The 57,671-nt window shown below is 51.3% G+C and carries 55 protein-coding genes and 2 riboswitches (2 of these 57 cut by a window edge); of the genes, 47 read left to right on the forward strand and 8 right to left on the reverse strand.

The genetic code is table 11. The annotated features are described in order from the left end of the window. Together D5E69_RS01205 and D5E69_RS01210 are read right to left on the reverse strand one after the other, a co-directional pair. On the reverse strand, window positions 1-2,103 hold the 5' portion of the coding sequence (locus tag D5E69_RS01205; protein ID WP_159129100.1) for an ABC transporter permease. 477 nt of this gene lie to the left of the window's left edge; only the first 2,103 of its 2,580 coding nucleotides appear in the window; its start codon is at window positions 2,101-2,103; the stop codon falls past the left edge of the window. Further along, window positions 2,100-2,846, reverse strand: a complete 747-nt coding sequence (locus D5E69_RS01210; RefSeq protein ID WP_159129101.1) for an ABC transporter ATP-binding protein — start codon at window positions 2,844-2,846, stop codon at window positions 2,100-2,102. The genes D5E69_RS01205 and D5E69_RS01210 overlap by 4 nt, the downstream gene beginning before the upstream one ends. A gap of 133 nt (window positions 2,847-2,979) precedes the next feature. Here D5E69_RS01210 and D5E69_RS01215 point away from each other — a divergent pair, with 133 nt between their 5' ends. The 12 genes from D5E69_RS01215 to kduD all read left to right on the forward strand — a co-directional run bounded on the left by D5E69_RS01215 (window position 2,980) and on the right by kduD (window position 15,308). Continuing rightward, window positions 2,980-3,660 carry a response regulator transcription factor gene (locus tag D5E69_RS01215; protein WP_159129102.1) on the forward strand — a complete coding sequence of 227 codons (681 nt, stop codon included), beginning with the start codon at window positions 2,980-2,982 and terminating at the stop codon, window positions 3,658-3,660. Next, on the forward strand, window positions 3,653-4,996 hold the full coding sequence (locus D5E69_RS01220) for a sensor histidine kinase (RefSeq protein ID WP_048007295.1): 1,344 nt from the start codon (window positions 3,653-3,655) through the stop codon (window positions 4,994-4,996). The genes D5E69_RS01215 and D5E69_RS01220 overlap by 8 nt, the downstream gene beginning before the upstream one ends. A gap of 230 nt (window positions 4,997-5,226) precedes the next feature. After that, on the forward strand, window positions 5,227-6,048 hold the full coding sequence (locus tag D5E69_RS01225; RefSeq protein WP_159129103.1) for a VOC family protein: 822 nt from the start codon (window positions 5,227-5,229) through the stop codon (window positions 6,046-6,048). Further along, entirely contained in the window at window positions 6,045-7,004 is a 960-nt protein-coding gene (locus D5E69_RS01230; protein ID WP_048015206.1) for an aliphatic sulfonate ABC transporter substrate-binding protein, read from the forward strand. Before D5E69_RS01225 ends, D5E69_RS01230 begins: the two co-directional genes overlap by 4 nt. Window positions 7,005-7,019: 15 nt before the next feature. Next, window positions 7,020-7,793 (forward strand): ABC transporter permease subunit, encoded by a 774-nt coding sequence (locus D5E69_RS01235; RefSeq protein WP_231888717.1) that lies wholly within the window; start codon window positions 7,020-7,022, stop codon window positions 7,791-7,793. A gap of 15 nt (window positions 7,794-7,808) precedes the next feature. Continuing rightward, entirely contained in the window at window positions 7,809-8,588 is a 780-nt protein-coding gene (locus tag D5E69_RS01240) for an ATP-binding cassette domain-containing protein (protein ID WP_159129104.1), read from the forward strand. 159 nt (window positions 8,589-8,747) lie between these two features. Continuing rightward, window positions 8,748-9,635 carry an ROK family protein gene (locus D5E69_RS01245; protein ID WP_148796135.1) on the forward strand — a complete coding sequence of 296 codons (888 nt, stop codon included), beginning with the start codon at window positions 8,748-8,750 and terminating at the stop codon, window positions 9,633-9,635. Between the two features lie 1,520 nt (window positions 9,636-11,155). Next, window positions 11,156-11,824, forward strand: coding sequence for a bifunctional 4-hydroxy-2-oxoglutarate aldolase/2-dehydro-3-deoxy-phosphogluconate aldolase (locus tag D5E69_RS01250; protein ID WP_048007289.1), 669 nt, complete (start codon window positions 11,156-11,158; stop codon window positions 11,822-11,824). After that, the gene (locus tag D5E69_RS01255; RefSeq protein WP_159129105.1) at window positions 11,802-12,812 is read left to right on the forward strand and encodes a sugar kinase; all 1,011 of its coding nucleotides are present in this window, start codon (window positions 11,802-11,804) and stop codon (window positions 12,810-12,812) included. Before D5E69_RS01250 ends, D5E69_RS01255 begins: the two co-directional genes overlap by 23 nt. Window positions 12,813-12,855: 43 nt before the next feature. Further along, entirely contained in the window at window positions 12,856-13,686 is an 831-nt protein-coding gene (gene kduI / locus D5E69_RS01260; protein WP_148796133.1) for a 5-dehydro-4-deoxy-D-glucuronate isomerase, read from the forward strand. 11 nt (window positions 13,687-13,697) lie between these two features. After that, window positions 13,698-14,531: a sugar phosphate isomerase/epimerase family protein gene (locus D5E69_RS01265; protein ID WP_159129106.1), complete on the forward strand. Its 834-nt coding sequence runs from the start codon at window positions 13,698-13,700 to the stop codon at window positions 14,529-14,531. Between the two features lie 21 nt (window positions 14,532-14,552). After that, window positions 14,553-15,308, forward strand: a complete 756-nt coding sequence (gene kduD / locus D5E69_RS01270) for a 2-dehydro-3-deoxy-D-gluconate 5-dehydrogenase KduD (protein WP_048014005.1) — start codon at window positions 14,553-14,555, stop codon at window positions 15,306-15,308. 50 nt (window positions 15,309-15,358) lie between these two features. Here kduD and D5E69_RS01275 read toward each other — a convergent pair whose 3' ends face one another. Further along, on the reverse strand, window positions 15,359-16,120 hold the full coding sequence (locus tag D5E69_RS01275) for an IclR family transcriptional regulator (RefSeq protein ID WP_048007284.1): 762 nt from the start codon (window positions 16,118-16,120) through the stop codon (window positions 15,359-15,361). A 258-nt stretch (window positions 16,121-16,378) separates the two neighbouring features. Between D5E69_RS01275 and D5E69_RS01280 the strand changes: the two genes are divergently transcribed. From D5E69_RS01280 to D5E69_RS01370, 19 genes are all read left to right on the forward strand, one after another. Then, entirely contained in the window at window positions 16,379-17,635 is a 1,257-nt protein-coding gene (locus D5E69_RS01280; RefSeq protein WP_048007283.1) for an ABC transporter substrate-binding protein, read from the forward strand. 62 nt (window positions 17,636-17,697) lie between these two features. After that, window positions 17,698-20,190, forward strand: a complete 2,493-nt coding sequence (locus D5E69_RS01285; protein WP_159129107.1) for a hypothetical protein — start codon at window positions 17,698-17,700, stop codon at window positions 20,188-20,190. Window positions 20,191-20,268: 78 nt separating this feature from the next. Beyond that, window positions 20,269-21,138: a carbohydrate ABC transporter permease gene (locus D5E69_RS01290; protein ID WP_231579142.1), complete on the forward strand. Its 870-nt coding sequence runs from the start codon at window positions 20,269-20,271 to the stop codon at window positions 21,136-21,138. Further along, window positions 21,135-21,962, forward strand: coding sequence for a carbohydrate ABC transporter permease (locus tag D5E69_RS01295; RefSeq protein ID WP_048014002.1), 828 nt, complete (start codon window positions 21,135-21,137; stop codon window positions 21,960-21,962). Before D5E69_RS01290 ends, D5E69_RS01295 begins: the two co-directional genes overlap by 4 nt. 90 nt (window positions 21,963-22,052) lie before the next feature. Further along, the gene (locus D5E69_RS01300) at window positions 22,053-23,168 is read left to right on the forward strand and encodes a glycoside hydrolase family 88/105 protein (protein ID WP_249931542.1); all 1,116 of its coding nucleotides are present in this window, start codon (window positions 22,053-22,055) and stop codon (window positions 23,166-23,168) included. Window positions 23,169-23,216: 48 nt separating this feature from the next. After that, entirely contained in the window at window positions 23,217-24,233 is a 1,017-nt protein-coding gene (locus D5E69_RS01305) for a LacI family DNA-binding transcriptional regulator (protein ID WP_048007280.1), read from the forward strand. A gap of 81 nt (window positions 24,234-24,314) precedes the next feature. Continuing rightward, complete coding sequence (gene iolG / locus D5E69_RS01310; protein ID WP_048007279.1) at window positions 24,315-25,343, forward strand: inositol 2-dehydrogenase; 1,029 nt, start codon at window positions 24,315-24,317, stop codon at window positions 25,341-25,343. Further along, complete coding sequence (gene iolC / locus D5E69_RS01315; RefSeq protein ID WP_048007278.1) at window positions 25,340-26,341, forward strand: 5-dehydro-2-deoxygluconokinase; 1,002 nt, start codon at window positions 25,340-25,342, stop codon at window positions 26,339-26,341. The genes iolG and iolC overlap by 4 nt, the downstream gene beginning before the upstream one ends. A gap of 25 nt (window positions 26,342-26,366) precedes the next feature. After that, window positions 26,367-27,830 carry a CoA-acylating methylmalonate-semialdehyde dehydrogenase gene (locus D5E69_RS01320; protein ID WP_048007277.1) on the forward strand — a complete coding sequence of 488 codons (1,464 nt, stop codon included), beginning with the start codon at window positions 26,367-26,369 and terminating at the stop codon, window positions 27,828-27,830. A 69-nt stretch (window positions 27,831-27,899) separates the two neighbouring features. Then, window positions 27,900-29,819, forward strand: a complete 1,920-nt coding sequence (gene iolD, locus D5E69_RS01325; protein ID WP_159129108.1) for a 3D-(3,5/4)-trihydroxycyclohexane-1,2-dione acylhydrolase (decyclizing) — start codon at window positions 27,900-27,902, stop codon at window positions 29,817-29,819. Window positions 29,820-29,833: 14 nt separating this feature from the next. Further along, window positions 29,834-30,730, forward strand: coding sequence for a myo-inosose-2 dehydratase (gene iolE, locus D5E69_RS01330; RefSeq protein ID WP_159129109.1), 897 nt, complete (start codon window positions 29,834-29,836; stop codon window positions 30,728-30,730). 21 nt (window positions 30,731-30,751) lie between these two features. Next, window positions 30,752-31,540, forward strand: a complete 789-nt coding sequence (locus D5E69_RS01335) for a 5-deoxy-glucuronate isomerase (RefSeq protein ID WP_148796123.1) — start codon at window positions 30,752-30,754, stop codon at window positions 31,538-31,540. A 118-nt stretch (window positions 31,541-31,658) separates the two neighbouring features. Then, window positions 31,659-32,390, forward strand: coding sequence for a hypothetical protein (locus D5E69_RS01340; protein ID WP_063191101.1), 732 nt, complete (start codon window positions 31,659-31,661; stop codon window positions 32,388-32,390). Window positions 32,391-32,427: 37 nt separating this feature from the next. Then, window positions 32,428-32,880, forward strand: coding sequence for a GNAT family N-acetyltransferase (locus D5E69_RS01345; RefSeq protein WP_063191100.1), 453 nt, complete (start codon window positions 32,428-32,430; stop codon window positions 32,878-32,880). Window positions 32,881-32,943: 63 nt separating this feature from the next. Next, entirely contained in the window at window positions 32,944-33,612 is a 669-nt protein-coding gene (locus D5E69_RS01350; RefSeq protein WP_063191099.1) for an HAD hydrolase-like protein, read from the forward strand. 113 nt (window positions 33,613-33,725) lie between these two features. Continuing rightward, a complete protein-coding gene (locus D5E69_RS01355; RefSeq protein ID WP_200843173.1) occupies window positions 33,726-34,409 on the forward strand; it encodes a polyphosphate polymerase domain-containing protein in 684 nt (227 codons plus the stop codon). 22 nt (window positions 34,410-34,431) lie between these two features. After that, window positions 34,432-35,133: a DUF4956 domain-containing protein gene (locus D5E69_RS01360; protein WP_159129111.1), complete on the forward strand. Its 702-nt coding sequence runs from the start codon at window positions 34,432-34,434 to the stop codon at window positions 35,131-35,133. A gap of 12 nt (window positions 35,134-35,145) precedes the next feature. After that, complete coding sequence (locus tag D5E69_RS01365; protein WP_159129112.1) at window positions 35,146-36,879, forward strand: CotH kinase family protein; 1,734 nt, start codon at window positions 35,146-35,148, stop codon at window positions 36,877-36,879. Between the two features lie 508 nt (window positions 36,880-37,387). After that, window positions 37,388-39,325, forward strand: a complete 1,938-nt coding sequence (locus D5E69_RS01370; RefSeq protein WP_249931543.1) for an FUSC family protein — start codon at window positions 37,388-37,390, stop codon at window positions 39,323-39,325. A 27-nt stretch (window positions 39,326-39,352) separates the two neighbouring features. Here D5E69_RS01370 and D5E69_RS01375 read toward each other — a convergent pair whose 3' ends face one another. Then, window positions 39,353-40,213, reverse strand: coding sequence for a DUF4097 family beta strand repeat-containing protein (locus tag D5E69_RS01375; RefSeq protein ID WP_053072532.1), 861 nt, complete (start codon window positions 40,211-40,213; stop codon window positions 39,353-39,355). Between the two features lie 174 nt (window positions 40,214-40,387). Between D5E69_RS01375 and D5E69_RS01380 the strand changes: the two genes are divergently transcribed. The 5 genes from D5E69_RS01380 (at window position 40,388) to D5E69_RS01400 (ending at window position 45,682) form a co-directional block, all read left to right on the forward strand. Further along, a complete protein-coding gene (locus D5E69_RS01380; protein ID WP_159129113.1) occupies window positions 40,388-40,996 on the forward strand; it encodes a DNA-3-methyladenine glycosylase in 609 nt (202 codons plus the stop codon). A 63-nt stretch (window positions 40,997-41,059) separates the two neighbouring features. Then, window positions 41,060-41,142, forward strand: a riboswitch (cyclic di-GMP riboswitch). A gap of 65 nt (window positions 41,143-41,207) precedes the next feature. After that, window positions 41,208-41,915, forward strand: coding sequence for an EAL domain-containing protein (locus D5E69_RS01385; protein WP_148796109.1), 708 nt, complete (start codon window positions 41,208-41,210; stop codon window positions 41,913-41,915). Between the two features lie 123 nt (window positions 41,916-42,038). Further along, a complete protein-coding gene (locus D5E69_RS01390; protein WP_048014010.1) occupies window positions 42,039-44,033 on the forward strand; it encodes an ABC transporter permease subunit in 1,995 nt (664 codons plus the stop codon). A 61-nt stretch (window positions 44,034-44,094) separates the two neighbouring features. Beyond that, window positions 44,095-44,880 (forward strand): divergent polysaccharide deacetylase family protein, encoded by a 786-nt coding sequence (locus tag D5E69_RS01395; RefSeq protein ID WP_053072092.1) that lies wholly within the window; start codon window positions 44,095-44,097, stop codon window positions 44,878-44,880. Window positions 44,881-44,926: 46 nt separating this feature from the next. Next, entirely contained in the window at window positions 44,927-45,682 is a 756-nt protein-coding gene (locus tag D5E69_RS01400) for a (S)-benzoin forming benzil reductase (protein ID WP_048007265.1), read from the forward strand. Between the two features lie 62 nt (window positions 45,683-45,744). Here the strand turns inward: D5E69_RS01400 and D5E69_RS01405 are convergent, their stop codons facing one another. After that, complete coding sequence (locus D5E69_RS01405; RefSeq protein ID WP_048007264.1) at window positions 45,745-47,061, reverse strand: Na+/H+ antiporter NhaC family protein; 1,317 nt, start codon at window positions 47,059-47,061, stop codon at window positions 45,745-45,747. A gap of 87 nt (window positions 47,062-47,148) precedes the next feature. Continuing rightward, window positions 47,149-47,256, reverse strand: a riboswitch (SAM riboswitch). A gap of 219 nt (window positions 47,257-47,475) precedes the next feature. Between D5E69_RS01405 and D5E69_RS01410 the strand changes: the two genes are divergently transcribed. Together D5E69_RS01410 and D5E69_RS01415 are read left to right on the forward strand one after the other, a co-directional pair. After that, entirely contained in the window at window positions 47,476-48,078 is a 603-nt protein-coding gene (locus D5E69_RS01410; protein WP_063191094.1) for a hypothetical protein, read from the forward strand. 127 nt (window positions 48,079-48,205) lie between these two features. Continuing rightward, window positions 48,206-48,478: a DUF2187 family protein gene (locus D5E69_RS01415; protein WP_048007262.1), complete on the forward strand. Its 273-nt coding sequence runs from the start codon at window positions 48,206-48,208 to the stop codon at window positions 48,476-48,478. 122 nt (window positions 48,479-48,600) lie between these two features. On the opposite strand, the gene D5E69_RS01420 is transcribed toward D5E69_RS01415, so the two are convergent. Together D5E69_RS01420 and cls are read right to left on the reverse strand one after the other, a co-directional pair. Further along, entirely contained in the window at window positions 48,601-48,855 is a 255-nt protein-coding gene (locus D5E69_RS01420) for a YpbS family protein (protein WP_048007261.1), read from the reverse strand. 65 nt (window positions 48,856-48,920) lie between these two features. Next, the gene (gene cls / locus D5E69_RS01425; RefSeq protein ID WP_048007260.1) at window positions 48,921-50,369 is read right to left on the reverse strand and encodes a cardiolipin synthase; all 1,449 of its coding nucleotides are present in this window, start codon (window positions 50,367-50,369) and stop codon (window positions 48,921-48,923) included. Between the two features lie 86 nt (window positions 50,370-50,455). On the opposite strand from cls, the gene D5E69_RS01430 reads away from it, so the two are divergent. From D5E69_RS01430 to D5E69_RS01455, 6 genes are all read left to right on the forward strand, one after another. After that, on the forward strand, window positions 50,456-51,553 hold the full coding sequence (locus tag D5E69_RS01430; RefSeq protein ID WP_048007259.1) for a sensor histidine kinase: 1,098 nt from the start codon (window positions 50,456-50,458) through the stop codon (window positions 51,551-51,553). A 4-nt stretch (window positions 51,554-51,557) separates the two neighbouring features. Then, window positions 51,558-52,190, forward strand: a complete 633-nt coding sequence (locus D5E69_RS01435; RefSeq protein ID WP_048007258.1) for a response regulator — start codon at window positions 51,558-51,560, stop codon at window positions 52,188-52,190. Window positions 52,191-52,325: 135 nt separating this feature from the next. Next, complete coding sequence (locus tag D5E69_RS01440) at window positions 52,326-53,258, forward strand: ABC transporter ATP-binding protein (protein WP_048007257.1); 933 nt, start codon at window positions 52,326-52,328, stop codon at window positions 53,256-53,258. A gap of 13 nt (window positions 53,259-53,271) precedes the next feature. Then, a complete protein-coding gene (locus tag D5E69_RS01445) occupies window positions 53,272-54,537 on the forward strand; it encodes an ABC transporter permease (RefSeq protein ID WP_048007256.1) in 1,266 nt (421 codons plus the stop codon). Next, window positions 54,534-54,716 (forward strand): hypothetical protein, encoded by a 183-nt coding sequence (locus tag D5E69_RS01450; protein WP_159129114.1) that lies wholly within the window; start codon window positions 54,534-54,536, stop codon window positions 54,714-54,716. Before D5E69_RS01445 ends, D5E69_RS01450 begins: the two co-directional genes overlap by 4 nt. After that, on the forward strand, window positions 54,704-55,642 hold the full coding sequence (locus tag D5E69_RS01455; protein ID WP_159129115.1) for an ABC transporter permease: 939 nt from the start codon (window positions 54,704-54,706) through the stop codon (window positions 55,640-55,642). The genes D5E69_RS01450 and D5E69_RS01455 overlap by 13 nt, the downstream gene beginning before the upstream one ends. Window positions 55,643-55,645: 3 nt before the next feature. Here D5E69_RS01455 and D5E69_RS01460 read toward each other — a convergent pair whose 3' ends face one another. Next, the gene (locus D5E69_RS01460) at window positions 55,646-55,819 is read right to left on the reverse strand and encodes a hypothetical protein (protein ID WP_156183343.1); all 174 of its coding nucleotides are present in this window, start codon (window positions 55,817-55,819) and stop codon (window positions 55,646-55,648) included. A gap of 439 nt (window positions 55,820-56,258) precedes the next feature. Between D5E69_RS01460 and D5E69_RS23520 the strand changes: the two genes are divergently transcribed. The 3 genes from D5E69_RS23520 to D5E69_RS01470 form a co-directional block, all read left to right on the forward strand. Beyond that, entirely contained in the window at window positions 56,259-56,408 is a 150-nt protein-coding gene (locus D5E69_RS23520; protein ID WP_258523275.1) for an Lmo0850 family protein, read from the forward strand. A 74-nt stretch (window positions 56,409-56,482) separates the two neighbouring features. Beyond that, window positions 56,483-56,761, forward strand: coding sequence for a hypothetical protein (locus D5E69_RS01465; RefSeq protein WP_231579140.1), 279 nt, complete (start codon window positions 56,483-56,485; stop codon window positions 56,759-56,761). 213 nt (window positions 56,762-56,974) lie between these two features. Then, a protein-coding gene (locus D5E69_RS01470) for a diacylglycerol/lipid kinase family protein (RefSeq protein WP_159129116.1) crosses the window boundary here: on the forward strand, window positions 56,975-57,671 show its 5' portion. The gene runs 173 nt beyond the window's last position; the window shows 697 of its 870 coding nt (coding positions 1-697); it begins with the start codon at window positions 56,975-56,977; its stop codon lies off the right edge, out of view.

Genomic DNA, 57,671 nt, shown 5'->3' on the forward strand with positions numbered 1-57,671 from the left:
AATATGTGCTTCATGCTCCTCCTTTTTGGAGGAATCGGTAAGGGTGTAGTGGATTTCATCCAAGCTGACCGGTCCCATGTTCGCTTCCATCCAACTCGGTGAGGTGTAGAAGGAGAAATCCTCCCGATCGCCGAAAGGGAATGCCTGTATGATACCGGTTACCTTTAAGTCTACTGTTTCATATCCTTTCTTCCATTTACCTGAGCCATAGTCGTAGCTTGATTCTCTTACCATGGAGATGGAATCTCCAACCAGGAGGCCAAGTTTTTCCGACATAAAGGAAGTGATGACTACCCCTCCCTCATTGAAATCGGTCATCTTGATTTCCCCTGCTGAAATCATAAGGGGAAACGCCTGTTGAAGCACCTTCCAGTCCACGGGTTGAAGTGAGGTGAGCAATTCAGGCTTACCGTCTACATCAATCGTACTCATATCAGTGCCGTGCATCTTCCATCCATCGGTAATCATGAGCTCTCCTTTATAAATAGGCACGGCAGAGACCCCGTCAAGCTCTTGGATATCGTGGAATAATTCTGGACTGAATCCATCTTGATCCAATCCTGTATTCGACTGAAGGATATGATCGAGTGGATAACGATCCATGATGCTCTTCATCGTATCCTGCTTGACGGTACCGAGCACCCCCGTACCAACGAATCCGATCGAGCAGGCAAGCATCGCAACGGCCGCAATCTGGACGCTTCGTCGCGCCTGCCTTAGGGTGCTGCGCCTCGCCAGGGATGCCCCATTGCGGATCAGGGGTGCAAGAAGGGAGCTCAATGCACGGATGGTCCAGCTGAAAAGGGCAGGCAGTAGGAGTCCAGTCCCGATTGTAAGGAGGGCTGCTGAGGCAAGATGTCCCTTTGCTCCCCCTGATAAGAGTGCCGCTATCAGGGCGAAGGCGATGGCCACAGCCCCCAGCAAGTTCCTGACCCAACCGCCCTTGTGACCATGAATGCTCGCCTCACGGTATGCATGAAGCGGACGTTCGCGGCTGGCAAGGACGGCTGGGAGACAGCTGCCCGCTACAGTGACCATCATCCCCCCGACCAGACTCAGGAGGGCAAACGACGGATCGAATGTGAGCCTGGTAATGGTCAGTCCGCTCATGCGGGCCGGGAAGCCTTGCAGCATGAAGGCGAGACCTGCGCCAATGCCGATTCCGAGCAAGCCCGATACAAGCGCGAGGATGATGGCCTCGGTCATGACCAGCCATACGATCTGACGCCTTTTCGATCCGAGCAGGCGAAGGGTGGCGATTTCTTTCTTCCGTTCCTGGATCGACATCTGCAGGGTGCTGATGAGGAGAAGTGTACTCCCCAGCGTCACGGCGGCACCCAGTCCCTGGACGAGAGGTTTCAGTCCGCCAAGCTGGCTGCGTTCGGTATCCTTTGCAGCCTGCCGGTCGATATATAAATCCGGATCAATCTCATTCAGCTTCTGGAGGACAGCCTCCTTCTCTCTCCAATCACTGAGGTCGAGCATGACGGTCGTTGTATGACCTGATTGTCCGGTTGCATCTGCAAGCCATTTCCGCTCGAACAAAAAAATAAAGTTGGTATGCTCGCTCTTGGCAAGGATCCCTGACACCCGTACGGTCCGGTCTTTACCCGGGGGGAACGGAAGGGTCAATTCTGAGCCGATGGAAAGATGATGTGATTTGGCCCAGCTGTATGGAATCGCAATCTCCCCGTTCCCCGGCAGCGTGCCCGAAGAAAGCTTCCCCAAGGGGTGCTCACTGGTCAACGGCACGCGATCCACACCGATGTACATGGGCTGGAGCTGGGTGACGGACTGGTACGGATGATCGTCCCCGATGTAGGGATAGAGAAACGAACTTGTGCGGGACACCTCCTGATAGGATTGGATGTCTTTCACCTGTTCATCCGTCAGGAACGATGAAGCGGTTTGATAGCCTGCGATGATTTCATATCGGCCATATTTCTCTTCGGCAATCCCTTCATTGGCGACCTCCAGGGACGTCATCAGGATGTTGGTGGCAAACAGCAGGGCGAATCCGAGTGAGACCCCTATGATGGATAAAATGGTCCGGCTCTTCCGGGAGAGCAGGAAGCGAATGGCTAAACGAAGGGCTGTCATCATAGGGAGAACCTCTCGATTTCCTGATTGAGAAGGGCCGTTTTCTCCATGATGGAGTGTTTTCCTGAAAGGCGCGTGTCGTTTATAAGTACCCCGTCGCGAAGGAAGATGACCCGATGGGAGTGGGCGGCAACCTGAGCATCATGGGTGACCATGATGAGGGTGTGACCGAGCTCTTCGGTAAAAGCTCGCAGAAGCTGCAGGATCTCCTTTCCGGTTTTTGAATCCAGGCTTCCGGTCGGTTCATCGGCGAGGATGATCTTAGGCTCTGTCGCCAGGGCCCTCGCAATCGCCACCCGCTGCTGTTGTCCACCCGAGAGCTCGGAGGGGAACGAACCGGCAAGGTGGGAAATGCCGAGATGATCCAATAGATCCATGGCCCTTTTCTTTATGCCTTTCCTCTTTGAAGCCAGATCTGAAGGAAGGGTGACATTCTCCAGAACCGTAAGAACCGGGATCAGGTTGAAGAACTGGAAGATGAATCCGATGTGATCCCTTCTCAGTTCGGTGAGGGCACCGTCTCTCAATGAGTGGACAGGCTGCCCGTTCAGGTGGATGGTCCCCCTGGTCGGTTGATCGAGTCCGGCCATCATATTCAACAGGGTCGATTTCCCTGAACCGCTTGTCCCCATGATGGCAAGGAACTCACCCTTTTCCACGTTCATCGTCAGATCCTTCAGGGCATGGAAGGCGTTGGAGCCCTGCCCGTATACTTTTTCAAGATGGTTGATTTGCAAGATGGTCATATCATTTCCTCCTCTATGACCGTATCGTACAGAAGGGACCTCAACTCCCCATCGGGAAAGTATCAAGAAACTATCAAGTTTATCCAAGGATGGGATTGATATAATAAAAGAAAAACAGATGGGAACGAAACAGATGAGTAGACGAATATTGATTGTAGATGATGAAAAAGAGATTGCAGACCTCTTGGAAGACTTTCTTATGGTGGAAGGATTCCATGTCTCGAAGGCCTTCAACGCAAAGGAAGCCAGGAAGCACCTCGAAAAAGAAGAAATCTTTCTTATTTTGCTGGATATCATGATGCCGGACGATTCCGGCTTTACCCTGTGCAAGGAGATCCGCCGGACATCGTCCATCCCCATTCTCTTCCTGAGTGCCTTGGATGATGATACAAGTAAGATCAGGGGACTCAGCATCGGGGCGGATGATTATATTGTCAAAAATGCTTCCCCCGGAGAAATCGTGGCACGAGTCAAGGCAGTGGAGCGGAGGATCGGTCCCACCCTTTCTTCGACCTTGTCCTATGCAGGTGTCTCGCTCCATACTGATTCACGTACATTCCAGGTGGGGAACGAACGGGTGAACCTGACGGGGAAGGAGTACGAGCTCATGCATCTATTCCTTGAGGGACCCAATCAGGTTTACACCTACGAACAGATCCTGGAGAGGATCTGGGGGTATGAAGGAGGGGACTTCCACACCGTCAGGGTCCACGTTGCCAAGCTGAGGGAGAAGGTTCAGGAAAAGACGTCACGCTTCCAGATTTCAACGGTATGGGGCGTCGGGTACAAAGCGGAGGAGCTGATCCATGCGTAAGGAGGCCCTTTCGATTAAACAATGGCTTCTGCTCTTCCTGCTTCTCTTCATGGTTCTCCCTTTATTGGTGACAAGGGGCGTCGTCTCCCTTTATGAGGGTTGGCATGCGTCAGAGGCCGAATCGTTCCTTCCGAGCCTGGAGCCTTGGGTGAACGAAGACGTCCTCTCAAAGTCTGACCTATGGAAAGACATCGGGTGGCAAGAAGAGATGGAGATGGAAGCTGAGGAGAAGGAAGTCGAACTGAAAATCTTCGACGGTGAGGACAAACTCTTATTCTCTAACATGAAGCAAGGGGGAAGCCAGGGCCTCTCCTTTCTTGAGGAATATCCGCTGATGGATGGTCAGGAACGGCAAGGGACGGTCTACGTCAAAGATTTGAGGAGTCCCGTCATGCCGGAGCGACCTTCCTGGCTGAACTATCTCGTTAATGAATGGGGAGGCGGGTTCATCTTTCTTGCGGTATTCGCCCTCATTCTTATTATTGGTTCACGCTTCATCAGGAAGAAGATCCTCCTGCCTGTAAAAGAACTGAAGGAGGCAGCGGAACTCATCAGCACCAGGCAGTTCCATTCGCAGCTGCCCTCTACTCCGGTCAAGGAACTGAATGACCTGTCCAGGTCCATCTCCGCCATGCAGGTGAAGCTGGAGGAATCCACGACCCGTCAGGCTCAGATGGAGGAGGAAAGAAAGATGTTCATCTCCTCCATCATCCATGATCTCCGGACCCCGCTTTTCTCGATCAGGGGATACTTGGAAGGGATACAAAAGGGAGTGGCCGATACGCCGGAGAAGAGGATGAACTATGTCGACATCAGCCACCGGAAGGCAAACGTCCTCAATCAGCTTATCGACGAGCTTCATACGTACACGAAGATGAATTTGCTCGATGCCAAGCTCTCTCTTCAACAGGTGGATATGGGCCTCCTGACAGAGGAGCTCGTGATCAGTCTCATGCCTTTGGCGAAGGAGAAAGCTCAGGCATTATCGATAAGATCTGAAGGGGATTTTGTAGCCGATGCAGATCCTTTTCTCTTTTCACGTGCCCTTGAAAACATCATCGGCAATGCCATCCGGTACACGCCGTCACACGGGGAAGTGACGGTGACTGTCAGTTCTTCAAGCATTGCAGTGGAAGACAACGGGGAAGGCATACCTCCTCACGAAATCCACTCCATCTTTCAGCCCTTATATCGCGGGGAACATTCACGCAACAGGGAGACAGGGGGAAGCGGACTCGGACTCGCCATTGCCAAGCAAATCGTGGAACGTCATGGGGGACAGATCGAGGTGGAGAGCTGTATGGGGAAAGGGTCGACATTCATTATCCGATTATAGATAGATTAAAGCGTTTACATAAATAAAGGGTCAGAATTTTATAAATAAAAGGTTGATTTTTCCTTGAAACCATATTAGTATAAATTTTATTAATCCGATGAATTTAATATGAATTAGCGGAGCTGATCGGACAAACCGAAGGCCCTATTACCCTTTCAAGGGGGTAGTAGGGTCTTTTTTTGCAGCGTCAAGCTTTTATCATGTAAAGCGTCAAAGAAGGGGAGAGGAATATGGGATTTCAATTTGATCATTTGGTCCATTTCGTCAATAGTCCTGAAGAGACCCGGGAAGAAGTCATTCGCGCCGGGATCCATGCAGTAGAAGGAGGAAGGCACGAAGACCATGGTACGTACAATGCCCTCGGATATTTTGGGCTGAGCTACATCGAATGGATCGGTGTATTCGATCAGGGACTGGCAGAGTCTGCCTCAGCGGTTCCTTACAGCCTGCGCGAAACGTTCCGGCATGACGGATACAAGGAAGGATTGTCACGGGTTGCATTGAGGTCGAAAGATTTGGAGCAGGATGCGGAACGTTTCAGAGAACTCGGTCTTGATGTACATGGACCGAACCCGATGAGCAGGAAACGTCCTGATGGGAGCGTCGTGAGTTGGAAGCTGCTGCATGTAGGAGATCCTGAAGGGGGACTTGAATTGCCCTTTTTCATTCAATGGGATGAAGGCGATGCAGAGCGGGAGCGTGACCTTGAAGAGCGCGGTGTCATCTCGGCGCATCCTGGAGGGGAACTGACGCTCGAAGCTGTCGGATTCGCCGTGAAGGATCTCGGGGCAGTCTCACGCTGGGCCGACATCCTGGACCTGGACATAACAGAGGAGTTCCAGGACGAGTCACTGCAGGCAAAGGGAAAAGGCCTGAAGTTGCAAGGAGGCAACCTCGTATTCTATACACCAACCGGGAAAGGCATAGTACAGAACGTGCTCGACGAACGGGGAGAGAAGCCGTTCCAGGTCCTGTTTGAAGGAAGTGAATCCCGAACACAAAGCATTCGCGAAGGCGATTATCGATTCAAGGTAAAGGAGGAAGCCAAATGAAAAAGTACAGTGTCATAGCCATCATGATCTCGATCTTTCTCCTGTTGGCAGGATGCAGCGGTTCATCATCGAGTGCGGAGAAGAAGGACTCGAAGGTGATCAAGATCGGGTATCAAAAGGGGAATACGATCAACATTCTGAAAGAAAGCGGGTTCCTGGAAGAAGCCCTGAAGGAAGAAGGATACAAAGTGGAATGGAAGCTCTTCACCCATGGCGGGACCCTTCTTGAGGGAATCTATTCAAACGCCATCGATTTCGGTCATGCGGCAGATGGGTCGGGAATCTTTGCCCAGGCCTCCGGTAAACCTCTTGTCTATGTCGGGGCGGATGCTCCCAATCCGGAAGGTGTCGGCCTCATGGTAAGGACCGACTCTGGAATCAATTCCATAGAAGAGTTGAAAGGCAAAAAGGTTGGGGTATTGAAAGGCGGAAACCATCACTATCTTGCCATTCTTGCCCTCGAATCCGTCGGACTGACGGCTGATGATGTTCAATGGGTATACCCGGAAGATGCCGCACAGGGCCGTTCCCTCATTGAGACGAAACAGGTTGATGCCCTTGCTTCCTATGACCCGTTCTTCGCCGGTATCGAAACCGAACTGGACGTGAAGACCCTGACGGAAAATATTGATTATGATTATCCGAATCGCACGTTCTACTATTCTACTCCTGAATTCGCCGAAGACCATCCGGAGCTGGTGGACGTCATCATAAAAGCAATCGACAAATCCGATCAGTGGGCGAACGAAAACAAAGACGAAGTAACGGATCTTCTTTCAAAGGCGCTCGGAATCGATGAGAACATCATTTCCAAAGCGGTTGAACGCCGAACATACGGTGCCACGGGCATTACACAGGAAATCATCGATGCCCAGCAAAGGCAGGCAGATAAATACTACGAAATCGGCTTGATTCCAAAAGAATTGGATGTATCAAAAGACATGCCGATCAAGTAAGGAAGGATGATAGGTTTGAAGAAGAATAATTGGTTCCATTCCGTCCAGCCGTGGATCATCCCGATCCTTCTCCTGGCCCTATGGGAGCTTGTGTCATCCCTTGAAATCGTCTCCCCGTCCCTTTTCCCGTCGCCTGTAGCCGTAGTAGTGAGCGGGTGGGAGCTTGCCGTATCCGGAGAACTTTCCACGCATATACTTGCAAGTCTGTCGCGTGCGGCCATAGGAATGTTGATCGGCGGTGTGATAGGGTTCGTCCTTGGCATCCTGAATGGACTGTCGGATGTTTCCTTCCGCCTGACGGATACAACGATCCAAATGATCCGGAATATCCCCCATCTCGCACTCCTGCCGCTTGTGATTGTTTGGCTCGGGATCGATGAAAGTGCGAAGATCTTCCTGGTGATCCTCGGGGTGATGTTCCCTGTATACATCAACACGTATCATGGCATCCGGACCGTGGATCCGAACTTCATCGAGATGGGCAGGATGTATAACCTGAAGGGCTGGCAGCTGTTCAAACATATCCTTTTCCCATGGGCTTTACCATCCATCTTTGTCGGGCTCCGCTATGCACTCGGCGTGATGTGGCTCACATTGATTGTGGCGGAAACCATACCGACGGAGCAGGGAATCGGCTATCTGGCAACGAACGCAAGGGAGTTCATGCAGACGGATATTATCATCCTGAGCATCGTCATCTACGCCCTCCTCGGTAAACTGGCCGACATCGTCGCCCAAGTCGGGGAGAAAAAGGCACTGAAGTGGAACGAAAGCTACGTGAAATCATAGAAAGGAGGACGTCCCATGTCCAATCTGGAAACAAAACGCACCAGCCAGCCGGTCCGGATCGACCTTGCCGGTGCCAGTAAACGGTTCGGCGATAAGGAAGTGCTGAAAAATATAGAGCTCACGGTGGAGAAAAATGAATTCGTCGCCATCATCGGAAAGAGTGGAAGCGGGAAGAGTACGCTACTCCGCCTTGTCGCCGGACTTGAACCATTGTCAGATGGAGAACTGCTTTTCAACGGAAAGCCTGCAGGTGAAGAGGTGTCCAAGATCACGATGATGTATCAGGACTCCAGACTTCTTCCGTGGAAGACGGTCATCCAGAACGTGGGCCTTGGCCTGAAAGGGGACTGGAAGGCCAGGGCGGAGAGTGTACTTGAGGCCGTTGGACTCCTGTCCTATAAGGATCAATGGCCATCCAAGCTTTCCGGGGGACAGAAACAGCGTGTCGCTTTGGCCCGTGCCCTTATCCATGAGCCGTCCCTCCTTCTATTGGATGAACCGCTCAGTGCCCTCGACGCCTTCACGAAGCTTGAGATGCAGAACCTCGTGGAGACAATCTGGCAGGGGGTTGGCTTCACTGCGCTGCTGGTGACACATGATGTACGGGAAGCCCTCCGCCTCGCCGATCGGATCGTCCTGGTCGAAGACGGGCGAATTGCGTTGAACGTCAAGGTGAATGCTGCAAGACCAAGGCAGGTTTCATCACCGGAACTCGTCGCTTTGGAGGAAAGGGTGCTGTCCGCCATCATGAAGGAAGCACCTCCCTTACAAGAGAAGAAATTCAAAACGATCTGAAAAGAAGCCGCCGCTCCGCCAGTGGAGCGGCGGCTTTTGTGCATCATAGGAGAAATTCCGAAGAAAAATGTATGCCGAATCCGATAAAAGTAAAGGAAACCGAGCTTAACCTGAGGTAGAATAGAAGAAGATTGATAGAGAAGATGGAGGTAATGAGACATGCTAGGTGCAATTGAAGCCGGCGGTACGAAGTTTGTCTGTGCTGTCGGAGATGAACAGGGAACCATCATCGACAGGGTCCAGATCCCGACGACCCTTCCGGAAGAAACGATTCCGAAAGTCATTGAGTTTTTCAGCAAGCATCCCGTCAAGGCGATCGGTATCGGATCGTTCGGACCGATCGATGTGAATAGAGAAAGCGCTTCATACGGAAATGTCACATCCACACCTAAGGTCGGGTGGAAGGACTATCCGTTCGTCCAGGCCATCAAGGACGCCATTCCCGTCCCGGTCGGATTCAATACAGATGTAAACGCCGCAGCTCTTGGGGAGGCAACATTCGGCGCAGCCAAAGGGCTCGACAGCTGCCTTTATATCACAGTGGGCACGGGCATCGGTGCCGGTGCCGTCGTCCAGGGGAACCTTCTCCAGGGACTGTCCCATCCTGAAATGGGCCATATCCTCATCCGCCGGCACGAAGATGATCCATATGAAGGCAAATGCCCGTATCATAAGGATTGCCTAGAAGGACTGGCAGCAGGTCCGGCGATCGAAGCAAGATGGGGTGTCAAAGGCGATCAGCTCGTAGACAAAGGGGAAGTATGGGAAATGGAAGGCTACTATATCGCCCAGGCCCTCATGCAGTATATCGTCATCATCTCACCGAAGAAGATCATCCTAGGTGGGGGCGTGATGAAGCAGGAGCAGATTTTCCCGATCATCTACAAGCATCTGGAGAAGATGATCAATGGATATGTCGATCTTCCGCCGCTGGAAGAGTATATCGTCTCACCAGGTCTTGGAGATAACGCCGGTATTACCGGGTCTCTCATGCTTGCACATGAAGCGTATGAAGATGAAATCAACAGGGAAGCAACACGGGTATAAGTGTATATGTGAGCAGGCTGGTCTTTTGGGATCAGTCTGTTTTTTTATCGATACAGATAGGAGACCCTCCCGATATTGAAGAAATGGTGATAGAGAAGAGTCCGTTCCTCTGCGCTGCGGTCCCTTGCTTTCCACGGGGAGTGAGTCGAGCCTCCTCATGCTTGCGGGGTCTCGAACATTCCTCTATTCCCGTAGGAGTCAAGTGCCTTCCGCTCCGATTCACTCTGTGGGTTAGAGGAGTTCCAGTGGAATTCTTCAAGGAAGAGAGACGATCATGAGTGCTTCCCGGTAATGAAGAAATGGTGATGGAGAAGGGTCCGTTCCTCTGCGCTGCAGGCCCTTGCTTTCCACGGGGAGGAAGTCGAGCCTCCTCATTCTTGCGGGGTCTCGAACATCCCTCTATTCCCGTAGGAGTCAAGTGCCTTCCGCTCCGATCCACTCTGTGGGTTAGAGGAGTTCCAGTGGAATTCTTCAAGGAAGAGAGACGATCATGAGTGCTTCCCGGTAATGAAGAAATGGTGATGGAGAAGGGTCCGTTCCTCTGCGCTACAGGCCCTTGCTTTCCACGGGGAGGAAGTCGAGCCTCCTCATGCTTGCGGGGTCTCGATCATTCCTCATTTCCCGTAGGAGTCAAGAGCCTTCCGCTTCGATCCACTCTGTGCGTTAGAAGAGTTTGATAGAAATTTCAAGTGGATGAGTCTATTATGGCAAGCCTCCCGGAGCTAAAGAAATGTGATGTAGATAGATAGGTCCGTTCCTCTGATTCGATCCACTATGTAGGTTGTAGGTTCAATTTAGATAACTCGGACAAATCTAACCTATGAATCTGAGTTTTCGATTCTTTCTCCCCATCAAACAAAAAGAGTGAAGTGAAGCGGAGGGGGCCGACTCCCGCGGGAATAGTGGGCAGGTGAGACCCTGCAGGCGCAGCTGAAGCGGCTCACCGTCCACCCCGCAGGAAAGCGGCCGCCCGCAGCGAAAAGGAACGGTCCCCGTATCGATGAACCCTCATTTAATAAAGATTGTAAATATCCCCGAGCACCAAGTAGAAAAATGTAACCCCAATCCACACTATGGTTTGTAGAAGTCTTGCAATAAACTCTGCTGAGCAACTTTGATGTTCCTGCCTCTATAAATCGGACGAAGTTAACATATGAATCTACATATACAAATCTTCCTAACCACATCAAACAAAAAACAGTGAAGTGAAGCAGAGGGGGGGCCGACTCCCGCGGGAAAAGTGGGCAGGTGAGACACTGGCAGCGCAGCCGAAGCGGCTCACCGTCCACCCCGCAGGAAAGCGGCCACCCGCAGCGAAACGGGACGGTCAAAGTATAATGGCAATCCAGTCGAAATGGGATCCCCAAACCTGTACCTAACGACCAACCCAAAACAATTTTCAGAATTGTAAGCGTTTCTTATTGTGGAAATCCCAAACTTTGTTTATACTGAACTCATATATTTCTAAATAATAAATTAGATTTCCAAATAGGAAATTTAAAGAGTGCAGGTGGAGAACAATGAGAAAAATCGAAGTATTGAATGGAATCAAAGAATGCGGCGTCGTCGCCGTCGTCCGGGCAGACAGCAAAGAACAGGCCATCGTCATCTCCGACGCGTGCGTCAGCGGAGGAATCAAAGGAATCGAAGTCACCTTCACCGTGGACGGGGCCGCCGAAGTCATCAAAGAGCTTAGCTCCATCTACGAAGGAACCGATGTCCTCATCGGCGCAGGCACCGTCCTCGACGCCCAGACCGCTCGGATCGCCATCCTGGCAGGAGCCGACTTCGTCGTAAGCCCAAGCTTCGATGAAGCAACCGCCAAACTATGCAATCTGTATCAGGTGCCTTACATGCCGGGCTGCATGACCATCACTGAAATGAAGACCGCACTCGAGAGCGGAGTCGACATCATCAAGCTATTCCCGGGAAGTGCCTATGGTCCGGACTTCATCAAGGGCATCAAAGCTCCTCTTCCTCAGGTAAACATCATGCCGACCGGCGGGGTGAGCCTCGGAAATGTAGCAGAGTGGATCCGGAACGGCTGCGTGGCAGTCGGTGTAGGGGGAAGTCTCCTCGAGCCTGCCAAGACTGGGGACTTCGAGAAAATCACGGAGTACGCGAAAGAGTATATCCTGAAGGTCAAAGAAGCAAGGGGAGGATCGTATGAAGGTACTCACGTTCGGTGAAATCATGCTGCGATTATCCACCGGTGAAGGGGAGCGGCTGATCCGTGCAGGTTCCCTGCAGATGAACTACGGTGGGGCCGAGGCCAATGTCGCCGTTTCCCTTGCCCACTTCGGGCATGACGTCCACTATGTAAGTAAGATTCCGGCCCATCCCATCGGTGAGGCGGTCAAGCACCACCTCCGGTCCCATGGTGTGAGTACGGATTTGATCCTCCAGGGAGGGGATCGTCTCGGCACCTACTATCTGGAATCGGGTGTCGGGGAACGCAGTGCCAAGGTCATTTATGATCGCAAGTACTCAAGTTTTTCCCATTTGTCCACTGGTGAAATAAATTGGGATCACATCCTTGACGGCGTCGGTCTCCTCCATGTATCAGGGATCACCCTGGCCCTCTCAGAGGAACTCAGGACGATTACATTGCAAGCGCTTCAAAAAGCAAAGGAACGCGGGATCACGACGAGCTTCGACTTCAACTACCGGGCGAGTCTCTGGAGCCAACGGGAAGCCTCCCTTGCGTATAAGCCACTGCTTCCATATGTGGATATCGCATTCTTCGGGGAACTGGATGCCCTACATCTCCTCGGATTGGAAAGAAAAGATCCGGCACTTCCGCGTGAAGAGAGACTGCTTCAGTATTACAAGAAGATGGAAAGGGAGTATCCCAACATACGCCATATGGCGTCGACGTTCAGGGATGTGAAGTCTTCCACCGTCAATGACCTGCAGGGGAATTACTTTGTTCACGGCGCCCTTCATCAATCGAAGCTCCACCACATCGATCCCATCGTCGATCGGGTCGGGGGAGGAGATGCCTTTGCTGCCGGAATTCTCCATGGCATCCTGAAAGGAAATGATCCGGACGTGATTGCCGCCTTTGCCACGGGGGCATCAGCACTGAAACATACCGTTCGCGGAGACAGCAGCCTTTTCACCGAAGAAGAGGTCCGTCAGTTTATAGATAGCGGATCCGGCATCATCGTCAGATAGCATCGCAACCTACCATACTATGAAAATGAAGGAGAGATGAGTCATGGAAACACGTTATGCCAACCATCCCGAGGAAATCAAACGCTACAATACCGAGGAACTGCGGAAGCACTTTTTGAAAGAGACCCTGTTCGAAGCCGGTCAGGTCCATCTCACGTATACGCATGTGGATCGCATGATCTTCGGTGGTGTGACACCAGCCGATCAGGAGTTGACGATCAAGCTCGATAAGGAGCTTGGAGTGAACTACTTCCTTGAGCGTCGCGAGCTCGGCATCATCAATATCGGGGGCGAAGGAAGCGTCATCCTCGATGGGGAAGAGTATTCCATGATCCGCTATGACGGACTGTACGTCGGGAAAGGGACGGAGCAGGTTCTCTTCCGTTCGGAGGATCCGAAGAATCCGGCAAAGTTCTATATCAATTCAACTCCTGCCCATCATAAATATCCGACGGTGAAGATCGATATCAATGAAATCAAACCGCTTGAAATGGGTGAACAGGGGACCCTCAACGAACGGAAGATCCACCAGTATATCCATCCGAACGTATGCGAGAGCTGCCAGCTGCAAATGGGGCTCACGATGTTGTCACCGGGAAGCGTTTGGAACACGATGCCGTGCCACACGCATGAGCGCCGCATGGAAGTGTATTTGTACTTTGATATGGAGCCGGATACAAGGGTGTTCCACTTCATGGGTCAGCCGGATGAGACACGCCACCTTGTGATGAAGAACGAGCAGGCCGCGATATCGCCGAGCTGGTCGATCCATACGGGTACGGCGACAAGCAACTACACGTTCATCTGGGGCATGTGCGGAGAGAACATCACCTATGACGACATGGACCATATCAAGATGGAAGACTTACGGTAAGGGGTGGTTCCATGAACATCGGGATGAGAGCACATGATATCGAAAAGCGTCCGCTCCCGGAACTGGTGGAGGAGCTTGGGAACAAGGGGGTAGCCTGCGTGCAGTTCGCGCTGGCGAAATCCCTTGATGTCCCATCTCACCATGGGGCGCTGAGCCCTGGATTCGGGAGGCATGTGAAGAACGCATTCGACGCACGCGGGATCCAGATCGCCGTCCTCGGATGCTACTTCAATATGATCGACCCCGATCATACGGAGAGGCGAAAAGGGATGGACCGGTTCAAGGAGCATCTTCGCTATGCCCGGGACTTCGGCTGCAGCATCGTGGCGACGGAGACGGGGAACGTCCACTCCAAGATGGGGTATACGACGGATAATTTTGATGAAGAGCCGTTCCAGGAAGTGGTGAGGAGCGTCAGGGAAATGGTGGCCGAAGCTGAGAAATTCGGCGTCATCGTCGGAATCGAGGCGGGAGTCAACCACCCGGTCCATACAGTGGAGAAGATGAAGAGGCTGCTCGATGCGGTCGATTCACAAAACCTGCAGGTCGTCTTTGATCCGATGAACCTCATGACACTTGAGAATCATCAAGAGCAGGAGAAGGTGTTCGAAGAAGCGATGGAGGCTTTCGGCCACCGGATTGCCATCTTCCACGCGAAGGATTTCAAGGTCGAGGATGGGGTGCTCAGCACGGCTCCGGTCGGGACCGGTTTGATGAACTATGACCGGCTCTTCGGTTGGTTGAAGGCAAACAAGCCTTACATCAATATCATCATGGAAGAAACGGTGGAGCCGTATATCGATGATAGTCTGGCATTTTTGAAGAATAAGTACGAGCAGGCCTAACAGAAGGGAAGAGGGATGAGCATGACAGGATTGTTTTCATTGGAAGGGAAAGTCGCCCTTGTCACGGGTGCGAGCCGCGGACTCGGTCAAGGTATGGCCGTCGGACTGGCGGAAGCAGGGGCCGTCGTCATCGGTGCGGGCGTGAGTGCGATGAGTGAAACGCGCGAGAAGATTGAAGGACTTGGCGGAGTGTTCCATGAAGTGAAGGTCGATCTTTCAGAGAAGGGTGCAGCTTCCAAGCTTGCCCAGGAAGCGCTGGCAAAGGAAGGCCGCATCGACATCCTCGTCAATAATTCAGGCATCATCCGCAGGGAAGATGCGGAGAATTTCCAGGATGAAGATTGGTTCGATGTCATCAATGTGAACCAGCATGCCGTCTTCCAGCTTTGCCGAGAGGTCGGCAAGCAGATGATCGAGAAAGGGAGCGGGAAGATCATCAATATCGCGTCCATGCTGTCGTTCCAGGGTGGCCTGCGCGTCCCTGCATACACGGCAAGTAAGCATGCGGTAGCAGGATTGACGAAGTCATTTGCCAACGAGTGGGGCAAGAAGGGCGTCAATGTGAATGCCATTGCCCCTGGTTACTTCGAGACGGATAACACAGCGCAGCTCCGCGGGAACGCCGAGCGGAGTGCATCGATCACGTCACGCATCCCTCAGGGGCGCTGGGGTCGTCCAGAGGATCTCAAGGGAGCCGTTGTCTTCCTCTCTTCGGATGCTTCCAACTACGTGAACGGACATATCCTCTGCGTCGATGGCGGATGGATGAGCTCATAATAAACGGAAAAGCCCAAGAATGATTTCATTCTTGGGCTTTTCTATGCTCTTTATTCAAGGTCATTCAGGATATTGTTCCGGCACGTCTCGACTTCTTTGATCAGGTTCTGCAATACTTCGTCCGTGAGGCGATAGGTAGGTACACTGACGCTGATCGCCCCGACGTTCTTGCCGCCCGATGTCGTGATGGACGCTCCCACGCAAAATACTTCATTCTCGTGCTCGCTATTGTCAAACGCATACCCCTGAGCACGCACCTTCTCGATTTCGTCAAAGAATCCTTCATGGGTGGTGATGGTATTGTCCGTCATCCTCACCAGGTCGATGGAATTCAGGTAGCGCCTGATTTCCTCATCGCTCTGGTCGGCGAGGATCGCCTTTCCCATGGCAGAGCAGTAGAGCGGGATGTTTTTCCCCACCTTGGAATACAGACAGACCGGATTTTGACTTTCGATCTTTGCCACATAGACAACATGGATGTGGTCGAGTATCCCAAGGTGGACCGTTTCATTCGTCCGCGCCTGGAACGCTTCGAGATGGGGCTGGGCAATCTGTTTGATATCGAGCTGACTCAACGCCTTCAGGGCATATTTGATGATCGATGGCCCAAGGCTGAATCGCTTCAGCTCAGGATCCTTTTGTACATAGCCGATGAGAACCAGCGTATCAAGGATCTTGAGGGCAGTCGAGCTGGACAGACCTGTTTCTTTTGCAATGGATTGAAGGGACTGGGGGCCATTGCTCGAAGATAGGTGATCCAGAATGAGGGACGCCTTGATCAGCACGGTCCCGTAAGGTTTTTGAGTGGTCATGTTTTTCTCTCCTGTACCGCTTTTTATTTAGTATATCGAACAGATTATTGCTATACAAGACAATCGGTTTCCTATTTAGAAATAAAAAATAAATATTTAATTGTTCAAAAAATTGTTGTAATTCAAACGAACACAGAATATAATCAGTTTAAGTAAGCGCTTTCCCAAATATACTTACTAGATTTACACACGGAATCAAGCGGCTTTTTGCCATCTTAAGGTAAAACGCTTACCTAATCTAAACAATGGGGTGTTAGTGTGAGAAAATGGAAGGTCAGTTTGCTTGTAGTCGTATCATTTGTACTTTTGTTCATGACGGCATGTTCAAACTCTGAAAAATCATCTTCGGATAAGAAGAAGCTTCAGTTCTTCGTCTCCGGTGATAATGTCGAAGGGGCTGCGCTTGCGACCATGTCGAAGAAGTATACGGAAGAAACAGGGGTGGAGATCGAGGTCGTGGATGTGCCGTTCAGTGATATGGCGACACGGATCACGAACATGGTACAGGCAGGGAATCCTCCTGCACTGGCACGTACGGCAGAATTCAATCCGATCTGGAGTGATTCACTGGCAGATCTCAGCTCTACATTGAAGGATAAAAACGTAAGGGAAGACCTTGCGATTAAAGATGACGGCAAGATCAAAGCCATTCCAATCGATTTCACGGCAGTCGGTCTTTTCATCAATAAAGATTTGTTTGACAAAGCCGGAGTGAAGTACCCGACATCAGGTGATGATGTGTGGACATGGGATGAGTTTGTAAGCGCTTTAAAAACGGTGACTGAAAAAACGGATGCCAAATACGGAATGGTCATGGATCAATCCGAGCACCGCCTGAGCACCTTGCTCTATCAGTTCGGAAGCAAAGGATTCTATGAAGAAAACGGAAAGTACACCACAAATCCCGAAACGAAAAAAGGCCTCGAATATTTCGTGAAACTGAACGACGACAAAATCATGCCTAAAGCCGTTTGGGCTGCGGGTGAGGATCCATCTTCCATGTTCAAGAGCGGACAGGTGGCAGCGTACTACTCAGGTGTATGGCAAGTAAAAGATTTCGAGAAGAACATCAAGAACTTCGAATGGGCAAGCGTCCAGATGCCTTATGAAACGGTCCGCTCCACGAACTTCGGTGGAAACTACATGGTGAAATTCGAAGGATCCGGAGTGGAGAAAGAAACGCAGAAATTCATCGACTGGCTTTACACGAAAGAAAACTATGAAGAGCTTGCAGGTCTCGGCGGATATCTTCCGGTTGTCCAGGATGCAGAAGTGGACTACGGTGTGGGTGATGCAGGAACACATGCGTACGAAGTATACAACGAAGAGATCAACTCTACGGCCAAGGTAGCTGCCAAGTCAAAATCAGAACGTGATACGATGCAATTGACGTCTGAAAAAATAGCCAATAACGTGCTCCGCGACAACATGATCAAGACGTTGAACGGCGAGCAATCCATCGATGACACCATCAAGACGGTGGAGCAAAAGTACACGGATGCGTATGTAAAGTAACATTAAAAACCGGTGCGGGAGTATGGTCCATACTCCCCGCTTCATGAAAAGAGGCTATGAAAATGAATGACTATCAATTCACCGTCCAGCCGGGCGAACCGCTAAACCGCTGGGTCCACACCGATTTAACCATCGCTCCATACCAATCCGATAAGGCCGTATTCGATCACCCTGTGAACATCACTGAAGAATATGTACAGATCGTTTATCCCGGGAGACAGCAATTCCTGGATCAGCGTCTGAAAGAAGAGATCCTTCTTCCTGAAACGGATTTTCACCACATCTACTTCCCTTTTGAAAATCCCCGATTAGAGTTTTCGGCTTTCATCCCGACACCACATCTCCTGAGCGTCTATGGCAGGACGTTCATCAAGCCCGACCAAGGCGGTACATTTCCGTTCACGGTCAGCACGTGCGGAAGCGTCGAGATCTGGGTGAATGGTACGAAGCAACTGAGCTGGACCCCCTATACAAGGAATCTTGCTTCCCATAAAGACATCACCTTGTCCCTTGAAGAAGGCTTTAATGAAGTCATTCTCTACATGGACGACCTTGCCGAGAGGGATGTGAACTATTTCACCGAGCTCCGATATACGGGGAAGACGGCCCTTGAAGGCTACATACAGGTTCCGGCCAAAGCGGAACAAATCGAACAGGCAGAGCGCCTACTGACTTCCCTGCACTTTTCGAAAGACATCTATCGATCAGGACGATTGGAAGTCTATATGAACCGGGAAGAGGCTTCCGGCATCGAAGAGCTGTTCGTCAATGTGAACCGCAATCATCTGTTGAATCCCGTGTTCGACAGTAAAGCCGACGACGAACTGGATGCCTTTGATTTCTCTTTTAGTGTGAATCTTGATGAAAATGGATTCCAGAAGCTCATGAGCGTAGATGAGCTGTCCTCGAACGGTCTGCTGCAGTTCGATATCGGCGTGGTGCTCCCTGGTGGAGTGCAAGTGGCGAGGAGGATGGTGGCTTCGATCCTGACGAACGACGATCCGGGTCGGTCATTCTCCGATTCTCTTCCGGAACGAAAGCGCGAAATCCTCGAATTCTTCTCTCAAAGCGAGAAGCTCGATCTCAATGCCGGTTTCAGCCTCATCCATCTGAACGGAAAAGTGGACGAACAAGCGAAGCGTCATATCAGGAGCTGCTTCGATGAAATACAGAAAAAAGGCGACTGCGCCGATTTCCGCCTGGCACCGCTGCTTGGATTCACCATCAAGTATCAGGACACGATCCCGGCCGACTTTCATGAGGAGCTGAAGGAGCTCGCCGTGAACTTCCGATACTGGATCGACGAGCCGGGGAACGACGTGATGTGGTACTTCAGCGAAAATCATGCCCTGCTGTTCCATGTGTCCCAGTACTTCGCCGGACATCTCTATCCCGACGCAGCGTTCAGCGTGAGCGGAAGGACAGGGCGCCAGCAGTATGAAAAAGGGAAGGAACGACTGGAAGAGTGGTTTGAGGTGTTCCTGAAGTATGGCTATTCAGAGTGGAACTCGACGACCTACCTTCCGATCGACCTGATCGGATTCTTCAGTCTCTATGAATCGGCCCCGGATGAGCATATCCGGAAGCTTGCAAAGAAGGCATTGGATTTCACCTTCAAGATCATTGCCGTGAACCTGCACGGAAAGACGATGAGTACGACCTATGGACGGGTGTATGAACACGATCTGAAGGCGATGGAGATGGGGGAGACGGCCAATCTGGCGTTCATCACGTGGAAAAAGGGCAAGCTCAACACGGCGATGAGGTGCACGACGCTCTTCTGTCTATCATCCTATGAACCGCCTACACTTGAAGACTATTTCATCGAGGATACCTCAAAGGCCCTCGTGACCCAGTACAAACAAGGGATCAAAGAGGTCTATACGTACAATTACAAAACATCGAGCTACTGTATGAGCGCGGCAATACGCTTCAATTCCTATCAAAAAGGGCATCAGCAGCATGCCATGAATATCGCCCTCGACCAGGATAATACCCAGATATGGCTCAACCATCCCGGGGAAGCGGTCTACAGCGGTGAGAACAGGCCGAGCTTCTGGGCAGGGAACGGAATCAGCCCGAACATCACCCAATATAAGCAGTATATGTTCCTCGAGTATCGCCTGAAAGAGCCGTTCCTTCCATATATACATGCGTATCTTCCGTTCTGGAAGCTTGACGAAGTGAGGGAGGAAGGCAACTGGTTGTTTGCGAAGAAGGATGATGCCTACATCGGCTTGTATTTCAGCAATGGTTACGAGCTGCAGGAGAAGGGCGCGATTGCACACCGGGAAGCCCGTTCATACGGGGCACATCACCGGGTGGTCGCGACATGTGCTTCAGGAGCAGAAGTGGGTTCATTCGAGGCATTCGTGGAAGAACAGATGAATGCAGCCATTTCGATCGACAGCCATCAATGGTCGTATGCGACGGAAAGAGCCGGAGCGCTCCAGGTGATCGATGATCAGCTCCATGTGGACGGGAAGCCGGTAGAATACGACGCAGGCTATGAAGTCGAGGAAGAGCATATAAGCATTCCACAGTTTCAAAAGTAATCACTAACACATCATACCCTGGGACCCGCCTGCATGGCGGCCCCTGGGTGGGATGTGAAGGATTGAGGGGGAAGAACGGTGAGGAGAAAAGATAAAAACCAGAAATGGGCTCTGGCCTTCGTCATTGTCAACATGGTTTTATTCACGATATTTTTTGCCTGGCCCGGCATACTCGGCGTGTACTATTCGTTCACGGACTACACCGGGATCAGCGCTTCGTTTATCGGACTGGATAACTATATTCAACTGTTCCAGGACAAAAGCTTCTATAAATCCCTTGGAAGGACGATCCTCTATACAGCGGTCGGAGTACCACTTCTATATGCATTCTCCCTGCTGATATCGGTCCTCCTGGTGAGCAAGTTCACAAAGGGGAAATCCGTGGCCAAGGTCATTTTCTTCTTCCCATGGCTGATTTCCTCCATCGTGACCGGGGTCATCTTCCGCTGGTTGTTCGGGGAAAGCTTCGGGTTCGTCAACTTTGTCCTTTCACTGATCGGAATGGAGCCCGTGGGCTGGTCCTCTGACGGGAATATGGCGTTCATACTCGTTCTATTCGCCACCGTGTGGATGGGGACGGCATTCAATATGCTCCTGATGATCTCGGCGCTCGTGAATATCCCGCAATCGTACTATGAAGCAGCCGATATCGACGGCGCCAGCGGCTGGCAGAAATTCATCCATGTGACGCTTCCCAGCCTAAAGCCGACGTCCTTCATGGTCATCCTGCTGTCGGTCATCCATCTGATGAAAGAGTTCCCGATGGTGCAGGCCCTCAATAACGGGGGACCCGGTACGGATAACACCTTCCTCGTCCAATATATTTACCAGACAGGATTCGACCAGCGGAATATCGGCTATGCAAGCGCGGTTTCCATGGTACTGTTCGTCATTCTCCTTCTCTTTGCAATCATTAATCTGAAGGTGGAAGAAAGGAGCAAATTATGATGAAGCGATATCGCGGCAGTACGATCCTGATGACGGCGATCATGGCCATACTGGCCATCGCCTATCTGTTCCCGGTCCTGTGGCTTCTGCTCAGTTCGTTCAAGCCGGGCAGCGAGCTCTTCAGCTTCCCGCTGAAGCTATTTCCTGAAGAATTCACACTGGATAACTACAAATACGCATGGTCGACCATGGAGTTTACGAAATACGTGCTGAACACCTCCTTCGTCACCATCGTGGCGACCCTTTTGACCATCATGGCGAGTGCTTCCTGCGGGTACGCACTGGCGAAATACAAATATAAGTGGCTCAGCGTCTTCTTCATCTGTATCCTGGCCACGACAATGCTTCCGACGGAGGTCATCATGAATCCGACGTTCACGGTCATCCAGAAGGTCGGGCTGTACGATAACCTGTGGGGACTGATCATCCCGTCCATCAATACGGCAACCGGGATCTTCATGTTCAGGCAGTTCTTCATGACGGTACCCGATGATCTCCTCGAAGCAGCACGGATCGACGGAGCGAATGAAGGAAGGATCTTCTTCCGCCTCATGCTCCCGATCGCAAAACCGATCATCATCACGCTCGCCATCTTCTCCTTCCAGTGGAGATGGAATGATTACATCTGGCCGCTCATCGTCATCAGCGACCCGAACAAATACACCATCCAGGTCGCCATCCGGAGCATCGTCGGGGCGGATAATATCGACTGGGTCCTTCTATTATCGGCATCCGTCATCTCCCTACTGCCGATGGTGTTGCTCTACGCGATCTTCCAGCGCTACATCATGGACACGGGAGCCAGTTCCGGTTTGAAAGATTAATGGAAAAGGATAGGAGATTTACAGTCTGTTAGCGAATGTATTTATTAAGGAATACGGCATGACGAAAAGATGCTATGCGAGGTGGAAGCAATGACACTACTGATAAAGAATGTCCAGGAAACGGTCAAAAAGGTGACCGGACAGCTGTTGGACCTGAAAAGACCAGAGAATGAATCGGAGCTTGAGGGGATTGGCGATGGAGCCAAGATCGGCTATTTCCCAAGGGATTTCGGAATGGAAGAATGGGATTGGCCACAGGGAGTCGGATTGTATGGACTGAAGAGCCTGTCGGGTCAAGACGGCTTCCCGGACTATCACACGTTCTTGAAATTGTGGGCTGAGGATCAGAAGGAAAGGGGCCTTCCGCTCAAGAACATCAACACCACAGCCCCGCTCCTCACTCTCATGGATGTGGAGGGGACGGAGCAGCTTGCCCTGGAGTGGGCGGACTGGATCATGGAGAAGGCACCGCGTACCGAACGTGGAGGCCTTCAACACGTCACCAGCGGCGCCACCAAGAATGATCTGACGATGAATGACGGTCAGGTCTGGATCGATACGCTCTTCATGGTCGTCCTTTTCCTCGGGAAGATGGGGGTCAGGTACGACCGTAAGGAATGGAAGGAAGAAGCGGCGCGCCAATTCCTCCTTCATGTAGAGCTCCTTTTCAGTGAAGAGGACGGCCTTTTCTATCACGGCTTCGATTTCAATGGTCACCACCGGTTCAGTGAAGCCTACTGGTGCCGGGGGAACAGTTGGTTCACTTTGGCAGCACCCGAGTTTCTTGCTATGATGGAAGGACAGCTGGATGACGGAACGTACAAGACCATTGCCCAAACCTACAAAGCCCAGGTCGACAAACTAGTGAAGCTTCAAGCACAGAATGGCCTTTGGCATACGCTGCTTGATGATCAGGAATCCTACACGGAAGTATCGGGATCCTCTTCCATCGCGGCGGGCATCCTGAAGGGCATCCGCTATGGATTGCTGGATGAATCCTACCTGGATGTGTGCAGGCGAGCAGTTGATTCCATCCTACAGGAAGTCGACGATGACGGCACCGTCCTTAAGGTATCGGCGGGAACGGCAATCGGGGCCTCCAAAGAGGACTATAAGAAGATCATCATTGCTCCCACTGCTTACGGGCAGGCCCTGGCGATTGTACTATTTTCTGAAGTTCTTCAGCATGAAAAATTAGTAGCCTGATACAGTAGGAAATAGACATCGGAGTGGGCCCTGAAAGAGGAGTTAACTATGAAAACAACAATCTATGATGTGGCAAAGGAAGCGGGCGTATCCATTGCGACCGTATCAAAAGTCATCAATAATACAGGGCGGATCAGTGAGAAGACCCGCAAGAAGGTAACGAAGATCATGGGGGACCTCGAGTATCAGCCGAGCAGCGTGGCAGCAGCCCTCACGGGGAAACGGACGTTCACCATCGGCGTGCTCGTACCCGATATCGCCAACCCCTTCTTCGCAGAGATTGCCCGTGCCCTTGAGAATAACGCCAGGAAAAGCGGCTATACGATCATCCTATGCAGCACGGATTACCAGAAGGAGCGGGAACAGGATTATTTCGACCTGCTCATGAAGAAGCAGGTGGACGGAATGATCATCGCCACCGAACCGAAGGAGCTTCAGAAGTTCAAGAATCTGGAGAGCCGCGGCATCCCCTACATCATGTTCTCCTTCGATCACCTGGAGCTCGACTCCCATGTGGTGACGACGGATGACGTGAAGGGGGGCTACCTTGCCGGGAGATACCTTCTGGACCACGGTCATCGTCATGCAGCCGTCATCACGGAGCTGCAGCGTGCGAGTGGAAAGCTCAGGCTTGAAGGCTTTAAGAGGGCATTCGGAGCGGCGGGGATCGAGCTCGATCTCGATTCCGTAGTCAACTCCAAGTCCACTTTTGAGGATGCGAAGAAAGCAGCAAGGAAGATCCTGAAGAAAGAAAACCGTCCTTCAGCCGTCTTCGCCTCAACAGATCTGATTGCGGCCATTTTCATCAATGAAGCGCGGAAAGCAGGCGTATCGATACCCGGCGACATGTCGATCATCGGATTCGATAACACGATCTATGCCGAAATCGCGGATCCGGGATTGACGACGATCGCCCAGCCGATTCCAGAGCTTGCTTCCTATGCGATCGAGCAATTGATGAAATCCATCAAGGACCCCGACAGTCCTGCCCATCGCATCACGCTGGCTCCCTATCTTGTCGAGAGGGATTCAGTGAAGACAGTAGAGAACCATGAAGCTGACTGAATAAGTCGGCTTCCATTTAACTGAAAAGGGAAAGCGCTTAACTTAAAAGGCATATAGATAGGGAAAAGGGAGGAAGACAGAATGGAAATGACAGTGGGTATTATAGGTGCAGGCAGGATCGGAAAGATCCACGTGGAAAACTTGAGGAAGTTGAGGAATGTGAAAGTGAAGAGCGTGTCAGATGTTCAGGTATCACACCTGCAGGACTGGGCAAAGGAGACGGGGATCGAACATCTGACAACGGATTACCGGGAGCTCCTTGCCGATTCGTCCATCTCTGTGATTTTCATCTGTTCCCCGACAAACACCCATGCCGATCTCATACGCGAGGCAGCAGAAGCAGGCAAACATATCTTCTGCGAAAAGCCGGTCAGTTTCACCGTCGAAGAAACCGAAGCGGCACTGGCAGCGGTGAAAAGGGCGGGTGTGAAGCTCCAGGTAGGATTCAACCGGCGCTTTGACGCCAACTTCCAGAAGGTGCGCGAGCTGGTGAGCGAAGGGAAAGTCGGGACTCCGAATATCCTCCGTATCACATCAAGGGATCCGGAGCCGCCGAATGCTGCCTACATCCGTACATCAGGCGGTCTGTTCATGGATATGACCATCCATGATTTCGATATGGCCCGGTACATCATGGGGAGCGAAGTGGTCGAAGTCCATGCCCACGGTGCCGTCCTTGTGGATCCTGCCATCGGGGAAGCAGGAGACATCGATACGGCCATCGTCTCCCTGAAGTTTGCCAATGGTGCCCTCGGGGTCATCGAGAACAGCCGCCGAGCTGCTTACGGATACGATCAGCGCCTTGAAATCTTCGGAGATAAAGGAGCCGCCCAGGCTGAAAATGTAAGGGCTAACACGGTGAAACTTGCAACGGAAGATTATGTGACGACGGAAAAACCGCTCTACTTCTTCCTTGAGCGTTACACCCAAGCGTATGTGGAAGAAGTGATCCAATTCATCCAGGCCATCGAGAATGATGCGCCGGTGTCATGCTCTGGATTTGACGGGCTGCAGGCCGAACGGATTGCCAAAGCGGCCAGGACCTCCCTTGAAACGGGCGTACCGGTCAAACTGACCCACGAAACGGTCAAAAGGAGTGAGATCGTATGAACCCACTATCGTTTCATGAAGACCGTCCCTTCGACCTGATCGCAGTCGGCCGACTGTGCATCGATCTGAATGCGAATGAAACGAACCGTCCGATGGAAGAAACGAGCACCTTCACGAAATACGTCGGAGGATCACCTGCCAATATCGCCATCGGCTCTGCACGACTGGGCATGAAGACCGGCTTCATCGGAAAGGTATCCGACGACCAGATGGGCAGGTTCATCACCGGATACCTTGAGCGGAATGGGATCGATACAGAAGGGGTGAAGATCGACAACACCGGAGCCGTGACGGGCCTTGCCTTCACGGAGATCAAAAGTCCGGAAGACTGCAGCATCCTGATGTACAGGGACAATGTGGCCGACCTGCTCCTTCATCCGTCCGAGGTGAATGAAGCTTATATCAGAAGGTCCAAGGCCCTGCTCATCTCGGGAACGGCCCTTGCCCAAAGCCCGTCCCGTGAAGCGGTATTCCTCGCCCTGGAGTATGCGGTGAAGCATGATGTCACCGTGTTCTTCGATCTCGACTATCGGCCTTACACGTGGAAGGATGAAGCAGAAACGGCGGTCTATTATAACCTGGCTGCCGAGAAATGCGATTGCATCATCGGCACGCGTGAAGAGTTCGACATGATGGAACGGCTCCTGAACCGCACCGAATCGGATGATCACTACACGGCAACACGCTGGTTCTCCCATCGTGCGGACATCGTCGTCATCAAGCACGGAGGGGCGGGATCGATCGCCTATACGAAAGACGGGGGTTCACACCGAAGTGGGATCTTCCGGACGAATGTACTGAAGACGTTCGGAGCGGGAGATTCCTACGCCTCCGCCTTCATCCACGGCCTGATGAAAGGAACGGATGTATCCGAAGCCATGAAGCGTGGAAGCGCATCGGCCTCGATCGTCATCTCCAGGCACAGCTGCTCCGACGCCATGCCGACAGAAGAAGAGCTTTTGGAACATATGGATTCAGCCTTATACGAAACAATCTAATACAAGATGGAAAGGGAGAGGTAGCATGACAGTGACAACCGTACGTACAGTGAAGAACTATATCGGGGGAAAGTGGATCGAATCAGCATCGGAGAATACGGAGACCGTCTACAACCCTGCCACCGGTGAAGAAATCGCCATCGTAAAGCTCAGTACGAGGGAAGAAGTGAATGAAGCGGTCGAAGTGGCGCATGAAGCGTTCAAGTCCTGGTCCCAAGTACCGGTGCCGAAACGCGGGCGCATCCTGTTCAAGTATCAGCAGCTCCTGGTCGAGCATTGGGATGAACTGGCGAAGCTTGTCACGATCGAGAACGGTAAGAGCTTCGCCGAAGCACACGGGGAAGTCCTCCGCGGCATCGAATGCGTCGAGTTTGCCGCAGGGATCCCGAACCTCATGATGGGCAAGCAGCTGCCTGACATCGCAGCCGGTTTGGAATCAGGCATGTACCGGTACCCGATCGGGGTCGTGGGCGGCATCACGCCGTTCAACTTCCCGATGATGGTCCCTTGCTGGATGTTCCCTCTCGCCATCGCCTGCGGGAATACATTTGTCCTCAAGCCTTCCGAACGGACCCCGCTTCTTGCGGCAAGGCTTGCCGAGCTCTTCGAGGAAGCCGGTCTACCGAGCGGCGTATTGAATATTGTCAACGGGGCCCATGATGTCGTGAACGGCTTGATCGAAGAGAAGAAGGTAAAGGCGATCTCCTTTGTCGGCTCCCAGCCGGTCGCAGAACTCGTCTACAAGAAAGGAACAGAGAATCTGAAGCGTGTGCAGGCACTGTCAGGTGCGAAGAACCATTCCATCGTCCTGAAGGATGCGAACCTGGAAGTCGCCGTATCCCAGATCACGGGAGCCGCCTTCGGTTCTGCCGGTGAACGCTGCATGGCCGCCGCAGTCGTCGCCGTAGAGGAGAGCATCGCCGACGCATTCATCGAGAAGCTGAAGCAGGCCGCAGACGACATCACGATCGGGAACGGTTTGGAAGAAGGCGTCTTCCTCGGGCCGGTCATCCGCCAGAATCATAAGGAACGCACATTGAGCTATATTGATTCCGGGATCTCACAAGGCGCGACCCTCCTCCGTGATGGCAGGAAAGACAAGGAGACGGAAGGGGAAGGATACTTCCTCGGACCGACGATCTTTGATCATGTGACGCAGGAAATGAAGATCTGGCAGGATGAAATCTTCGCCCCTGTCCTTTCCGTCGTCAGGGTGAAGGACCTTACAGATGCCATCGACCTGGCCAATGCCTCTGCGTTCGCAAACGGTGCGTGCATCTATACGGATAGTGCCTCAGCCATCCGCCAGTTCAGGGAAACGATGGATTCAGGGATGCTGGGCGTCAATATCGGAGTGCCGGCACCAATGGCGTTCTTCCCGTTCTCCGGCTACAAGGATTCTTTCTACGGTGACCTTCATGCGAATGGAACCGACGGCTTGGAATTCTATACAAGGAAGAAGATGGTCACGGCCCGTTACGTCAAATAATGGACGGGAGCGGCATTCGCCGCTTCCTTTTTTATCATATGGAGTGAATAACAGAAGGAGGGAATCAGTATGGAAACAATCCGACTGACCACTGCACAGGCCCTAGTAAAGTTCCTGAATGCGCAGTATGTCGAGTTTGATGGCAGGAAAGAGCGATTCGTCAAAGGGGTCTTCACCATTTTCGGACATGGAAATGTCCTTGGCCTCGGGCAGGCACTCGAAGAGGATCCGGGTGAACTTGAGGTGTACCAGGGCAGGAACGAGCAAGGGATGGGCCATGCAGCCATGGCCTTCGCCAAGCAATCGAAACGGAAGCAGATCATGGCCTGCACCGCCTCGGTCGGTCCCGGTTCTGCCAATATGGTCACGGCTGCCGCCACGGCAACAGCCAACCAGATCCCGGTCCTGTACCTGCCGGGAGACGTCTTCGCCTCGCGCCAGCCCGATCCCGTCCTCCAGCAGATCGAGCAGACCCATGATCTTTCCATATCCACCAATGACGCGTTCCGTCCTGTCAGCAAATATTGGGACCGGGTGAACAGACCCGAGCAGCTCATGCAGGCGATGCTGAACGCCATGCGCGTCCTCACCAACCCTGCAGACACAGGAGCCGTTACGATTTCACTGCCCCAGGATGTACAGGGGGAAGCATGGGATTATCCACAATCATTCTTCCAAAAACGTGTCCATCGCATCGAGCGTCGCATGCCTTCCGTTGAAAGTGTAGAGGATGCCGTGGAATTGATCCGCTCTAAAAAGAGGCCCTTCATGATCCTAGGAGGAGGCGTCCGTTATTCGGAAGCAGGCGGGGCGTTCCTCCGATTCGCAGAAGCGTTCCGGATCCCCTTCGGTGAAACCCAGGCAGGGAAGAGCGGGGTGCCGGGAAGTCACAGCCTGAATCTTGGAGGGGTGGGTGTGACCGGCAATGCAGCCGCCAACCTCCTCGCATCAAAGGCCGACCTGATCATCGGTGTGGGCACACGATTCACGGATTTCACCACCGGTTCCAAGGGATTGTTCCAGGAAGCAGACGTCCTCACGATCAACATCTCTGATTTCCATGCCGGTAAGCTTGATGCGGTGAAGGTGGTCGCAGACGCAAAAGCTGGTCTTGAAGCCATTGCGTCGGGTCTTGGAAACTACCTGTCTTCCTATCAGGACGAAATTGAAGGAGCACGCGGGGAGTGGGAAGCAGAACTTCACCGCCTCCACCAGATCGATCCAGGTGATTCATTTACACCTGAAATCGCCGGACAGCTTGACGGGGAGCTTCCTCATTACAAAGAATCATTGAAGACGAATCTGGCTCAAACCGCGGTCATCGGGGCCGTCAACCGTCTCGTTGATGAGGATGCGGTGATCGTCGGTGCGGCGGGCAGCCTTCCGGGTGATCTTCAGCGTATGTGGGTTGCCAAGGAGGAGGACACCTACCATATGGAATACGGCTATTCCTGCATGGGGTATGAAATCGCCGGGGCCCTGGGCGTGAAGCTTGCCGAGCCGGGCCGGGAAGTATATGCATTGGCCGGTGACGGGAGCTATCTCATGCTCCACACGGAATTGATCACAAGCCTGCAGGAAAGGAAGAAGATCAATATCCTCCTCTTTGATAATGCCGGATTCGGCTGCATCAATAATCTTCAGATGGACAACGGGATGGGAAGCTTCGCCACGGAGTTCCGCCATCGCAATCAGGCAAGCGGCCGCATGGATGGTCCTGTCATGACGATCGATTATGCAAAGGTCGCTGAAGGGTACGGTGCCAAAACCTATTCCGTCCGCACCCTTGAAGAACTGGAAACGGCCATCAGGGATGCCAAGGATCAGCCGGTGAGCACCCTCATCGACATCAAAGTCCTGCCGAAGACCATGACCCATGGCTATGATTCCTGGTGGAACACAGGGGTTGCCGAAGTATCGGAAAAACAAAGCATCCGTGAAGCGTATGATCGGAATCTGGCCAAACGTCAAACGGCGCGTCAGTATTGATGGGAGGAAAAGAGATGTTTAACGGGAGAGAGATCAAGCTGGCCATCGCCCCGATCGGATGGACCAACGATGACATGCCGGAGCTCGGCGGAGAGGTCACCTTCGAGCAGTGCATCAGTGAAATGGCCCTGGCCGGATTCCAGGGAAGCGAAGTGGGGAATAAATACCCCCGTGATCCGGATCAGCTGAGGAAGGCCCTTGACCTCAGGGGGCTGTCCATTGCGAGTGCATGGTTCAGCGCGCACCTGACTACGGATGGGTATGAGCGCACCGCTACTGAATTCAGTGCCCACCGTGATTTCCTTCATGAAATGGGGGCAAAGGTCATCGTCGTCAGCGAGCAGGGGAAGAGCATCCAGGGACAGATGGATGTACCGCTATTCGACCATAAGCCGGTCTTTAACGAGGAAGAATGGGAACTCCTCACTGACGGGCTCAATCGGCTTGGAAGCCTTGCAGCAGAAAAAGGGATGAAGCTCGTTTATCACCACCATATGGGAACGGGCGTCCAGACAACCGATGAGATCAGAAAGCTCATGGAACGGACCGATCCCGCCAACGTGTCCCTTTTGTATGATACAGGTCACCTCGCGTTTTCAGGAGAAGATCCCCTTGTGATCCTTGAAGACTATATGGACCGGATCCATCATGTCCATCTGAAGGATGTCAGAGCGGAAGTCGTCGAGAGGGTGAAGCGGGAGAAATGGAGCTTCCTCCAGGCCGTGAAGGCAGGGGCATTCACCGTCCCCGGCGATGGAAGCATCGACTTCCGCCCTGTCTTCGGATTGATCGCGGAAGGTGCGTATGAAGGGTGGTTCGTCGTCGAAGCAGAACAGGACCCGGCCATCGCCAACCCCCTGGAGTATGCCATCAAAGCAAGGGGCTATATCAGGGAAACGGCAGGCATCTAGAACAGAAGGAGGAGAATCACCATGTATGAAAAGCTCGGAGAATTACAGCAAGGATACAATACCGTCACGGATATGGACTCCAAGCATCCGGATATGCTGCAGGATATCGGGGTGTACCGGCTGAGTGCCGGAGACAGGGAAACCCTGCATGACGAAGGGAAGGAAACCGCGGTACTCCTCATGGAAGGATCCATCACCCTGGAGTGGAACGGACACGTTCAGGACATCAGCCGGGGAAGTGTGTTCGATGAAGATCCGTGGTGCCTCCACGTCCCGAAAGGCGTCCAGGTCATCGTGACGGCCAAAGGGGAGAGCGAAGTGCTGGTGCAGAAGACCGATAACGCCGCAGACTTTGCACCGAAGCTTTATACGCCCGAGGATTGCTCGAGCACGGTGGCGGGAGAAGGCGTATGGAACGGGACCGCTGAGCGCGTGATCCGTACCATCTTTGATCACGGTAACGCTCCCTATTCGAATCTCGTCATCGGCGAAGTGATCTCCTATCCAGGAAGGTGGTCGAGCTATCCCCCCCATCATCATGATCAGCCAGAGGTGTACTACTATAAGTTCGACCGCCCCCAAGGATTCGGCTGCGCCATGGTCGGACCCGACGCCCACCGCGTCGAGCACAACAGCTATATCACCATTCCCGGCAGCCTGGATCATCCCCAGGCGACGGCACCGGGTTACGCCATGTACTTCTGCTGGATGATCCGTCACCTCGACGACAATCCGTGGACGGAACGGATCATGGAAGAGGAGCATGCATGGCTCTTGGAAGAAAACGCAAAGATCTGGCCGGACCGATAAGTTGCTCTATATAAAAACTGTATAATCTTGTAAAATAGGACTATATCCGATTCATGGGTGCAGTCCTATTTTTCTGATTGTCGGGGTGGGAAAATGATGGATAGGAGATGGGGAGAAGATGAATAGATTGATTCTGCTTGCTTGCACACTGCTTCTATTCTTTATTTTGACCGCTTTCGAGTCTGAAAGAGAAGGAGAGTCCATCAAGCAATATGCCGAGGATCATGCCGTCCAAGATGTGCTGGATACCGTAAGATCGGGGGATCATGCCGATTATCACTTTTCCACCAGCGAAGACATCCGGGTAGGCCTGTTCCAGCCATCATGGAGTTACGGGGAGGCGTTCATTGATCAAGAGAGTAGTGATGCCCTTGAACAAACAGATGAATGGTATGCTGTCGTGTATCAGGACGGCAAGCCTGTGAACGTCATGGCTGCTTCGAAGAATGAGAACGGGAAATACGCATTCATGGGTATCGGATTCGGTCAAGATCTGGCCGTCGCCCTGGACACGGCAGGGACCGAGGCAGGAAAACTGGTCTACGAGTTTCCTGCCGATGCTTGGTTCATGATTGACGAAGATAGCGTGCATGGCCTCAATAAGCAGGCGGAGTCCGTGATGGGAAAAGGGGATTGGAGTCTTTCCCGTTACATGGAGTATGTTCATGGGCGATACAGTGATCCGGAAGTGAGTATGGAGCACGGACAGAATACCGCCACGGGCGGAGCCGGATTGCTTCCGGACCAAGATGAAGTGGAACGTTCCGGTCTCCTGTATGTCGGCCTGGGCATTCTGTTCATAGTGGGAGTCTTGATGACGTCTAGAATGAAGAGAAAAAGATCTTCTTAATCTCATAAAATGGAACATTGAAATCTGGAGGTAGCATATGACAACCCAATGGCAAGAAATCACCATCATCAAAGGAGAAGAAATCGATCTCCATCTCGTTAAAACCGTACCGGGCAACCCGGCAAAGAATTGGGTCCCGGCCTATCACTTCAACATGGCCCTGAAGGGTTCGGACACGCCGATCGGGGTCATCGATCTCCGCATCGGTCATAACGAGAACCTCTACTATGGAGGGCATATCGGCTATGCCGTCCATTCCGAGCATCGGGGCCATCACTATGCAGGGAAGGCGGTGCTCCTGTTGAAGGAACTTGCACTCGCACACGGGATGGAAAAGGTGACGATCACCTGCAACCCCGACAACCTCCCGTCCAGGAAGACGTGTGAATATGTGGGAGCGGAGCTGAAGGGAATCGTAGCCGTCCCTCCCCATAATGATCTGTACCAGCGCGGGGAAAAGGAAAAATGCATCTATGAGTTGGTTTGGTAGAATAATAGGCAATCAATTCGTTCAAACGTTTGTTTAATTTCAATTGTAGGGAGAGCATGTATTATGAAGAAAACCGTCATCTTTGATATGGACGGAACATTATTCCAGACAAATAAAATCCTCGAGGCGTCCCTCGTGGATACGTTCGATCATCTTACCCGTGCCGGCAAATGGCAAGGGACCGCTCCTTTGAAGGAGTATCAGGACATCATGGGAGTCCCTCTTCCGAAAGTATGGGAGACGTTGATGCCCAATCATTCAGAAGTGGACCGCAACGAAACGGATCGGTACTTCCTCGAGAGCCTGATCGCCAACATCCACGGGGGAAAAGGTGAGCTGTATCCGAACGTGGCCGAGCTTTTTGAACGATTGGATGCGGGTGGCTGTGCCATCTACATAGCCAGTAACGGGTTGAAAAGGTATCTGGCTGCCATCGTGGACCACTATAAGCTCGACCGCTGGGTTGCAGGAGTCTACAGCATCGAGGAAATCGACTCCCTGAATAAATCCGACCTGGTCGGAGCCATCCTGGCAGAGGCGGGGAACGGACCTGCCGTGATGGTCGGGGACCGCCTGTCCGATTTCAACGCAGGGCGTGATAACAACATCCCGTCCATCGGCTGCAGGTTCGACTTTGCCCGGGAGGAAGAGTTGGCATGTGCCGACTATGTCATCGATAATCTGTTGGATGTAGTGGAGATCATGAACAAGACTGAATATGTAACGGAGTGATAGGTGGATCCTGATTCTGAATGAATCGGGATCTTTTTTTGTTTATCCGACATCCCCCTGACACATTCGCTCCCTACAATACAACTATAGACCAAGCGAAAGGAGGAACGAATATGAGTCAAATCGGAAGAAAAGAACTGAAATTCGCCATTTCCATCCCGGAATATCACATCCTGATCCATAAGCTCAAGTGGCTGATGACGAGGGATGAGCATGCCGGACGGGACGGGAAGTACCATATACGAAGCGCTTATTTCGATAATATGGACGACCGGATCCTGACGGAGAAGAAGGAAGGCTACCTGAACCGTGATAAGTACCGGGTGAGGATCTACAACCTCTCCACGTCCGTGATCCACCTTGAGCGGAAGAGCAAGCGGAACAATCAGACGTTCAAAACGAAATGCCCGTTGACCCGGAAGGAATATGAAGCCATCCGCCGGGGAGAAACGGAGTGGATGGAGGATGACATGCGGCCCCTCATCCGCGATCTTCACGGGGAGATGACGAGACGGTTGATCAAGCCGGTGGCGGTCGTCGATTATGAGCGGGAAGCCTACACCTATCCGTATGGAAATGTCAGGATCACCTTTGATCAGAATATCCGCACGAGCCTGAGGAATACGGCGATGTTCGACCGGAACCTGCCCATGGTACCGGTCATGGAAGAGCCCCTCATCATCCTTGAGGTGAAGTTCGATGAATATATCCCGGATATGATCAAATATGCCCTGCAGGCAGTGGATACAAGAACGGAAGCCTACTCGAAGTATCAGCTCAGCAGGATGTTTGGCTAAATCAAAAAATTGAATATGAAAGATGAGGTACACCAACGTGAATGAACAAATCAATTTCAGTGATATTTTTAAATCCAGTTTCATCGAGAAGACGACGTCGTTCAGCCTGACCGACTCCATCATCGGGCTCGTCGTTGCCTTCTTGATCGGCCTTTTCATCTATGTTGTCTATAAGAAGACATTCAACGGAGTCATCTATTCCCATTCCTTCAATATTTCCCTGCTCATCATGACGATGGCGACGGCCCTTGTCATCATGGGAATTTCGAATAACGTCCTCTTGTCACTTGGTATGGTCGGTGCATTGTCTATCGTACGGTTCAGGACGCCGATCAAGGATCCCATGGATCTGGTCTACATCTTCTGGTCCATCGTGTCAGGTATCCTTTGCGGAGCAGGGTTCATCCCCCTTGTCGTCATCGGTTCTGTCCTGATCGGGCTCGTCCTGCTAATATTTGTGAATAAGATCACCGTGGAGAATCCGTTCCTGCTGATCGTGAAGGCAGACAGTGGAAGCAGCAGTGATACGATTGAAGCAGAACTCAAAAAGCTGACTTCCCGCTATCAGCTGAAATCTCAATCCTTCATGGGTAGTAACGAAATGGAAACGACCTATGAAGTCCGCATGAAAACAGGCGAATCGGCCATGCTTGCCGAACTGAAGGCACTGCCGGGTATCAAATCCGCCGTCATGGTGAGCTATGATGGAAACTTCACTGCATAGGAGGTGGAGGGAATGATCGGAAAAAAGATGGTGGCTGTGGTCTTTGTCCTCCTCATGCTTACCTTTGTGGCAAGCGTATATGTCCTTCCGGCCGCCGGACTCGAAGAGAAGGATACGTCCACCTCCTATAAACAAACGGTCTTCAACGAGAGCAAGGTGGGGCGCGTCGATATCGAAATCGACGAAGACGACTGGGATGACCTTGTGGAAAACGCAACCAAGGAGGAATATAAGCGGGCGACCGTGACCGTCAACGGCAAAAAGGTGAGCGATGTGGCCATCAGGGCGAAGGGGAATTCTTCCCTGACGTCCGTTGCCAATAGTGACTCGGACCGGTACAGCCTGAAGATCGATTTTGATCATTATGACAGCTCTCAAAGTCTGTATGGCCTGAAGAAATTGAATTTGAACAATAACTATAGTGACTCGACGCAGATGAGGGAATTTGTTTCCTATGAAATGATGGAAGAGATGGGGATCGCGACGCCTGCCCACTCTTACATGTATGTGACCATCAACGGTGAGGACTATGGTCTGCTCCTTGGAGTCGAACAGGTGGATGAAACGTTCCTCGCAAGCGAGTTCGGATCCAATGACGGATTCCTGTTCAAGCCTGACGGGGTCGGTTCCGACCTTCAATGGATCAGTGATGATCTCGACGACTACACGGGTGTCGAGCTGAAAACGAACGAGTCCAACAAAGATCAGTCGACCTTCACCGATATGCTCGATGCCATCAACAACGGCGGCGACATCGGGAAGGTTCTGGATGTCGATGAAATGCTCCGCTATTTCGCCGTCAATACAGCGCTCGTCAACCTCGACAGCTATCAGGGGCAGATGAAGCACAACTATTATCTCTATGAAGAGGATGGGAGCTTCTCCATCATCCCTTGGGATTATAATATGTCCTTCGGAGGCTTCGGCGTTGGAATGGGCGGAAGGGGCAATGCGGGAGAAGAAGGTCTAGAGGACGGGGAACAGGCTGAAGAGCCCGGTGCCCAAGATGGCAATGCGAACGATGCTCCTCAAGGGAACGATGGGATCGACAAGCGCGGCATGGGGGACGGAATGATGACGAGCCAGCTCATCACCGACTCTGCCATCGACTTCAGCGTGAGCGAGCCCGTTGTCAATACGACCCTTGAAGACCGGCCCCTGCTCAATGCCCTCCTATCCAACTCGGAGTATAAGGAGAAATACGAAGAGTACTTGAAGACCTTTGCTGAAGAGATCTTCACAGAGGAGCGCGTTTCCGAGATCACGAACAATCTGGCGTCGATCCTGACCACTTATGTCGAGAGCGACCCGACCAAGTTCTTCACAACGGATGAATTCCTGAAAGGCGTTTCCGGCGACGAAAGCCTTGCGGAATTCACGAAGCTGAGATCCGAGTCGATCCTGGAACAGCTGTCCGGCGAGCGGACGGTTGAAAGCCAGGCCGGATCCGGCGGTCAGGGGCAGGGCCCTCCGAATGGCGGACAGGCAAATGAAGGTCAGGATGATAAGGCAGGGCAAGGCAATCCAGCAGCAGATAATGCTCAAGGGAATGCTCCTCCGGCCGAGGGAGGACAAAATGGTGCTCCTCCCGATGGAGGGAACGGCGGACAGGGAGAACCACCAGAGGGGTTCGATCCCGCTGATAGACCCGATGGATTCAACCCCGAGGCTGGTCCCGGGGAGGAGGACCACAAGGGAACGAAACAAAAGAAGCAGCCGTCGATCCGATGGCAGCCCTCACGGTGAGTGGAGTCTCCATATCCGTGCTCATGCTTGGTCTCATTGCAGCATGGCGGTTCAGGAGAAGAAAGGGCTTCCGCTGAGACTCGGACAGGCAAGATCCTTTACCGTCCCGCCGGAAAACCGTATACTTATACTAATCTATTTCGCGATGACACCCATATTAAGTAACCGGACAGCCCTCTGCGGCTCTGGTTACTTTTTTGTTGGGGTGGGTACGATAAAAGAGACATTCAATCGCAGGACGAGTAAAGGGTTTGATGACAATGAGACAACTACATCGACAACATATATGGCTTGGACGCTTCCTCGCTTCCGATCCCGGAAGAAAAAGGTTGCAGCAGGCCGGCAAGACAACGCTGAGCCTCATGACTTCGGTATTTATCACATTATTCCTATTGAAAATGAATGAGTATCCGTCCATCACACCTGCCATCGTTTCAGGGATGGTGGGGATGTTCGGTGTCCTGATCGTCTTGGATGATACGGACCGGAAGAAGAAAGTGACGCTGCTGTGCATCGCTGTTTCAGTGGCCGGGGGATCACGGTCGGGTCCCTGTTCAGCCAACATCCTTATGCCGTCAACATCCTTCTCGTGGCGGCCATGTTCAGCGCCTTTTATTTCTCACGCTTCGCCGTCCGCTATTTCTCCATCGGGATGGCCTCTTTCATGTCGATCTACTTTTCATCCGTTCTTAAACTCGACGCATCGCATCTGCTCTGGTTCTATATCGGAATCGTGATCGGGGCGCTCAGTGCCTACATGTATCAGTTCCTTCTGTTCAAGAGTTCTTCTTACGTATTGAAAAGAAGCCTGATTTCGTTCCATATCCAGTCGAATCTGACATTCACCATCTTGTTGAAGGCGATGGAAGATCCAAAAAGCAGTGAGAAGAGGAAGAAAAGTCTCGATCGAAACGTACGCAAACTGAATGAGTATGCACGGACGCTGTCGGGTGACATCAATGAAAGTGATCTGAAGGAACTGTATCCAGGAATAGACGTATCGGAACTCAGGCTCTATGTCTTCGATGCGGAGATGCTGATCCAGACGCTATCTGATTCCTTGAAGAAGCTGAAGGAACTGAAGGCGTTCGAACAGGATGAAATCCGCCAGCTATTGATGCGGGTCATCCGTTCCTTGCGGGATGCCGACGTCCTGGCACAGGATTATGAACCGAAGACACTGGAAGAAACCGAACGTGCCCTTCAGGAACTGCGCCTGATGCTGGCGGATGTCCTGAAGGATGAGGAGGATCTCCCGCGATGGATTTATCTTCTGCGCAGGATCGAGTCCATCTCGAATCACGTCCTGCAGGCAGCCCTTACGATCCAGGAAGCCTTGAAGGGCGAACGGGAAGTCCATTCTGAAAAGGAAGAGGAGGAACCGGAGGAAGAAGAGAAGGAAGACGAAGAAGAGTCAAAAGGATTGAAGCCGTCGACGAGAAAAGCGATACAGGCTTTGATTGCAGGGATCCTCGCCATCGTGGCAGGAGAACTGATCGCCCCCGCCCAGCCGTACTGGGTGCTGTTGACCACGTTCATCATCATGATCGGTACTGAGACGGTGGGAAGAACCTATCTGAAGGCGTTCCAGCGTTCATTCGGTACCGTCATCGGGGCAATCGTCGGATTCGGGGCCGCGACCCTTGTGTCGGGGGTGAAGCCCCTTGAGGTGGGACTGCTTTTCCTGGCCCTCTTCCTATCATTCTACCTATTCCCCGTATCCTATACGCTCATGAGCTTGTTCATCACCATGCTCATCGCCTTTATGTACGATATCCTCCTTGGCGGGATTTCCGTTGGCCTCATGGGGGCGAGGGTGCTTGATACGATCATCGGTGCCTTCATCGCACTGATCGTGTCGGCAATCGTATTTCCGAAGAAGACGAAGGCCAAGGTCACGGATACATTCGATGAGTTTTTTGATGAGCTCGGAGAATATGTGGAAACCTATCTTTCTTCCTTCCTGAAGGAGAAGAAAAAGCCCCTGACGGACCGGGCCTTCGATCTTGACCACAAGGTGCAGGCAATCAAGGATGAAGCCCAGTCGATCCTTCAGCGTCCAGGGGCCATGACCCGGACCGGACTCGGACGGTGGATCACCGTCGTCATCGCCGTCAATTATTATGCGAAGCATCTGCTTGCTTCTTCCCATAGACGGAACGAGCCCTTCCCGGAAGAATTGCAGAAGGTGATCGGGGTGACGAGCGAGAAACTGACGCAGAACATCGAAGCGGTCCGACTCATGATGAAAGATCCTTCCGCGCACTCCAGTCTCTGGGATCTCGCGGAAGAACGAAGGGAAATCGAAACCCAGGCCCCCGGGAGGCTGAAATCCCATATTGATGTCATTCATCATGTGTATTATATATGGAAAATCAATCAGTCCATCGTTTCTCTCGGCGAAGAGCTCGGGGGAAAAGTGAAATCGGAAGAGGAAAAAGGGTGAGAGCATATGCTCCCGCCCTTTTTTCATTTACCGAATGATCATATCCCCGCTGGAGAGGTCTACATTGATGGAATGTTTTCCAGAACCTTTCGTCCCTTTGACGGATCGTTCGCTGCTTGTTTGATCCTTCAGGTCGATGGTGTTGAGGATATCTCCGCTGCCAGCCTTACCGTTCAATTTGAAGCTTGCGTCTTCAGGCAAATTGAGATCGACATCCCCGGATCCAATGGTGAAATCAACATCCCCAGAAAGTTTTTTCATGGATACCGATAGATCCCCTGAGGAAACCGAGCCCTTCAATGGCCCTTCGTATCCCGTCAGAAGCACATCCCCTGAGCCCATATCAACCGATCCTTCCCGGGTTTTGATATCCTTGCCGACAAAATCTCCGGATGACCCCTTATATGTGAAGGATCCGGTATTGAAATTCCCGATTTTCATATCGCCTGAGCCGATCTCGGTCTTCAGGTCGTCCAGGGACATCATTTCGTCCGGTATGAAGATCAGTTCTCCTGAGCCGACCTCGATTTCCAGATTGTTTTCGTAGTTTTGAGGAAGAAATACAATCGTATCAAATTTTTTGTTGTTGAAGCCGATATAAAAGATAGGCTTCATTTTGACATCGAGATTGATTTCATCTCCCCGATCTTCAAGGTTCATAGTCCCTTTTCCATTGAATTCGACCCTGACTTCATCATCATCCGTCGTGACGATTTTCGTATCTCCGCTTCCGAGTGACAAGTGGATGAGCTTGGTTCCGTCTTTCACTTTTACACTGTCTGTGGATGTTCCACCTTTGGCAAACAGGGTGGTCCGATCATTCAAAATGAGGAAGATCGCACCCAGTGCCAACAAGGCGACCACGATGGCGAATACATTCTTTTTCATCTCTCTCTCTCCTTGGTTCGTTTTTCCAATCTTTCTATAGTGTAAGTGGAGAACCGTTATTCCGCAATGCGCCCCCGGATCAATTTTTTATCCGCCTCTGGTCTTAGTGGAGAGTTTGAACGTTGATAAATTGGGGGAGTATGCAGGATGAGAGGAAATGAAAGGTGGGAAACCATGACGCATCGTGTGTTGGAACAGACATTTTATGAACAGCCGACGCTTGAGCTTGCCAAGTCCCTCCTCGGCTGTCTGATGGTCAAAGAAACGGAGGAAGGGACCGTTTCGGGCTATATCGTCGAAACGGAGGCGTATATGGGACCTGAGGATCGTGCAGCCCACAGCTACGGCAACAGGAGAACGAAACGGACGGAAGAGATGTTCGCGGAATCGGGCAGGATCTATACCTATGTGATGCATACCCACTGTCTCGTCAATGTGGTAAGTGGAGGCATAGGCGTACCGGAAGCGATTCTGATACGGGCTATTGAGCCAGCTGAGGGTCTTGGACTCATGGGCAGCCGGCGTGAAGGCCACTCCATGAAAAATTGGACGAGCGGTCCCGGCAAGCTGACCAAAGCCATGGGCATCACCATGGAAGATTACGGTGGAAGCTTCCTTGAGCCTCCGTTGACTATTTGCGAAGGGTACCTGCCGGAAAGAATCGCCGAGGGTAAGCGGATCGGCATTGATAATAGCGGGGAAGCAAAGGATTATCCCTGGAGGTTTTGGATCGAAGGGAATCCCTACGTATCAAAGGGTCGCGGGCGAAATTCAGAAAAATAGGAATAAATACCCCCATAAACTATTTCGTTTATGGTATATTTTACTTATATAACCAACCTCACCGTCTATTGGGAAGGCGTTGAACCTGAATGTCCGATGGGCGCTTGCATTCAGGGGAGCCAGTAGCGCAACCGACCACATATGAAGTCTATTTCTATGTGGTTTTTTTGTACCTGTTTGTTCAAAAAATACAGAGAGATAAGGGGTCCTAATGAATATTTTCAGCATCTTTCAAGACGACTTGATCTATCACGAATTCCAGCCCTTGTACAGGCTGGGGCATCATCAGTCTCTCTATGCGTATGAGGGGCTCCTCCGCAATACGTTCAACCAGAATCCGGAGCACGTGTTTCAAACCGCCATCAAAGCCAATATCCTGTATAAGCTCGACACTCTTTCCATCACAAAGGCGATGGAGAGCTTCGTGAATACCGGCCTCGACTGCAAGCTGTTCTTGAATATTTACATCACGACCATCCTGCATCCGAGTTTCCGTCATTACTTCGACCATCTGATGAAGGCCCATCCTTCGATGGAAGGAAGGCTCGTCCTTGAGATCAACGAATCAAGTGCCGAGGAACTTTGGCAGAACCCCCTGTTAAAACAGGCGTTGAAAGGGTTGAGGGAGTACGGGGTGTGGTATGCCATCGATGACTTCGGGCAGGGGACGTCTTCCATCAAGAAGTCCATGGAATATGAGCCGGAAGTGATCAAGCTGGATCGCTATTTTGCCATGGATCTTGCTCAGGATCCCAAGAAGCAGCGATTCCTGTCGTTCTTCAGCCAGTTCTATTCCGAAGATACCCTCATCGTCCTCGAGGGGATTGAAAAGCAGGAAGACATGGAAGTCGCCCTTGAGATGGGGATTGCCATCGGACAGGGCTATCACTTGGGCAGGCCGGGAAGATTGTTGGCCTGATCAAGGCGCTGGGTTTGGCAGGGCTTGTGCCTCTCCCTATTTTTTATTGACAGAAAATAAATTAAATTGAAAAATATTGAAGAGGAGAGTAGGATAAAGGAAAAAGAGAAAAAGGGGATCCATATGAACAAGTACCTATCTGTACCATTGCGTTTTATTCTTTATTACATACTGGGGATTCTCGGAATCCTGGGCGTGAGCGTCGCCCCGCAGGTTCTGAGTGAAAAAGGACTGTACAACTTCGTCGCTTTCATTGAAGAATTCCTCAAATTCACCATCTATTTTGCTGATCCGGCAAACTGGGAATACAACTATAAGGGACAAGTCGACTCTCTTTTCAATGTCCTGTGGGAGCCTTATCTGTATTCCATGACCATCATTCTTGGGGCCATCGCCCTGGGCCTTGTACTGGCGGTGATATTTGCCGTGATTACCTTTTTCCTCCCGACTCCGATTTCTTCCATGCTGAAGAAAATCCTGAACTTCATGGAGTCGGTGCCGGATCTGCTATTTGCTTTTCTTCTGCAATTATTTATCGTTTTCTTCTTCAAAAAGTACGGCATTATGCTCATGGAGTTTACGGAGTTTGACGGGGTGCAGATTTACGGGGCACCAATCTTCACCCTTGCCATCGTGCCGATGGTTTCCTTCTTCCGGATCCTCCTCCTCGTCATGGAAGAGGAAATGGTGAAAGATCACATTGAATTTGCCAGGAGCAAAGGGTTATCAAAAAGCCGCATCCTCTTCTCACATGTGATGAAGAATATCACACCAAGCTCCTTTTATCATGGAAAACTCATCATCTGGGGGACCCTGTCGAGTTTATTCATCATTGAAACCCTGTTTGATATGAAGGGGATCACCTTCTATATCACACAGGATTTCAGACCTGTCGTGATTGCGTATGCCCTGATCCTTCTTTTCACTCCGTTCTTTTTTATCTATCAAGGAGTTTACCTGTGGATGAATCGGGCCGCCGTGATCGATGATTCCCACTACCGCATCAAAAAGGACAAGGTCAAGTTCTCAGAATGGAAGATCTGGGGGTTCATCGCCACTTCGTGGAGGGCTTGGAAGGTGCACATGAAGAATCCGAAGTTTGCTGGAGGATTCATCATCATCTTCGGAATGATTGTGTATAGTTTCTGCCATTCCCTCTTCAAGGATGAACCTGTCAGCAAGCTTTACTATGTAAAGGATGATGACGGCACTCTGATCAGTGTCCCGCCTCATGCGCCATCTGAATTCATGGCGCTCGGATCCGACTACAACGGCTTCAGCATTTTGGACCAGCTTATCGTCGGAGCGAAATACACGCTCATCTTCGCCCTTGTTGTGGCACTGTTGCGGGTGATAGGCGGCTTCTATCTCGGGGTAGGCTATCACTTCTTCTTGAACGAACGCAGGAAGAACTGGGTGAACAGAATCGTGGATTCGATCCACTTCCTGCCGTTGAGCCTCATTGCGTATCTTCTATTAAGACCGGTGCTGTGGGGATTGACATTCGAAGGCTTCCAGCACTCCCTGTTTGAACGGCTCGTCTTCGAGGCCATCGTCCTGACGATCCTGGTGCTGCCGCTGACGATGGTATTGATCGGCAATGAGTTGAAGCTGATTGGACAGCAGGACTTCGTCGTCTCGGCCAAGCTTCTTGGAGGGAGTAACCGCCACCTGCTCTGGACTCATCTGTTCCCGCATCTCGCGCCGAGGATGTTCATCCTGTTCGGGCAGCAGTTCATTCAAACGATGCTCATCCTGGTCCATATGGGACTGTTCTATTTATTCCTCGGTGGAACCATCGTATCAAGGGGACTCCTTCCCGATCCGCCGAAATCCGCTACATTTGAATGGTCCGGGCTCATCAGTTCCTCCAAAGAAGCATTGATGACCGAGAAATATTGGATCGTATTATTCCCGCTCTTCGCCTTCATGATTGCCATCTTCGCCATGCAACTCGTGGTCCAGGGCGTCAAGGAGATCCAGCAGGCCAAGGTCGGTGTAAGGGTGAATAAGAAACCGATCAAAGGATGGAAAAAGTGGAGTAAGAGTGAAAAGGCAAAGGTGAACCCGCCTCTTGAAGGAGACTTCACCTTGACGCATCAGAACATCAAGGGATGATGTCCACCCGGCATGAAATCTGAAACGGAAGGACATGTTAAAGGAAAAGGAGTGATGAACGATGAGGATACTGCTCATCAGCTTGACGCTGACTTTTTCTTTGACAACGACGGGGGTTGCAAGGGATATCCTGCCCCTGCCCGCCCATAAAAAAGAACTTGCCATCGTGATTGATGACCTTGGGAACGATATGGAGGGAACGGAAGATATCCTTGATACAGAGGCGACGCTGACGATTGCTGTCATGCCGTTCCTGCCGTCTACAAAGAAGGATGCCGAACGGGCTCATGCGAAAGGCCACGAAGTGATTCTCCATATGCCGATGGAGCCGGTGACGGGAAAGGCAAGCTGGCTTGGGCCCGGGGCGTTGACAACAGACCTGTCGGATGATGAAATCCGAAGCCGTGTGGAGAAAGCAATCCAAGATGTCCCGCATGCCGTGGGGATGAATCATCATATGGGTTCGAAGGTGACAGCCGATGAACGCATCATGAGGATCGTCCTCGAAGTATGCAAAAAGCACGGGATGTTTTATCTCGACAGCAAAACAACGGGGAAAAGCGTCATCCCGAAGCTTGCTGACGAACTGAAGGTGCCGTATCTCGAGAACGGTCTTTTCTTCGATGATGTCTACACGAAGGAGCATATCGGACAGCAGGCGACGAAACTTGCCGCTAAACTTGAAAAAGACGACAGCATGGTAGCCATCGGTCATGTCGGTGTAACGGGTACGATGATTGCATCGATGCTGAAGGACTTCATTCCTGTCTACGAAAAAGAAGCCAATATTGTCCCATTATCCGACCTTATTCCTGAGTATCACTTGATTGATGAAAGCATGCCATGAGTTGTATGCTGATAGGTGATGAACAATCGGAAGGGGTGTCGATTACATGAAAATGGCTATTGTGACCGGAGCAACAAGGGGACTGGGCGAAGCAATCGCTTCGGGCCTGGTGAAAAAAGGGGTCGGGCTCATCAACATATCCCGGCGAGATAATGATAACCTGAAGGCCATGGCCACGGATGCAGGGGTGGCATATTCTTTCCATCCGTGCGATCTGACGTCTACTGCAGACACGGAGAAGGTATTCAGGGAAGTGGGGGCAAGCGTGTTTTCAAGCGGAGCCGACACGATTTATGTGATTCAGAATGCCGGCTTGGTCACTCCGATTAATCCGTCCGGAAAAGTGGATGCCGAGAGCCTGGAAGCGAGTGTGCACGTCAATCTCCTCGCTCCCATGATCGCCTTGAACGAATTGATCTCTGCGTCTGAAGGAACGGCTGGACAGATGCTGATCGTCAATATCAGTTCCGGTGCCGGCAGCCGGCCCGTCTATGGTTGGAGTACATACTGCTCCACCAAGGCAGGGCTCAATATGCTGACGGAAACCGTGAGCCTGGAGCTATCCGGTTCAGGACGTGATCATAAGGTCATTTCCTTCAGCCCTGGTGTCATGGATACGGATATGCAGGGAGAAATCCGTTCCTCAGCGAAGGAAGCTTTCGCTGAAGTGGAAAAGTTCAAACGCTATAAGGAAGAAGGGACGCTTCGCAGTGCAGAAACGGTGGCAGATGCACTCGTCGGGCTGATCACGGGAACAGAAGTGGAAAGCGGCAAACTTTATCACATCAATGACCTTGTATGATCTGACAAAAAAAAGCCCCGGGCTCTGGTTGATACCAGCATCCCGGGGCTTTTCCTGTTGAATTATGATCGTACCGGCTCTGTAGAATGAGCTTTCCTGCGGGTGAAACGAGGCAGGGCGAATTTGATCGCCACCAGGCCACAAATGGCCGTCAAGATCGGGTAGAATGCATACGGAAGGATGCTCAGTGGCGAAATGCCGGCTGTTTCTGCTACGAGAAGCATCTGGGCACCGTATGGGATCAGACCCTGGACGGCACATGAGAAGATATCAAGGATACTAGCTGTCTTCCGGTTGTCCACTCCGTATTCATCACTGATCGATTTGGCAAGGGGCCCGGCAATGATGATGGAGATTGTATTGTTGGCCGTGCAAAGATTCGTGGAAGCCACGAGTCCAGCTGTAGAGTATTGCGCGCCTTTGGATGAACCGATCTTCCTGGTTACAAGATAGAGAAGCGCCTGGATTCCACCGTTATGACGGATCAGTTCCACCACCCCACCGATCAGGATGGATAGGAAGGCGATCTCGCCCATGCCGAGCATGCCATCGGCAATGCTGCCGAAATAGCTGGTCGGTGTGAAGCTTCCGTCGATGAATCCGATGATTCCTGATAGAAGGATGCCGCCGAATAAGACGGCAAATACATTCAATCCCGACAGGGCGCCGATGATGACGGCAAGATACGGAAGGATTTTCACGATGGAATAGCTTCCGGCGTCGACGGACGACTGGTTGCCGAGCGTCACGAAGAATAGCGCAATGATCGTGATGATGGCTGCAGGCAGGACAATGAAGAAATTGACTTTGAACTTATCCTTCATCTCTGTTTTCTGCGTGCGGACCGCCGCGATGGTCGTATCCGAAATGAAGGACAGATTGTCACCGAACATGGAGCCCCCGACAACGGTCGCCATGGCAAGAGGAAGGGAGATATCCGTTCCTGAGCTGATTCCTACACCGATAGGGGCAAGGGCCGCAATCGTTCCCATGGAAGTTCCCATGGCGAGTGAGATGAAGGCGGCGATCACAAACAGTCCGACAATCAAAAGATTTTCCGGGATGACGGAAAGAGCAAAGTTGACCGTTGAATCAACGGCTCCCATTTTTTCAGCCACACCCGAGAAAGCGCCAGCCGATAAGAAGATCAAGACCATGATCATGATATCGAGGTTACCCGCTCCTTTGGCGAAGCGTTCAACCTTCACATTGAGGCTGTCCTTCCGGTTCATGGCCAGCGCCACGACAGCAGCGATGATGATCGCCACGAGTACGGGGAAGGAATAGAAGTCCCCTGAAATGATACCTGCCCCAAGGAACAGGGCAACGAATATGAGTAATGGTAATAATGCCAGTAGATTGCCTTTTTCCTGATTCATGTTGTGCACTCCTTTTAGATGGTTTGTTGCGCATAAAATAAAAAACCTCTTCAAATAAGAAGAGGTTTCCATGAAAACGAAACACCCTTCTTATCTTTCAAGCCGGTGGCTTGCTGGATGTGGCACAGCACTCTTTTGGTTGAGTCCGCTGCCGAGACATCATAGGGCCAGTCCCTCCGTCTCTCTGGATAAGAAGATTTTACGTTATGCAGTTATGTTTAAGATACTTACATACTTTAATGGGTTTCATCCTAAATGTCAAACGGGAAAATTTTCATCCGCCTTAAGCAAACGCATTCAAATTTTCATGATGAATTCCGTCGTTATTTGAACTGGAATAAATCAGATGCTATAATCAGTTGATGGAAAAATAAGGGGGTGGAAATCCCTCAGCACAACGGGAGAGGTGACCTTATGAAGAAGCGATATTGGCTGCTGGCAGTGGGTATGTGTCTGTTACTGGTGGGGTGTTCTCAAGGGAAGGGGAACGGTTCATCAACGTTGACGTTGGAACCGTATGACCTGAGTGATAAGGAAGAAAAGGTGGTTGCCGCTACAGGGAGAGGTTCCATGTTCTTCTTTACCCTGGATGGAACCCTGGCAAAGGATATGGATCTTGAAAGGACCATAGAAGTGTATGAAAAAGGGAAGCTCGTAAGTGATGAGCCGTTCCAATACGACGAAGAAGCGAAAAAGTATAAACACTCCCTGAACTCCTTCGGCATGGAAAGCTCGGAAAAGGATCTGAAGATCTTTAATGGGAGCGAAAGCACCTTCATCACTATGGACGAAGACCCCATACCTGAAGAAAGTGGAAGCAGTGCATCCTCCTTGTTAACAGAAAAAGTGGAGCTCAAGAAAGATAAGCCTGTGTATATTTACGGAATGGCTATTTCTAAAAACAACGGGGATTCCGTAAGTATTGGATTGGAAGATGGGAAACCTGTCGGTGGCTTCAAAAAATCTGACAAGGCCTATATCTATAAAATCACCCTGGTGGACCGCAAATCTGAATAATTTTCAGAATAAAGATTATTTTATTAGAATAATAGGTTTTAAATCTTTTGACTGGTGGTACAAGAAAGATATATATCACATACAGGATTCGAGCGTTATCAACTTTCATGTAAAAGGGGAGTCTATTATGGATAATACTTTCGTCTACTCAAAAGAATATGCCAATCTTGGCGACATTATAGAATTTAAAAGGAAAAAGCACGTCCTGCAAGGCGTCGTGACGACCCTCAGGGAGAACACGGTGATCGTGCGCATGGATAAGGAGTCAGCGATGAAGCTTGACCTTCCCGATGATCAAACCGTGGTTGCCCATAAGAACTATGCCGTCATCGAGCGTGCTGAAAACGGCACGAATCCCGTCTTTGTCTACGATGGCTGGAACAGTGCGTTGAAGGCTTAAATAGTATATAAGAAAAATCCCCCGGCGCTAAAATGGGCGTCCGGGGGATTTTTGAGTTGTTCAGGTCATAAGGTGAAGCTTCCAGAAAGATGGTTGTGCAGGTGGTTCACCTTCGCCTCGGCTCACCGCCGTTTGGCGTAATCCCTGACCATTTCTTCCGTCACGGTCTTTCGCTGGGGGACGACGCCTTGTCTTGCAAGGGCGTTGATCTCCTGGGTGAAGTGGTTGATGCGGTCAGTGGTGAATGGCTTTCCGGCTTCGCATAATGTGAGGGCTTCTTCGATGGCCTGTTCCCTCGATTCATCAAGCTTCATGAACTCCTTCACGAGGCTGTGCTGTTTGCTTGAATGCTTTGTGATGTCCTTGTGTACGCTCATGCCCTCATCCCTCTTTCGATTGGTATATGTCTCATTATGCTTGTTTTTTTCTGCCATGGCAATGGCTACAGGATCGGGGAAAGGAGGCGGGATATGGACTCCTTGAATTTGATCATGAGCGGACGGCGATGGTAGTCCTCAAGGGTCAATTCCCTGCTCAGCTTCCGATCTTCCATGAAGGAGCGGCTGAGCTCCCGTGACAGTTTCCGGTCATACAGGAAGGCGTTCACTTCGAAATTCAGGCGGAAGCTCCTCACGTCGATATTGGCTGTGCCGACCGATGAAAGTTCATCATCCACGACGATCGTCTTCGCGTGGATGAAGCCGTTATCGTAAATGAAGATCCTGGCCCCGGCTTTCAATAATTCCCCCACATATGAGTAGGTCGCCCAGTAGACGAACATGTGGTCAGGCTTGTTCGGGATCATGATCCGGACGTCCTTCCCGGTCAGTGCAGCGATCCGAAGCGAATCGAGGAGGCTTTCATCCGGGATGAAATAGGGCGTCTGGATGTAGATCGAGTGCTTGGCCGATGAGATCATCTTCAAGTATCCGTTCTTGATCTGCTCCCATTCTGAATCAGGGCCGGAGGTGACGATCTGGATTCCCGTCGAGCCGCTGAAGGAAGCGGTCGGGAAGTATTTTCCTTCATATGAGATCTTCCTTGACTTTGTGGCCTGGTTCCAGTCCAGGATGAAGCGTGTCTGCATGGCGAGGGAGGCGCTGCCGATCACCCGGAGATGCGTGTCCCTCCAGTAGCCGAACTTCGGATCGAGACCGAGGTATTCATCGCCGACGTTGAAGCCTCCCACGTACCCCACTTTTCCGTCGATGATGACGAGTTTACGATGATTCCGGTAGTTGAGGCGCAGGTTTACAAATGGGATCTTCGACGGGAAGAAGACTGCGACTTCTCCACCCACTGCCGTCAGATGCCTGAAAAAACGGGGTCTCGTCCGTCTCGAACCCATCTCATCGTACAGGATCCGGACTTCAAGACCCTGTTTTGCCTTTTCGATGAGCTTCTCCACGATTTTTTTGCCGAGCTGATCTTTTTTGAAGATATAATATTGAATATGAATATGGCTCCTTGCCTGTTCGATGTCACGCAGGAGAGCTTCGAACTTCTCCTGACCGTCTGTATAGACCGTGACATCATTGTCCTGGGTCAGCAGGGCGTCGTTGTTGATGAGGTGCATATAGATGAGGTCCTGATGGGGAGAAATTTCTCTGTGCCTGAAAGGGAGGGAACGTTCCCTCAACGACCGGGTCTGTTCAATCAGGAGGTCCTCGATTCCGATCTTTTTGATTCCTTCCCAGTCGAAGAGGCGTTTCCTGGTCATGTTTTGTCCGAAAATCAAATAAAGGATGAAGCCGAGATAAGGAATATAAAAGAGAACCATGAGCCAAGCCCACGTCGCCCCGGCATTTCTCCGTTCAAGGAAGACGATGATGGAAGCGAGCACCAGGTTAAAGAAGAATAAAACCCCTAAGAGGATGGAAAGAATGTGCATGCTTTTTCTCCTTTTCAAACCAACTAATGGTAATATATTGTAGTGTACGAGTTATAGTATGTCCGGATCAGAAAGAAGGTGAACAGATGAAGTATGCTTTCATACGGACGATGCTGATGGCGGGTCTCTGGGCGTTTTGGATAACAGAAGCCTATACGGGTCTTGAATCCCTTATCACCCTCATCGTTCTGTCTGCCTTATCCATCGCACTGTTCTTCTTGGTGCCGTTGATGAAAATCCCCCAGATCAGCTATATGCTTCAGCTGCTTTTGGTGATGGTCGGAACCATCATCACCCATTATACACCACTCATCATGTGGGCCGTCGTGTTCCTGATCCACATGGAAGCTGCAGTCACACTAAGGAGGGATCAATTTCGGCAGAGTCTGTTTGCAACGGCCGCCTTCTTGATCGTGGTGGCGATTTATTCTTATCCTATCACCGATTATGAAATATGGATCATCGTGTTCTTTTTCCTCTTTTCTACTTATAAGGTAAATGAGGACCGACTGGAAAGCAAGGAGCAACGGAAGCTCTATGAACAGTTATTGGGAGAATACAGAAACTTGAAGCGCCTGCAATACGTGACGGAGCAACATTCCAAGGCCGAGGAGCGTACCAGGATCGCACGTGATATCCATGATTCTGTCGGTCACAAACTGACGGCCCTCCTCATGCAGATCGAGATGTTGTCGATCCAGAATGGGAAGGAAGGATATCGAGATCTTAAGCGTCTTGCCGTAGATAGCCTGGAAGAGACGAGGGAAGCAGTAAGAACACTGAAGGATGGGGAACTGTCGGGTATCCAATCCGTCCTCCAGCTTGTCAGGAAGCTAGAATCAGAGAGTCATATCCAGATCCAGCTCACTACCCGACAGGGGATCCTCTCCTCAAGGTTTACGAATGAACAGAATGTCGCCCTTTACAGAAGCATTCAGGAGGGCGTGACGAATGCCATGAGACATGCTCATGTAAGAGAAATACGCGTGACCCTCGGAAAGACGGCACAGGGGCACGCAAGCTTGGTCATCGTGAACAATGTGAAAGATCCGGTCCCGTTCAAACCGGGATTCGGCCTGACGAATATGAGGGAACGACTTGAGAAGATCGGGGGTCGGCTTGACGTCCAACAGACCGATCGTGAGTTCTCTTTGACTATATCATTTCCTATAGAGGAGGCGTAGCCAGATGAAAAGGATCATGATTGTAGAAGATCAGGGCATCGTCCGCCAGGGTCTGAAGATGATGATCGAGCAGGATCCCGCCTTTAAGGTGGTCGCTGAAGCCTCTAACGGAAGAGAGGCTTTGGAGAAGATGGACCTTCATGCTCTGGATCTGATCCTGATGGATATCAGGATGCCTGAGATGAACGGAATCGAAGCGACAAGGGCCATCAAAGCAGGTTGGCCCCAGGTGAAGGTCCTGATGCTCACAACCTTCAACGATGACGAATATGCCATGCAGGCGTTGAAGGAAGGGGCCAATGGATTCCTCCTGAAGACCTCGGACGGGGAGCAGCTCCTGCACTCTGTCCACAGCTGCCTGAATGGAGGGATGACGATTCACGATGAAGTGGCGGCGAAAGTGGTCCCCCGCCTTCTTTCCACCCGGAAGGAAACGCCACCGACCCATTCCCTCACGCCCAGGGAACTGTCCATTACGAAGCTTGTGGGTGAAGGGAAGACGAATAAGGAGATTGCCGATCAGCTTTTCTTATCGGTGGGTACAGTGAAAAATCACATCTCCCAGATCCTGCAGAAGCTGGAGCTGAGGGATCGAACCCAGCTCGCTATCTATGCAGTGCGGCATGATATTGCCTGAGGCCGGTTATCCGGTCTTTTTTTATGGAAAATATGACGGAGGTCATGGGTGGAGGGGGATGGTTGTGACAAAGGTAAGTGTAAGGTGCACCCTCCTTCCAATAAAATGAATGTATAAAGAAGGAGGCGGTTCACTATGTTGGAAGCCGTGGAGCTGACAAAACATTTCAAGAAGAATAAGGTCGTGGACGGATTGAACCTGTTCATCGAGAAGGGAGAAACGGTCGGATTGCTTGGTCCGAACGGAGCCGGGAAGTCCACGACGATCTCGATGATCTCGACCCTCATCTCACCGACCGATGGAGATGTGAGGTTGAAGAATGAGAGCGTCCTGAGAAATCCTCAGCCCCTCAGGGAAGTACTCGGTGTCGTCCCTCAGGAAATCGCCCTATACACGGACCTCACGGCAAAGGAGAACCTGGAATTCTTCGGGAGGATCAACCATCTGAAAGGGAGCCTCCTGAAGGAACGGGTGAACCAGGTGTTGGACCAGATCGGGCTGACCGAGCGGAAGAATGATATCGTCAAAACCTTCTCAGGAGGTATGAAAAGGCGGCTGAACATAGGTGTCGCCCTTCTCCATGAGCCGGAAATCCTCATCATGGATGAACCGACCGTCGGGATCGATCCCCAGTCAAGGAGCTATATCCTGGAGCAGGTCAAGAGACTCAATCAGGAGAAGGGCATGACCATCATCTATACGAGTCATTACATGGAGGAAGTGGAGTTCCTATGCGACCGGATCTATATCATGGATAAAGGCCATATCATCGCCTCGGGTACAAAAGAGGAGATCAAAAGCATCCTTTCTTCTGAATCCACGATTGTGATCAAACTGGAGAAGATGGTGCCTTCCTTCGCTGAAGGCCTCTCTGCCATCCCATCCGTCATGAACGTGACGTCTTCGGAGAAGGAAATCGTGATGGTGATCCCAAAAGAACAGAATCTGTTCAATCAGGTATTCCAGCTTGCTGAGGATACCGGTGCCGTGATCCTGTCCATTGATCGAAAAATACCGACGCTTGAGGATGTTTTCCTCCATTTGACCGGTCGGGCATTACGGGATTGAGGAGGAGTAGAAGATGACGATTCCATTTATCAAAAAACAATTGCTGCTGATGATCCGGAACCCCCAAGTCCTCCTCATCCTGTTGGGGATGCCCCTTCTGCTCATCACCATCCTGGGGTTTGCCCTGGGAGATCTGATGAACGGGGAGGAAGAGCCCATTGAAGCCAAGGTTGGTTTTGTTGTGGAAGGGAATCCCTCAGATGAACTCAAGCAATTCCAAAAAGAAGTAGATGAGAGCGAGATGCCGGCACAACAAAAAGAGGGCTTGAAAGCGGCAGCCGCCAAGGCCCTTCCCATCGACGCCCTGAAAAAGGATCTATTCGGTAGTAAAGAAGTGAAGAAGTTCATCCACCTGAAAGAGAAAAAAGCAGAAGATCTTGACCGGCTCAGGGATAACGATGATTATTCAGCCATCATCCATTTTTCAGAAGGTTATACCCTGACCATGCTGCGTCAGGCTTTCCTTGACGGAAGTGAAAGTCCGGATATCACAGTGATCAAAAATGAAGGGAGGCCGCTAACGGCTAACCTGGTAACCGATCTGCTCACGTCGTATCAAGAGCAATATACGCTTGCCCTGCAGGCAGGGAAAGCAGGGATCGATCCTGCTGCCATCATCCCTGATGATGCATCCTTCGGTTCCGTGGAGAAGCTCGAGGACCGTCAATCCCTTTCGTCCATGGCGTATTATGCAGTGGGGATGAGTGTCATGTTCGTCCTTTATATCGCGACGAATATGGGAAGCTTCGCCTTCATGGAGAAGGAAGATCGCGTGTTTGACCGTCTGATCTTCGCCGGAGTATCACCATTGAAGTATCTGTTGAGCGTATTGATCACCACGATCATCCTCGCGTTCCTCCAGATCAGTATCCTGTTCGGTGCGAGCGCGCTCATCTATGGAGTGAAATTCCCGGACATAGGCGTATTTCTTCTTGTGACTGTATGCATCTGCTTTGCCGTCGGCGGACTAGGGGCATTGATTACGGCCATATGCTATAAAGGCAACTCAGAGACGGTCGCGAGCTTTTTCTCCTCCATCGGAGTGGCAGTCCTCGCCTTCCTCGGTGGAAGCTTCGGTCCGCTTACGAGCGGCAAGCTCATGGGGATCCTCGCCGATCTGGTTCCGAATGGGGCCGCCATGACAGCGTATTTCAAAGTCTTTCAAGGATATGGGATCGGAGATGTCCTCCCGAATATATGGGCCATGCTCGGTTTCGGTCTCCTTGCCATCATTGTTGCCACGATTGTATTTCCTAAGGAAGGGGGGCACGCAGCATGAAGGGTCTGTTGTACGGGAAATTGAAAATGTTGATCAGGAAGCCTTGGCCGTTCCTGCTCACCACCATTGTCTGCCTGATGTTTGCTTTCTTTACCAGTCAGTCCGGCGCCAATGAAGTGACCGTGCCGTACTCGACTGAAGGGGGGAAGATGCTCCCAAAGCGATCATGGAGGAATTGAAGGCATCCGATTCAATCATCTTCCAGGAAATGTCGAAGGGTGACCTTAATGACCAAGTCAGTGAAGGGAAGAGCCCACTGGGCCTTGTACTTGGTGATGACGATTATACCATCATTGCTTCGGCCGATACCCCGAACGTTCCACAGGTCGATCAGATCGTGAGGAAGGCGTACATGAAGGTGGCACAACAGAAGGGATTGGAGGCTGTTGCTGCGGAGAAGGGAATCGGCTCGGATGAGGTACAGGGATGGTTCCGTGATGTCAAAGATGACCCGTCTTTCTCTCTAAATGAAACGACGTTCCGGAGCGACGGGGACTGGGTATACGATGTGAAGCTTCAGTCGCTATTCGGATTCTCCCTGTTTTTCGTGATTTATACGATCGCTTATAATGTAGCGACCATCATGCATGAGAAGCGTATGGGGATCTGGGACCGGATGATCCTGTCTCCCGTGAAGAAGTGGGAAATGTATACGGCGAATCTGTTATACAGCTTCATCCTGGGGTACGTACAGATCCTCCTTGTATTCATGGTGTTCCGGTACATCACCGATGTTAATTTCTACGGCCATTTCGCATGGGTGCTCGTATTGCTCATCCCATATGTCTTTGCAATCGTGGCATTATCCATCTTCATCACGGGGCTTGTGAAGAAATCCCAGCACTTCAATGCCGTGATTCCCATTGTTGCCGTGAGCATGGCCATGCTTGGTGGGGCTTACTGGCCGCTTGAGATCGTGAACTCCCCCGTGATGATCGCGATTTCCAAAGTCATCCCCATCACATATGGAATGGAGATCCTGAAGGGCATTACCGTCAATCAGCTCGGTCTGGGAGACATTCTTTACCCGGTATCGATCCTTCTCCTTATGGGAGTGTTATTCCTCGGTCTGGGGCTCAATTTCATGGAGAAAAGGCACGTATAGAGCCTAGAAGATTTTCCAGAATCCGAGTACGACCAGCAAGACGCTGGTGATGACTGTGATTCCGATCAGCATAAAGAAGAAATCAAGAACGCTGTCTACGAATACTTTCTTGCGGTTGGAACGTCTGAAATGGCGAACTTCCTTACGTGGTGTATGCGTATGGACGACTCGACTCATAGTGAGATTCCTCCTTTATGGTAGTAATGAGTTAATTCGAGGAATGAAGTGAAAATCCTTCCTTGTCTGAAGAATTATGCCGAAACCTGTTGAAGGAGGGGCAGGCAAAAAGGGTCATTACGATGCTGTTCCATGAGTGAGGATAAACCGGGCGCCGATTCGACGCCCGGTTTTTCATATGTCAGTGTTTCCATAGCGGGGAATGGTTCTTCGGGTGAACCCGTCACCGATCGATAGGCCGGAAGGAGAAAAAAGTTCAGCTCTATAGGATTATTGTTTCATTTTTGGGGAAAAAGAAAAGCAATTGAATAAAGGTGAAACTTTTTATAGCGTCGAACGTACAAATAGGTGAGTGATACATACAAGAGCTGTCGCTGTTGATTATGATCCTGCTTGTACGAAACCAACCTGGCCTAAGGCCAAAAAAGAGGTGAATAACGTGGTAAAGGAGAACGATCGCTTAAAACGAGTGATAACCAAATTGTCGAATGTCGGTGTCAATATCACCAAAACGAAATCAAGACGGGAAATCCTACAGTCACTGAAGCAGTATCAACCATTACCGAAGACGTTAACACAAGACTCTTAATGTCCATGGGTTGTACAGACATAATTCCCGGCCCTTCACGATATACTATGGAATAATGAAGAGGAGGGGATCCCATGGAGAGACTGATGTTCGATATGGCTACGCTGAAGGACATCAAGAAGAAAGCGGATGAACTGTCCTATTTTTGTCTGAGCAGGACCGATGAACCGGACACGGTGAAGTTGACCCAGGCGCTGGATCAAGTGAGCCGCGCGCTGTCGATGTTTGCAGAAGTTGAGCTCGATCTGATGAATGGCCGTTCGATTCCATTTGATCCCGAGAGCTACATCAGGGGCAGGCTCGGGCTGGCACACCGTTCATTGCTGTCTGTATCCGAATCACATACAGCCTAGGAAAGAGGTTGACCCAAGACGGGTAAACGCACTGACACATGAGTGAGGCTTTTGACTGTTAAATGAATACGCAGAACTCATTTGGCCTGTCCTTTAAGGATGACTATTCCTCATCGTTTTGGGTCAGCCTCTTTTTGGTTTCCGGAAACTTCGGCTGCATACCCTTATGAGAAGAAAGCAGGTGAGCGCCATGTACTCAGATATTCTATTGATATGCAACGGAAAGGCGGGCAGGGAAAACTGGAAGCACTGCTGAAGGACACCATTCCCCCGCTTTTGGATGTGTGCACGAATATAACGATCCACCCGACCAAAGATAAAGGCGACGCCGAGCGCTTCTGCCGGGAAAAAGGCCATTCATTCGACCTCGTCATCGTCCTTGGAGGGGACGGGACGGTCCATGAGGTCATCAACGGGCTCGCTGACCTTGAGGTGCGTCCTTTGACAGCCATCCTTCCTGGCGGGACATGCAATGATTTTGCCCGATCCCTTCATATCCCCATGAATATCAAGCAGGCTGTCCAGCTTATCGTCGAGCACCCTCTCCGGAAGAGTGTAGATCTCGTCAAAACGGACAGCCGATACTTCAGTAATTTCTGGGGAACCGGATTGATTTCACAGACGAGCGATAACATCGACGTCGGATCAAAAGGTGTCCTCGGGAAGCTGAGTTATTATATCAGTGCCTTTCAATCCATCCAGGATGCCCCGGTTCTGAAGGTGAAAGTGAGGACCGACGAAGAGGAATTCGAAGAAGATGTGGTGATGGTCCTGGCCGCCAATGGGAAATCCATCGGTGCGAATGCCCTGCCACAGTCCATCAGTCTGGACGACGGACTCCTCGACCTTTATCTTGTGAAAAGGAGCGGCTTCCCGCTTCTGAAGGAATTCTTCTTGATGAAGGGGACCG

Origin of the sequence: Rossellomorea marisflavi, from assembly GCF_009806575.1 — a bacterium.
GTDB lineage: Bacteria > Bacillota > Bacilli > Bacillales > Bacillaceae_B > Rossellomorea > Rossellomorea marisflavi_A.

Excerpts from the sequence above, each read along its gene's own strand:
- D5E69_RS01445 (WP_048007256.1), top strand. The coding sequence starts at position 53,272 with ATGACGATTCCATTTATCAAAAAACAATTGCTGCTGATGATCCGGAAC.
- D5E69_RS01265 (WP_159129106.1), top strand. The coding sequence starts at position 13,698 with ATGAACATCGGGATGAGAGCACATGATATCGAAAAGCGTCCGCTCCCG.
- D5E69_RS01415 (WP_048007262.1), top strand. The coding sequence starts at position 48,206 with ATGGATAATACTTTCGTCTACTCAAAAGAATATGCCAATCTTGGCGAC.
- D5E69_RS01220 (WP_048007295.1), top strand. The coding sequence starts at position 3,653 with ATGCGTAAGGAGGCCCTTTCGATTAAACAATGGCTTCTGCTCTTCCTG.
- iolD (WP_159129108.1), top strand. The coding sequence starts at position 27,900 with ATGGAAACAATCCGACTGACCACTGCACAGGCCCTAGTAAAGTTCCTG.
- D5E69_RS01455 (WP_159129115.1), top strand. The coding sequence starts at position 54,704 with ATGGAGGAATTGAAGGCATCCGATTCAATCATCTTCCAGGAAATGTCG.
- D5E69_RS01340 (WP_063191101.1), top strand. The coding sequence starts at position 31,659 with ATGAATAGATTGATTCTGCTTGCTTGCACACTGCTTCTATTCTTTATT.
- D5E69_RS01460 (WP_156183343.1), bottom strand. The coding sequence starts at position 55,819 with ATGAGTCGAGTCGTCCATACGCATACACCACGTAAGGAAGTTCGCCAT.
- D5E69_RS01225 (WP_159129103.1), top strand. The coding sequence starts at position 5,227 with ATGGGATTTCAATTTGATCATTTGGTCCATTTCGTCAATAGTCCTGAA.
- D5E69_RS01400 (WP_048007265.1), top strand. The coding sequence starts at position 44,927 with ATGAAAATGGCTATTGTGACCGGAGCAACAAGGGGACTGGGCGAAGCA.
- D5E69_RS01275 (WP_048007284.1), bottom strand. The coding sequence starts at position 16,120 with ATGACCACTCAAAAACCTTACGGGACCGTGCTGATCAAGGCGTCCCTC.
- D5E69_RS01305 (WP_048007280.1), top strand. The coding sequence starts at position 23,217 with ATGAAAACAACAATCTATGATGTGGCAAAGGAAGCGGGCGTATCCATT.
- D5E69_RS01300 (WP_249931542.1), top strand. The coding sequence starts at position 22,053 with ATGACACTACTGATAAAGAATGTCCAGGAAACGGTCAAAAAGGTGACC.
- D5E69_RS01255 (WP_159129105.1), top strand. The coding sequence starts at position 11,802 with ATGAAGGTACTCACGTTCGGTGAAATCATGCTGCGATTATCCACCGGT.
- iolG (WP_048007279.1), top strand. The coding sequence starts at position 24,315 with ATGGAAATGACAGTGGGTATTATAGGTGCAGGCAGGATCGGAAAGATC.
- D5E69_RS01390 (WP_048014010.1), top strand. The coding sequence starts at position 42,039 with ATGAACAAGTACCTATCTGTACCATTGCGTTTTATTCTTTATTACATA.
- kduD (WP_048014005.1), top strand. The coding sequence starts at position 14,553 with ATGACAGGATTGTTTTCATTGGAAGGGAAAGTCGCCCTTGTCACGGGT.
- D5E69_RS01285 (WP_159129107.1), top strand. The coding sequence starts at position 17,698 with ATGAATGACTATCAATTCACCGTCCAGCCGGGCGAACCGCTAAACCGC.
- D5E69_RS01360 (WP_159129111.1), top strand. The coding sequence starts at position 34,432 with ATGAGGTACACCAACGTGAATGAACAAATCAATTTCAGTGATATTTTT.
- D5E69_RS01230 (WP_048015206.1), top strand. The coding sequence starts at position 6,045 with ATGAAAAAGTACAGTGTCATAGCCATCATGATCTCGATCTTTCTCCTG.
- D5E69_RS01320 (WP_048007277.1), top strand. The coding sequence starts at position 26,367 with ATGACAGTGACAACCGTACGTACAGTGAAGAACTATATCGGGGGAAAG.
- D5E69_RS01250 (WP_048007289.1), top strand. The coding sequence starts at position 11,156 with ATGAGAAAAATCGAAGTATTGAATGGAATCAAAGAATGCGGCGTCGTC.
- D5E69_RS01210 (WP_159129101.1), bottom strand. The coding sequence starts at position 2,846 with ATGACCATCTTGCAAATCAACCATCTTGAAAAAGTATACGGGCAGGGC.
- D5E69_RS01365 (WP_159129112.1), top strand. The coding sequence starts at position 35,146 with ATGATCGGAAAAAAGATGGTGGCTGTGGTCTTTGTCCTCCTCATGCTT.
- D5E69_RS01295 (WP_048014002.1), top strand. The coding sequence starts at position 21,135 with ATGATGAAGCGATATCGCGGCAGTACGATCCTGATGACGGCGATCATG.
- D5E69_RS01240 (WP_159129104.1), top strand. The coding sequence starts at position 7,809 with ATGTCCAATCTGGAAACAAAACGCACCAGCCAGCCGGTCCGGATCGAC.
- D5E69_RS01420 (WP_048007261.1), bottom strand. The coding sequence starts at position 48,855 with ATGAGCGTACACAAGGACATCACAAAGCATTCAAGCAAACAGCACAGC.
- D5E69_RS01345 (WP_063191100.1), top strand. The coding sequence starts at position 32,428 with ATGACAACCCAATGGCAAGAAATCACCATCATCAAAGGAGAAGAAATC.
- iolE (WP_159129109.1), top strand. The coding sequence starts at position 29,834 with ATGTTTAACGGGAGAGAGATCAAGCTGGCCATCGCCCCGATCGGATGG.
- D5E69_RS01465 (WP_231579140.1), top strand. The coding sequence starts at position 56,483 with ATGGAGAGACTGATGTTCGATATGGCTACGCTGAAGGACATCAAGAAG.
- cls (WP_048007260.1), bottom strand. The coding sequence starts at position 50,369 with ATGCACATTCTTTCCATCCTCTTAGGGGTTTTATTCTTCTTTAACCTG.
- D5E69_RS01405 (WP_048007264.1), bottom strand. The coding sequence starts at position 47,061 with ATGAATCAGGAAAAAGGCAATCTACTGGCATTATTACCATTACTCATA.
- D5E69_RS01410 (WP_063191094.1), top strand. The coding sequence starts at position 47,476 with ATGAAGAAGCGATATTGGCTGCTGGCAGTGGGTATGTGTCTGTTACTG.
- D5E69_RS01430 (WP_048007259.1), top strand. The coding sequence starts at position 50,456 with ATGAAGTATGCTTTCATACGGACGATGCTGATGGCGGGTCTCTGGGCG.
- D5E69_RS01380 (WP_159129113.1), top strand. The coding sequence starts at position 40,388 with ATGACGCATCGTGTGTTGGAACAGACATTTTATGAACAGCCGACGCTT.
- D5E69_RS01385 (WP_148796109.1), top strand. The coding sequence starts at position 41,208 with ATGAATATTTTCAGCATCTTTCAAGACGACTTGATCTATCACGAATTC.
- kduI (WP_148796133.1), top strand. The coding sequence starts at position 12,856 with ATGGAAACACGTTATGCCAACCATCCCGAGGAAATCAAACGCTACAAT.
- D5E69_RS01215 (WP_159129102.1), top strand. The coding sequence starts at position 2,980 with ATGAGTAGACGAATATTGATTGTAGATGATGAAAAAGAGATTGCAGAC.
- D5E69_RS01245 (WP_148796135.1), top strand. The coding sequence starts at position 8,748 with ATGCTAGGTGCAATTGAAGCCGGCGGTACGAAGTTTGTCTGTGCTGTC.
- D5E69_RS01450 (WP_159129114.1), top strand. The coding sequence starts at position 54,534 with ATGAAGGGTCTGTTGTACGGGAAATTGAAAATGTTGATCAGGAAGCCT.
- D5E69_RS01350 (WP_063191099.1), top strand. The coding sequence starts at position 32,944 with ATGAAGAAAACCGTCATCTTTGATATGGACGGAACATTATTCCAGACA.
- D5E69_RS01435 (WP_048007258.1), top strand. The coding sequence starts at position 51,558 with ATGAAAAGGATCATGATTGTAGAAGATCAGGGCATCGTCCGCCAGGGT.
- D5E69_RS01355 (WP_200843173.1), top strand. The coding sequence starts at position 33,726 with ATGAGTCAAATCGGAAGAAAAGAACTGAAATTCGCCATTTCCATCCCG.
- D5E69_RS01440 (WP_048007257.1), top strand. The coding sequence starts at position 52,326 with ATGTTGGAAGCCGTGGAGCTGACAAAACATTTCAAGAAGAATAAGGTC.
- D5E69_RS01375 (WP_053072532.1), bottom strand. The coding sequence starts at position 40,213 with ATGAAAAAGAATGTATTCGCCATCGTGGTCGCCTTGTTGGCACTGGGT.
- iolC (WP_048007278.1), top strand. The coding sequence starts at position 25,340 with ATGAACCCACTATCGTTTCATGAAGACCGTCCCTTCGACCTGATCGCA.
- D5E69_RS01335 (WP_148796123.1), top strand. The coding sequence starts at position 30,752 with ATGTATGAAAAGCTCGGAGAATTACAGCAAGGATACAATACCGTCACG.
- D5E69_RS01395 (WP_053072092.1), top strand. The coding sequence starts at position 44,095 with ATGAGGATACTGCTCATCAGCTTGACGCTGACTTTTTCTTTGACAACG.